Source organism: Polycladomyces zharkentensis, from assembly GCF_016938855.1.
Classification (GTDB): Bacteria; Bacillota; Bacilli; order Thermoactinomycetales; family JIR-001; genus Polycladomyces; species Polycladomyces zharkentensis.
Genome location: NZ_JAFHAP010000006.1, coordinates 1 through 57,671 on the forward strand (window position 1 = coordinate 1; position 57,671 = coordinate 57,671).

Annotated in this window: 54 protein-coding genes and 3 pseudogenes (1 of these 57 running past the window's edge); 42 read left to right on the forward strand and 15 right to left on the reverse strand. The window is 53.2% G+C overall.

What is annotated here, in order from left to right; genetic code table 11:
• Positions 1-1,600, reverse strand: a pseudogene (locus JQC72_RS05450) (hypothetical protein); the annotation flags it as partial.
• 278 nt (positions 1,601-1,878) lie between these two features.
• On the opposite strand from JQC72_RS05450, the gene JQC72_RS05455 reads away from it, so the two are divergent.
• Positions 1,879-2,556 carry a C40 family peptidase gene (locus tag JQC72_RS05455; RefSeq protein WP_302104539.1) on the forward strand — a complete coding sequence of 226 codons (678 nt, stop codon included), beginning with the start codon at positions 1,879-1,881 and terminating at the stop codon, positions 2,554-2,556.
• Positions 2,557-2,628: 72 nt separating this feature from the next.
• Here the strand turns inward: JQC72_RS05455 and JQC72_RS05460 are convergent, their stop codons facing one another.
• Genes JQC72_RS05460 through JQC72_RS05480 form a run of 5 tightly spaced genes read right to left on the reverse strand, consistent with a single transcriptional unit; the run spans position 2,629 to position 8,358 of the window.
• The gene (locus JQC72_RS05460; RefSeq protein WP_205493578.1) at positions 2,629-3,087 is read right to left on the reverse strand and encodes a GNAT family N-acetyltransferase; all 459 of its coding nucleotides are present in this window, start codon (positions 3,085-3,087) and stop codon (positions 2,629-2,631) included.
• A gap of 5 nt (positions 3,088-3,092) precedes the next feature.
• Positions 3,093-4,409 carry a YheC/YheD family endospore coat-associated protein gene (locus JQC72_RS05465; RefSeq protein WP_205493581.1) on the reverse strand — a complete coding sequence of 439 codons (1,317 nt, stop codon included), beginning with the start codon at positions 4,407-4,409 and terminating at the stop codon, positions 3,093-3,095.
• A gap of 15 nt (positions 4,410-4,424) precedes the next feature.
• Positions 4,425-5,804 carry a YheC/YheD family endospore coat-associated protein gene (locus tag JQC72_RS05470; protein ID WP_205493582.1) on the reverse strand — a complete coding sequence of 460 codons (1,380 nt, stop codon included), beginning with the start codon at positions 5,802-5,804 and terminating at the stop codon, positions 4,425-4,427.
• Complete coding sequence (locus JQC72_RS05475) at positions 5,801-6,925, reverse strand: YheC/YheD family endospore coat-associated protein (RefSeq protein ID WP_205493583.1); 1,125 nt, start codon at positions 6,923-6,925, stop codon at positions 5,801-5,803. Before JQC72_RS05475 ends, JQC72_RS05470 begins: the two co-directional genes overlap by 4 nt.
• Positions 6,922-8,358: a YheC/YheD family endospore coat-associated protein gene (locus tag JQC72_RS05480; protein WP_205493585.1), complete on the reverse strand. Its 1,437-nt coding sequence runs from the start codon at positions 8,356-8,358 to the stop codon at positions 6,922-6,924. Before JQC72_RS05480 ends, JQC72_RS05475 begins: the two co-directional genes overlap by 4 nt.
• A gap of 305 nt (positions 8,359-8,663) precedes the next feature.
• Here JQC72_RS05480 and JQC72_RS05485 point away from each other — a divergent pair, with 305 nt between their 5' ends.
• The 5 genes from JQC72_RS05485 to JQC72_RS05505 all read left to right on the forward strand — a co-directional run bounded on the left by JQC72_RS05485 (position 8,664) and on the right by JQC72_RS05505 (position 12,632).
• Positions 8,664-9,359 carry a metal-dependent hydrolase gene (locus tag JQC72_RS05485; RefSeq protein ID WP_205493586.1) on the forward strand — a complete coding sequence of 232 codons (696 nt, stop codon included), beginning with the start codon at positions 8,664-8,666 and terminating at the stop codon, positions 9,357-9,359.
• Between the two features lie 166 nt (positions 9,360-9,525).
• Positions 9,526-9,810 carry a hypothetical protein gene (locus tag JQC72_RS05490; RefSeq protein WP_205493587.1) on the forward strand — a complete coding sequence of 95 codons (285 nt, stop codon included), beginning with the start codon at positions 9,526-9,528 and terminating at the stop codon, positions 9,808-9,810.
• 223 nt (positions 9,811-10,033) lie between these two features.
• Positions 10,034-11,347: a DRTGG domain-containing protein gene (locus JQC72_RS05495; RefSeq protein ID WP_205493591.1), complete on the forward strand. Its 1,314-nt coding sequence runs from the start codon at positions 10,034-10,036 to the stop codon at positions 11,345-11,347.
• Positions 11,337-11,648, forward strand: coding sequence for a hypothetical protein (locus JQC72_RS05500; RefSeq protein WP_205493593.1), 312 nt, complete (start codon positions 11,337-11,339; stop codon positions 11,646-11,648). Before JQC72_RS05495 ends, JQC72_RS05500 begins: the two co-directional genes overlap by 11 nt.
• Positions 11,649-11,936: 288 nt before the next feature.
• The gene (locus JQC72_RS05505) at positions 11,937-12,632 is read left to right on the forward strand and encodes a class I SAM-dependent methyltransferase (RefSeq protein ID WP_335342404.1); all 696 of its coding nucleotides are present in this window, start codon (positions 11,937-11,939) and stop codon (positions 12,630-12,632) included.
• A 138-nt stretch (positions 12,633-12,770) separates the two neighbouring features.
• Here the strand turns inward: JQC72_RS05505 and JQC72_RS05510 are convergent, their stop codons facing one another.
• From JQC72_RS05510 to JQC72_RS05525, 4 genes are all read right to left on the reverse strand, one after another.
• Entirely contained in the window at positions 12,771-12,938 is a 168-nt protein-coding gene (locus JQC72_RS05510) for a hypothetical protein (protein ID WP_205493595.1), read from the reverse strand.
• A gap of 153 nt (positions 12,939-13,091) precedes the next feature.
• Entirely contained in the window at positions 13,092-13,463 is a 372-nt protein-coding gene (locus JQC72_RS05515) for a YtpI family protein (protein WP_205493597.1), read from the reverse strand.
• A gap of 85 nt (positions 13,464-13,548) precedes the next feature.
• Positions 13,549-13,737, reverse strand: coding sequence for a YtzJ family protein (locus tag JQC72_RS05520; protein WP_205493599.1), 189 nt, complete (start codon positions 13,735-13,737; stop codon positions 13,549-13,551).
• A 314-nt stretch (positions 13,738-14,051) separates the two neighbouring features.
• On the reverse strand, positions 14,052-14,858 hold the full coding sequence (locus JQC72_RS05525; protein ID WP_302104541.1) for a class I SAM-dependent methyltransferase: 807 nt from the start codon (positions 14,856-14,858) through the stop codon (positions 14,052-14,054).
• Positions 14,859-15,146: 288 nt separating this feature from the next.
• Here JQC72_RS05525 and JQC72_RS05530 point away from each other — a divergent pair, with 288 nt between their 5' ends.
• A complete protein-coding gene (locus tag JQC72_RS05530; RefSeq protein ID WP_205493601.1) occupies positions 15,147-15,401 on the forward strand; it encodes a hypothetical protein in 255 nt (84 codons plus the stop codon).
• 250 nt (positions 15,402-15,651) lie between these two features.
• Here the strand turns inward: JQC72_RS05530 and JQC72_RS05535 are convergent, their stop codons facing one another.
• Together JQC72_RS05535 and JQC72_RS05540 are read right to left on the reverse strand one after the other, a co-directional pair.
• Positions 15,652-16,173, reverse strand: coding sequence for a sporulation membrane protein YtrI (locus JQC72_RS05535; protein WP_205493603.1), 522 nt, complete (start codon positions 16,171-16,173; stop codon positions 15,652-15,654).
• Positions 16,173-16,499: a YtrH family sporulation protein gene (locus tag JQC72_RS05540; protein WP_205493605.1), complete on the reverse strand. Its 327-nt coding sequence runs from the start codon at positions 16,497-16,499 to the stop codon at positions 16,173-16,175. Before JQC72_RS05540 ends, JQC72_RS05535 begins: the two co-directional genes overlap by 1 nt.
• Before the next feature lie 472 nt (positions 16,500-16,971).
• Between JQC72_RS05540 and JQC72_RS05545 the strand changes: the two genes are divergently transcribed.
• From JQC72_RS05545 to JQC72_RS05605, 13 genes and pseudogenes are all read left to right on the forward strand, one after another.
• Entirely contained in the window at positions 16,972-20,436 is a 3,465-nt protein-coding gene (locus JQC72_RS05545) for a DNA polymerase III subunit alpha (RefSeq protein WP_205493606.1), read from the forward strand.
• A gap of 37 nt (positions 20,437-20,473) precedes the next feature.
• Positions 20,474-20,995, forward strand: coding sequence for a phosphatidylglycerophosphatase A family protein (locus JQC72_RS05550; protein WP_205493608.1), 522 nt, complete (start codon positions 20,474-20,476; stop codon positions 20,993-20,995).
• Positions 20,996-21,263: 268 nt separating this feature from the next.
• A complete protein-coding gene (locus JQC72_RS05555) occupies positions 21,264-21,479 on the forward strand; it encodes a hypothetical protein (protein ID WP_205493610.1) in 216 nt (71 codons plus the stop codon).
• Between the two features lie 734 nt (positions 21,480-22,213).
• Positions 22,214-22,411, forward strand: a pseudogene (locus tag JQC72_RS16815) (DUF4260 family protein); the annotation flags it as partial.
• A gap of 170 nt (positions 22,412-22,581) precedes the next feature.
• Positions 22,582-23,835 (forward strand): NADP-dependent malic enzyme, encoded by a 1,254-nt coding sequence (gene ystJ, locus JQC72_RS05565; RefSeq protein WP_205493612.1) that lies wholly within the window; start codon positions 22,582-22,584, stop codon positions 23,833-23,835.
• A 16-nt stretch (positions 23,836-23,851) separates the two neighbouring features.
• Positions 23,852-24,535, forward strand: a complete 684-nt coding sequence (locus tag JQC72_RS05570; protein WP_205493614.1) for a FadR/GntR family transcriptional regulator — start codon at positions 23,852-23,854, stop codon at positions 24,533-24,535.
• A gap of 262 nt (positions 24,536-24,797) precedes the next feature.
• Positions 24,798-24,977, forward strand: coding sequence for a hypothetical protein (locus tag JQC72_RS05575; protein WP_205493616.1), 180 nt, complete (start codon positions 24,798-24,800; stop codon positions 24,975-24,977).
• Between the two features lie 37 nt (positions 24,978-25,014).
• Positions 25,015-25,881 carry an acetyl-CoA carboxylase, carboxyltransferase subunit beta gene (gene accD / locus JQC72_RS05580; RefSeq protein WP_205493618.1) on the forward strand — a complete coding sequence of 289 codons (867 nt, stop codon included), beginning with the start codon at positions 25,015-25,017 and terminating at the stop codon, positions 25,879-25,881.
• The gene (locus JQC72_RS05585; protein WP_205493619.1) at positions 25,878-26,840 is read left to right on the forward strand and encodes an acetyl-CoA carboxylase carboxyltransferase subunit alpha; all 963 of its coding nucleotides are present in this window, start codon (positions 25,878-25,880) and stop codon (positions 26,838-26,840) included. Before accD ends, JQC72_RS05585 begins: the two co-directional genes overlap by 4 nt.
• Before the next feature lie 364 nt (positions 26,841-27,204).
• Positions 27,205-28,164: a 6-phosphofructokinase gene (gene pfkA / locus JQC72_RS05590; RefSeq protein WP_205493622.1), complete on the forward strand. Its 960-nt coding sequence runs from the start codon at positions 27,205-27,207 to the stop codon at positions 28,162-28,164.
• A 19-nt stretch (positions 28,165-28,183) separates the two neighbouring features.
• Positions 28,184-29,935, forward strand: a complete 1,752-nt coding sequence (gene pyk / locus JQC72_RS05595; RefSeq protein WP_205493624.1) for a pyruvate kinase — start codon at positions 28,184-28,186, stop codon at positions 29,933-29,935.
• Positions 29,936-30,363: 428 nt separating this feature from the next.
• Positions 30,364-30,831, forward strand: coding sequence for an acyl-CoA thioesterase (locus JQC72_RS05600; RefSeq protein WP_205493625.1), 468 nt, complete (start codon positions 30,364-30,366; stop codon positions 30,829-30,831).
• Positions 30,804-31,196 (forward strand): FxsA family protein, encoded by a 393-nt coding sequence (locus JQC72_RS05605; protein WP_205493626.1) that lies wholly within the window; start codon positions 30,804-30,806, stop codon positions 31,194-31,196. The genes JQC72_RS05600 and JQC72_RS05605 overlap by 28 nt, the downstream gene beginning before the upstream one ends.
• Positions 31,197-31,270: 74 nt before the next feature.
• On the opposite strand, the gene ytvI is transcribed toward JQC72_RS05605, so the two are convergent.
• Entirely contained in the window at positions 31,271-32,401 is a 1,131-nt protein-coding gene (ytvI, locus tag JQC72_RS05610; RefSeq protein WP_205493627.1) for a sporulation integral membrane protein YtvI, read from the reverse strand.
• A gap of 420 nt (positions 32,402-32,821) precedes the next feature.
• On the opposite strand from ytvI, the gene citZ reads away from it, so the two are divergent.
• From citZ to JQC72_RS05715, 22 genes and pseudogenes are all read left to right on the forward strand, one after another.
• Positions 32,822-33,937 carry a citrate synthase gene (gene citZ, locus JQC72_RS05615; RefSeq protein ID WP_205493628.1) on the forward strand — a complete coding sequence of 372 codons (1,116 nt, stop codon included), beginning with the start codon at positions 32,822-32,824 and terminating at the stop codon, positions 33,935-33,937.
• A gap of 83 nt (positions 33,938-34,020) precedes the next feature.
• Positions 34,021-35,307, forward strand: coding sequence for an NADP-dependent isocitrate dehydrogenase (gene icd / locus JQC72_RS05620; protein WP_205493629.1), 1,287 nt, complete (start codon positions 34,021-34,023; stop codon positions 35,305-35,307).
• A 69-nt stretch (positions 35,308-35,376) separates the two neighbouring features.
• Positions 35,377-36,315 carry a malate dehydrogenase gene (gene mdh, locus JQC72_RS05625; RefSeq protein WP_205493630.1) on the forward strand — a complete coding sequence of 313 codons (939 nt, stop codon included), beginning with the start codon at positions 35,377-35,379 and terminating at the stop codon, positions 36,313-36,315.
• Between the two features lie 76 nt (positions 36,316-36,391).
• Positions 36,392-36,865: pseudogene (locus JQC72_RS16820) on the forward strand (zinc ribbon domain-containing protein); the annotation flags it as partial.
• A gap of 163 nt (positions 36,866-37,028) precedes the next feature.
• Entirely contained in the window at positions 37,029-37,799 is a 771-nt protein-coding gene (locus JQC72_RS05635; RefSeq protein ID WP_205493631.1) for a 3-hydroxybutyrate dehydrogenase, read from the forward strand.
• A 9-nt stretch (positions 37,800-37,808) separates the two neighbouring features.
• Positions 37,809-38,810 (forward strand): extracellular catalytic domain type 1 short-chain-length polyhydroxyalkanoate depolymerase, encoded by a 1,002-nt coding sequence (locus JQC72_RS05640; RefSeq protein ID WP_302104543.1) that lies wholly within the window; start codon positions 37,809-37,811, stop codon positions 38,808-38,810.
• A gap of 266 nt (positions 38,811-39,076) precedes the next feature.
• On the forward strand, positions 39,077-39,544 hold the full coding sequence (locus JQC72_RS05645) for a hotdog family protein (RefSeq protein WP_205493633.1): 468 nt from the start codon (positions 39,077-39,079) through the stop codon (positions 39,542-39,544).
• 266 nt (positions 39,545-39,810) lie between these two features.
• Entirely contained in the window at positions 39,811-40,530 is a 720-nt protein-coding gene (locus tag JQC72_RS05650; RefSeq protein ID WP_205493635.1) for a response regulator transcription factor, read from the forward strand.
• Positions 40,527-42,266, forward strand: a complete 1,740-nt coding sequence (gene pnpS / locus JQC72_RS05655; RefSeq protein WP_205493637.1) for a two-component system histidine kinase PnpS — start codon at positions 40,527-40,529, stop codon at positions 42,264-42,266. Before JQC72_RS05650 ends, pnpS begins: the two co-directional genes overlap by 4 nt.
• A gap of 303 nt (positions 42,267-42,569) precedes the next feature.
• A complete protein-coding gene (locus JQC72_RS05660) occupies positions 42,570-43,463 on the forward strand; it encodes a phosphate ABC transporter substrate-binding protein PstS family protein (protein ID WP_205493643.1) in 894 nt (297 codons plus the stop codon).
• A gap of 96 nt (positions 43,464-43,559) precedes the next feature.
• Positions 43,560-44,483 carry a phosphate ABC transporter permease subunit PstC gene (gene pstC, locus JQC72_RS05665; RefSeq protein ID WP_205493644.1) on the forward strand — a complete coding sequence of 308 codons (924 nt, stop codon included), beginning with the start codon at positions 43,560-43,562 and terminating at the stop codon, positions 44,481-44,483.
• Complete coding sequence (pstA, locus tag JQC72_RS05670) at positions 44,480-45,367, forward strand: phosphate ABC transporter permease PstA (RefSeq protein ID WP_205493645.1); 888 nt, start codon at positions 44,480-44,482, stop codon at positions 45,365-45,367. The genes pstC and pstA overlap by 4 nt, the downstream gene beginning before the upstream one ends.
• A 12-nt stretch (positions 45,368-45,379) precedes the next feature.
• On the forward strand, positions 45,380-46,216 hold the full coding sequence (pstB, locus tag JQC72_RS05675) for a phosphate ABC transporter ATP-binding protein PstB (RefSeq protein WP_419179841.1): 837 nt from the start codon (positions 45,380-45,382) through the stop codon (positions 46,214-46,216).
• A gap of 39 nt (positions 46,217-46,255) precedes the next feature.
• Positions 46,256-47,011: a phosphate ABC transporter ATP-binding protein PstB gene (pstB, locus tag JQC72_RS05680; protein ID WP_205493646.1), complete on the forward strand. Its 756-nt coding sequence runs from the start codon at positions 46,256-46,258 to the stop codon at positions 47,009-47,011.
• 31 nt (positions 47,012-47,042) lie between these two features.
• Complete coding sequence (gene phoU, locus JQC72_RS05685) at positions 47,043-47,699, forward strand: phosphate signaling complex protein PhoU (protein ID WP_205493647.1); 657 nt, start codon at positions 47,043-47,045, stop codon at positions 47,697-47,699.
• A gap of 198 nt (positions 47,700-47,897) precedes the next feature.
• The gene (locus JQC72_RS05690; RefSeq protein WP_205493648.1) at positions 47,898-48,446 is read left to right on the forward strand and encodes a GNAT family N-acetyltransferase; all 549 of its coding nucleotides are present in this window, start codon (positions 47,898-47,900) and stop codon (positions 48,444-48,446) included.
• 549 nt (positions 48,447-48,995) lie between these two features.
• Positions 48,996-50,945: a BglG family transcription antiterminator gene (locus JQC72_RS05695; protein ID WP_205493649.1), complete on the forward strand. Its 1,950-nt coding sequence runs from the start codon at positions 48,996-48,998 to the stop codon at positions 50,943-50,945.
• A gap of 15 nt (positions 50,946-50,960) precedes the next feature.
• Positions 50,961-52,373: a PTS fructose transporter subunit IIC gene (locus JQC72_RS05700; RefSeq protein WP_335342405.1), complete on the forward strand. Its 1,413-nt coding sequence runs from the start codon at positions 50,961-50,963 to the stop codon at positions 52,371-52,373.
• Positions 52,374-52,404: 31 nt separating this feature from the next.
• Complete coding sequence (locus tag JQC72_RS16725) at positions 52,405-52,848, forward strand: PTS sugar transporter subunit IIA (protein ID WP_335342406.1); 444 nt, start codon at positions 52,405-52,407, stop codon at positions 52,846-52,848.
• 416 nt (positions 52,849-53,264) lie between these two features.
• A complete protein-coding gene (manA, locus tag JQC72_RS05705; RefSeq protein WP_205493650.1) occupies positions 53,265-54,215 on the forward strand; it encodes a mannose-6-phosphate isomerase, class I in 951 nt (316 codons plus the stop codon).
• Between the two features lie 83 nt (positions 54,216-54,298).
• Positions 54,299-55,858, forward strand: coding sequence for a golvesin C-terminal-like domain-containing protein (locus tag JQC72_RS05710; protein ID WP_205493656.1), 1,560 nt, complete (start codon positions 54,299-54,301; stop codon positions 55,856-55,858).
• Between the two features lie 14 nt (positions 55,859-55,872).
• On the forward strand, positions 55,873-56,043 hold the full coding sequence (locus tag JQC72_RS05715) for a hypothetical protein (RefSeq protein WP_205493658.1): 171 nt from the start codon (positions 55,873-55,875) through the stop codon (positions 56,041-56,043).
• A 125-nt stretch (positions 56,044-56,168) separates the two neighbouring features.
• Here the strand turns inward: JQC72_RS05715 and JQC72_RS05720 are convergent, their stop codons facing one another.
• Positions 56,169-56,360 carry a hypothetical protein gene (locus JQC72_RS05720; protein ID WP_205493660.1) on the reverse strand — a complete coding sequence of 64 codons (192 nt, stop codon included), beginning with the start codon at positions 56,358-56,360 and terminating at the stop codon, positions 56,169-56,171.
• 295 nt (positions 56,361-56,655) lie between these two features.
• Positions 56,656-57,671, reverse strand: the 3' portion of a protein-coding gene (locus tag JQC72_RS05725) for a UDP-N-acetylmuramoyl-tripeptide--D-alanyl-D-alanine ligase (protein WP_205493662.1). It continues 376 nt past the right edge of the window; 1,016 of the gene's 1,392 nt are visible here — the last part of the coding sequence; its start codon lies beyond the right edge, outside the window — the gene reads right to left on this strand; the stop codon is at positions 56,656-56,658.

Consider the following 57,671-nt stretch of genomic DNA (forward strand, 5'->3'; position numbering starts at 1 on the left):
AATCGGAGACGGATTCGGGTGTGAGATGTTTGGAGACAATGGTCTGCGGTGCGATTTTGGCAGTGTCGACGGATTGTTCGGCGAGGTGCTCCCGAGAGACGGCCCCGTTTTGGATATGATGTGACTGGATGGTATTGGGAGCGAGATGGCGCGTATGGACAGCTTGATCCTGGATGTGGGAATCGGAGACGGATTCGGGTGTGAGATGTTCGGAAACGATGGCCTTCGATGCGATTTTGCCAGAAATAACTGCACCGTCAGCCAATTTGTTGCTGTTGACGGCATAATCGATCAGTTTGTCAGTGGAGATGGATTCCGGGGACAACTTGGATGTAGTGATTGAATGATCCGCAATTTTTCCTCCGGTGACGGCATTTTCGGCAAGATGTTGTTCCTGCACGATCCCTTCCTGAAGATGGTCGGACTCAATCGATCGACGGTGAAGGTGTTTCGAATGAATGCTTTCTTTTTGAATGTGGTGACTTTGTATGGTTTGATCGTCCACCATATCGGACTGAATCGAACGAGGTGCGATTTTGGATTGGGTTACAGCGTTGTCGGCCAAATGATAATCGTGAATGGCACCTGGCTGCACATGTTCGTTGGAGACGGTTTTCCGTTGCAGGTGCTCTGTGGCAATCGAACCAGGAGCGATTTTAGATTGGGTGACGGCATGCTCCGACAGGTGGAACTCGGTAATGACGTTTTCGGCCAGATGTTTACTGATGATTGCTTGTTCAATAATCGCTTCACTGTGAACAGCTTCAGGTGCGATTTTGGAAGCTGTCACGGAACCATTGGCCAGTTTGGAGGTTGTAACGGATTGATCCGCCAGTTTGGCGTTGGTGATGGATTCGTTGGCCAGCTGTCGAGACTCGATGGAGCCGCTTTTGATTTTGTTTCCGGTAATGGCCTCATCCGCAAGATGGTCGGCTTCCACATGGCCCTTGACCAAGTGCTTGGAAGTGATCGATTTTTCTTTCAGTTTTCTGCCATCAATACTGCGATCAACCAACTTATCTCCCGAGACGCTGTTTTCCTTCAAGTGATCGGATTGAATCGCTTCCCTTCGTATTTTGTCGCTGGTAATGGTATCCGCCGCAATGTGGAACCCCCGAATTGCACCGGGTGCAATTTTCGGACCGGTAACAGCACCGTTGGCGATCTTGGCCGTGTTGACCGCACCGTCCGCTAAATGATCTTCGTTGACGGACTGATTTTGCAGTTTGGATTCGTCAATCGCGCGCCGGGCAATTTTTTCCGCGGTGACCGCACCGTCGGTAATGTCATCCGTGTAGATAAAGGCTTTGGACGATTGGGAATGGACGCGTTGTTTTTTTAGTTGTTGGGCGGTTTGTTTTGCTGCGGGTCCGCCGCTTTTGGGAGCGGGGGGGTCATCGTCGAAAAACGGTGACTCTATCGGCTTTTTGACCATTTCCTTTGCTCTCAGTATTTCTTCCTGTTCTTTTTTTATGATCTCCTCCAACACCTGTTCGTCAGCCAGTTCACTAAAGTCGCTCGATGGAAAAATCGGTTCCCTTTCCAACAAACGAGGCTGGATTTTTTTGTTGGAGAGGCTATTGGATTTCTTTTTCCTCATTCGTCTCTCCATCCTTTCGCATATTGAGTCAGTCATCTATAGGTATATTCATCAGGTACAAATGTGGAAACCATTGAACCTAAAAATGGGTGGTAACAAATGGTTTGGATTGAAGATATAGGATTAAAATTGAATGATTATACAAATATTTTCTTTCATTAGGTATGAATGGAGTATATTACATAAACCTGGTGTAGCGATTTATGTTACCATAGACAAGGATTTTAGGGATATCCTGAAATCTGTAAAAAATGGGAGACGGAGAAAAGGGGGATGTCATGCGTTTTCAACAAGTGTTGAAAAAGTCGTTGCTGTTGATGACTGTATCGTTGATGACGGTAATGGCACTGCCCGCAGGGATTGGTCATGCCACACCGCAACAAACTGCGGTGACGCCGTCCAACGCCAATGCATACAGCATGGTTCAAAAAATATTCCGCCAATATGGAATCAACCGAACATACGCAGAAAATCGCCAGCAACAGACGGTTGCCGATCGCCAAACCAATCAGCAAACGCAAACCGTTCCACAAAACAACAACTCAGCTCAAGCGAATCAAACCGAGTCAAGTGCTTCCCTGGCTGACCGGATTATCCAAACCGGGGAAAAATACCTGGGGACTCCCTACAAATATGGAGCGCCGTCCGGTCAAAAGCGATACTTTGACTGCTCGTTGTTCGTACAAACGGTTTTCAAAGAGAATGGCATCAATCTCCCCCGTTCTTCCCGTGAGCAAGCGCGGGTAGGTACGTTTGTGCCTCGGGGACAACTGCAAAAAGGAGATCTGGTATTCTTTAAGGCCGGGCGTTCGGACGGACAGATCGGTCACGTGGGAATCTACGCCGGCAACAACAAAATACTGCATACGTACGGACCGGGCGGGGTGCGTTACGACAGTATGAGCACCCCTTGGTTGGACAAGACGTATGTCACGGCCCGCCGCGTGATCCGATAAGACACGGACAAGCCCTTTGTTCCTGATGAACAAAGGGCTTTTGCTTTGGACCGCGTTTCGCCGAAATGGGATTCAGTCTGTTACTTCCGAAGGGTCCCAATTGCCGCCTGCCAGCCACAAGGTTGGTTTGCCCGTGGGGCCGCGGAACAGACGAAACGCCACCAACCCGGAGGAGAAGCACAATTTGAGGCTGGGGGTGTTATCGCAGGCAACGCGGGTATATACTTTTCCCAGTTCGTCCAATGCATGCCCGAGCAGGGTTTCCCCGATCCCCTTTTTTCGAAAGGCGGGATGTACGGCGATAATCGATTCGTCCAGCCCGTAGCGCCCAAAGACGATGATGCCGACAATCCGTTTTTTTTCAAAGGCGATGGAGGCCAGTGTGCCTTCCGGATATTGTTCGTCAGATAGTTGTTGAAGCCAGCGAAGTGCTTTGTGCGTGATTCGGTTTTCGCCATATTTCCGAAAAAAAGAGAGGATTTTGAGGCGGTATTGAGATAATTGCCGGGGAGTAAGCATTTGTACATGCACGGTGGTCATGCCTCCTTGCTTTGCTTGAATCCGCTGAGATAAAGACAGTAATGGATCAACCGGGCCAACGACAGGTGCCGAATGTCCGGTTCGTCGAATTTCATCGGCTTGGCATTGGCTTCAAAAAACCATAACCGCCCGTTTTGTTCGATGCCCAGATCCATCGACATTTCTCCCAGGTTGTATCGTCTTTCCGCCTCGATGTGGCGTGCGATCTTGAGTGCTGTCTGCTCGATCGTCTCCCGGATCTCAGTTTGGTGATCCCGAAACACTTCCTGCAATACTTCGGAAGCGGGTGCGATGGACCCGCCCATGGGAACATGTGTGGAAATGGCGTCCCGGCCGGCAACGCGAATGCCCAGGCCGGTGAATTGCCAACATCCCGTTCCGTCTTTTTGCAACAACAGTCGCAGATCAAAGGGTCGGTTGCGGTAAGTGGCCAGGGGGATGCCCTGTTGCAGGATGTATTTTCGTTGATTCGTCAGGGTTTTCAGCAATCGCCACAACGAGTTGAAATCAGTCCTGTGGTATCGTTTCTTGCCGTTTTGCGATTGATGGATCACTTCATACCTGTTTGGCTCGCGAATGATGCGGATCATATCCAACCCCGCCTTGCCGTCGACAGGTTTTAAAAACAGAATGGGATGGCGCTGGAATAATTGGCGGCATTCGTTTTCTTTGTCCCATTGGACCGTTTCGGGCAGATAGGGTTGAGTCTCTTTGGAGTTCACCAGATATTCGTACAGCATCCATTTATCGAAGAAACCGGGGTTAAACAGCCGAATCCCTGGCGTCTCCTGGAAGAATCGGATCGCGACCTGCTCTTCATGTCGTTGTTCCAAAATGCGGTTGGGGATGCGGTTATATACAATGTTGGGCATGGGCATGGTAGCTGGAATCCATTGAATTTTCTCCTCATGATCGTCCAACAGGTAACCCTGTACGGTGGGTTCGTGGGGATGGATGCCGCTGGGGGTAACGACGAAAACGGTCACCCCGATTTTGCGACCCATCCGGATAATGTCGATAAAATTACGTTTGTTTCCCCGGAAGTCGCGATTCCCGTCGGAGGTGAGGATGGCGACGAACGGTCCGACTCTGTATTCGTCATCGCTGGTGGGCAACACCCTGGCGGGAGTGTATAGAGTGTTGCCAACGTTGGTTCTTCTCTGTGCGACGGGAATTCTGGCTTTCCAGCCCGTTCCCAAAACAACCGACAATTGTTTGGGCAACGGTTTCGGCGAGTAGCGCGGATGTGGGATAAACGCGACGGGAGTGGTCGCATTTTGCCATGCCAACCAACCAGCATTCGCTAACGCCACCGATCAACATCCTCTCTACACAAAATTGGCGAGTCTCAAGCTGTATTCCGTGATATACCGGGCCGATTTGCGGCCGGCATCACGCAGGTCGGGGTGGAGAAAAATGTGGCGTCCCGGCTTGGCGTTGACTTCAAACAGCCATACTTGATGATTTCGATCGACGCCGATGTCCAGTCCCAACTCGCCGAGGGGACCGTCAATCTGCTCCTCCAGCACTTGCGCGATGCGGATGGAGGCTTCGTGGATTGCTTCTTTGACATACTGCTCCTCATCGCCGAATATCTTTTGCATCAGCGTGGATGTCGAAAGCAACTGACCACCGGTACGTACATGGGTGGTCACACTGCCGAAACCGGCCACTTTGGTGCCGATGCCAACCACCTGCCATTGACCGGATTTATCTTTGTGCATATGCACACGAAAGTCGACCGGACGGCCTTCATACTTGATCAACCGAATGCCTTGTTGCACCAGATAACGTTCAAAACGGTGCAATTGCTTGCCGAAATAATATTGGATCAGCTTATCCAGCGAATGGAAACGATGCAGGATATTTTTGTCCCCTTCGCGGAATCGGCAGTAATAGCCGCTTGTCGGATGCCGGGTGATGCGAAAGATGCCGAGGCCCAAGCTGCCTCCACTGGGCTTGAGATAGACCATTTGGTGCCGGTTCAGCATCTCCTGAATTTGATTGATGGAAGGGCAGAGGGCGGATTCGGGGATGAATGGAGCCGTTAGCGGGTGATTGTGGAGCAATTCATGGATGGACCATTTGTTGAAAAATCCTTGGTTGAAAACCCGGCAATCGGTCAACGATTTCAACCGGTTCAGGCATTGTTGGACGTGAGGCAGCGATTCGGATTTGCGATTGGGTACACGTTCGTAAATCACGTCGGGGAAAGGAGACGTCAGGCGTTCCCAGTGGTAGTGTCCCGACTTGTCTTTTCGAAGGAACCAACCATTGATAACGCCGCGCTGCCAATCGATCATTTCGGGAGTGAAAACATAAAAGTACGGTTTTTCATCCTGTCCGGCGACGAGGAAGTTGCGAAACAACTGTGTTCGGCTGCCGAATGGTGAAGTGATGGAGCCGGTAAAACCGGTTGTCAGGATGGCGAGGACCGGTCCCAATTTGATGCATCGGTTTTGGAAAGTGACCCGTACCTCGCCAAAGTAAGGTATACTGAGCTGTCGGGCGGTCGCAACCGGAAGATAAATGATCGGTGCACGCCGCCTGATGCTGATCACCCGCGTGATCAGCATTTTGTTTCCCAAGGAGATTTTGACGGATTGCCCGTTGTTGCATCCCCATTTTTCCATCAGCGGTTGTGTGAGGATGACGGCTTCGGTTGGGGCATTGGATAAAGGAAGTATGCGGCAGATAATGGAACTCATAGTGACCCTCCTACTTGCCCGTCCAACAGAGCCCGGGCATATCGCATCGGTAACTCAATGGAACGGCGTCGGATTTCTTTCTCACCGGTCAGCAGGAAAACGCTGCGCCCCGGTTTGGAATTGACCTCCAACAGCCAGACACGGCCCTGGGGATCGACACCGACGTCCAAGCCCACTTCCACCATGCGACCGTGTCGCGACTCGATCCGTATCGGCACTTGCGTAGACAACCATTGCAATTTCTCGAGGATATGTGTACGAAGTTCCGGGGCATAGTGGCGGGAAAAAAACGCTTCGGCCTTAACGGCTTTTCCACCCCCGTGAAGATTGGACGTCAGTGTTTGTGGTTTGCCCACGCGGACAGCCATGCCGGTTTGGACCCAATCTCCTCTTTCTCCTTTTTGCATCAGGATCCGGACGTCGAACGGTCGGCCATCTTTGGTACATAACGGCAGATACGGTTGAACAACATAGCGGGAGCCGTGAGTGAATCGTGATATCCACTGCTCCATTTGAGAGCGATTGGCCAAACGGTGATCAAACGTCTGATTGCTGCGTGTACGACCGCGCACGCGAATCCCGTCTTTTCCGGGGAGGATGGCCGCCACTCCTTGACCGTGACTGCCGCCGTTGGGTTTGATCACCGCGGAACGGTAGCGCCCCAGGATCGTGTATAAATCTTGCATGGTCGTAAGACATCGGGTTTCCGGAAGATGAGGTCGAAGATCGGGATCTTCGGCCAGAAACGTATAGGTTTGCCATTTTCCGCCCAGCGGCCGTCCCAAAAGGCGGATCTGGGGATCGGTGGCAAGTTTGTTGACGTAGGGTTTGTACTCCAGATAGTGACGAGTGTTGGAATAGTAACACCGATCGTAAATCAACATGGGAAGTGGATAACACGCAGCGATCCATTGCCCGCGTCGGACGGAATACCGCCAGGCTGAAACCGAACGCCGCGCCCAGTCGACGTCTTTGGGGCAAAAGACGATTACCCGTATTCCGAGCTTTTGACCTTCCCGCGTCAATTGTTTGAAATAGGCCGTTTCATGAAAAGGCGGGGTTCCGCGCGTCTTACAAACGGTGATCCCCAGTGTGGGCGTTTTGACCTGATCACCGTTCATCGGGATTTCCTCCTGACAGGTTTGGTTTGCGGTGTGCGCTTGATCTTGCGTCGCCCCTCGGCGGCAGAAACCAAACCGCAGAGGTGGCAGGTGTAATCAATCAGCCGCGAGACGGACGGCCGGGTGGTCAAAGTGGGATTCGTCACCGTATCGTCAGTCTTGGACGGTTTGGAATTGATCTCCAGTAACCACAGTTTTCCCTGAATGTCCAACGCCAGGTCGATTCCCAGTTCTGCGTAATGACCGTCGGCCAACCGTTCAAATGTCTGGGCGATCTGTATGGCTTTGGCGCGAAGCTGAGCAAGCGTCGGCTTGTGGGGAACGTGCAGGTTCAGCAACACTTCGCCTGCTTTGTGCAATGTGCCGCCCCGAGCGAGATTGGACACGATGTCCTGATCGTTGGCGACGCGTCCCACTGTGGACGTGACCGCCCATTCTCCGCGAATGTTCTTTTGCACCAACACGCGAAAATCGATTGGACGTCCATCTTTTCTGACCAGTGTCAATCCCTGTTGAATGATGTAGGGAGACCGTCTGATACGTTGTTGCAACCACTTCACCGCTACCGGCACGGACCGCAATGTTTGCGTCAGATTGCGCGTTGCAGACGTGTATTGGCAAGTGATGACTCCACCATGGTTGGTGACGCGAAATATGCCGTTTCCCAGGCTGCCATTGGTCGGTTTCAGGTACAGACAAGGGTATTTCATCAACATGATCCGCAGGATATTGGGAGAAAAAGGATAAGTTTCAGGTAACATGGTCCGAATTTTCGGATCCTGTTTCAATATGTCGTATACTTGTTGTTTGTCAAGAAAGCGCTCGTTGAAAATGGAGATATGATGCAGATTGCGCAGACGCTGGATTTTTTTTTGCAGTTGCGGTTTCGCTTCGATGCGGCGGGAGGTGATCCGGTTGTAAACCACATCGGGCAGTGGAAGCAACGCCTTTTGCCACTGATTTTGCTCGTATATCCATCCCCGAACCGTTTTGTCCTTCAAGAGGATCTCTTCCGGTCGGAGAACGGTCACGACAACACCGCGATTTTTGCCGGCGAGGATGCATTCCTCCAGAAAACGGGTCATGGACCCGAAAGGTTGGTCCATTTCGGTTGCCTGAACATCTTGGTTGATCAGGATGCCGAGGATGGGTCCGAACCGCAACACGCGTCCCTTCGGATCATATCGCGCGTTGGTGGACAATGACTGTGTCAGGTGGAGGTGGTGCGCCAGCGAAGCGCTGATGCGAATCAGAGGGCTTTGGGTTTGGGTCAATGCGACGAGACCTGTTCCGGCGGCCGAACCGAAGGCGGTCCAGATGGTGTAATGCTCCAGATGGAGCTTTTGGGCCAGATGACGGCTGATGACCATGTTCATCTGCGGGGGAAAGTATCGGTTCGGCACGATTTGAATTTGTACGCGATGTTGCCCCATGACGATCCCCTTCCGCTGTATTTGGCTAATGTATCGTATGTAGGCATGTATATGCGGGTGAAAAAAAGGGGCTTGCCTATCAGACAACCTGCACGTGCGGAGAGGGGCTTTGTCTCGTCCGGCAAACACGTTACAATGATAGAGAAGTGACCAGGGTGTGTCCGGTCAATCATCCATAAGGCGCCAACACGTTCGAACCCAGTCGGTTTCCTTTCAGGGCGCAGGTTTGTAAAGCCGGGACAGGTGATGGACCATATTCATCGGACACGCTCAAAACCAGGAAAAGATCGGGAGGGAACATCACAGTGAAAATCCTGTTTCACGGGCACAGCTGTTTTGAGTTGGAACACGGCGACAAACGCGTGATCATCGATCCGTTCTTGACGGGCAATCCCAAAGCGACTGCCAAACCGGAAGACATCCGCGTGGATGCCATTCTGCTGACCCACGGACACGGGGATCATGTCGGCGACGCCCTTCAAATCGCCAAGGAAAACGACGCCACGATCATTGCGCCGTTCGAGTTGGCCACATGGTTGGGATGGCAAGGAGCCAAAGTGCATCCCTTGCACATCGGCGGAGGGAACACGTTTGATTTCGGTCGCGTGAAATTGACGCCGGCATTCCACGGCTCCGGCTTCACCCGTGAAGATACGCAGGAAATCATCTATCTCGGCATGCCAGCCGGACTGATCGTCACCATGGGGGACTTCACCATTTACCATGCGGGAGATACCGGTTTGTTCTCCGACATGAAACTGATCGGTATGCAACATGAAGTGGACGTGGCCATGCTGCCGATCGGCGACAATTTTACGATGGGACCGGAAGATGCATTGTTGGCGGCCGAATGGGTGGGTGCCAAACGCGTGATTCCCATGCATTACAACACCTTCCCGTTGATTGAGCAGGATGCCGACGCTTTCGTGAAACGGTTGGAGACGAAAGGCATCCGGGGCGTCATCCTGCAAAGCGGGGAATCGATCGAACTCACCCGATAAAAAAATGTAAATGCGATGTAACGTGACTGTAATCTACTTCTATTACGATTAAAAACAGGATGAAAACCCCCTTCATTGAGACGGAGCCACACCGTCTCTTTTTTTTTTTGCATGCCTGCCGAGGTTGTACGTACAATGTAACAACGGCGTGCGGGAGGGATGTTTCATGTTGCGGAACAAGCACGGCTTATCGCTGGTGTTGACGTTGGCGATGATGTTGCTGGCGTTTCCCCGTCTGCCGTTTTCCGCCGAGTGGGGATGGGGTACATGGTTTGCTGTGTTGTGGACGTCATTGGCCGTACTCGTTGCGGCGGCAAACGGCTGGATGGCCTGGCGGACGGAGCGGGAGCGCGAGCGGCGGGAAGAATGGGAGCGGAGACAACGATGGCTGGAAGTACAGCGGGCATGGAACCATCGTTTGTCGAGCAGACAGAGGCGGCGTATGGGGTAGGACGAGTTGGTGAAACTTATGCCGGCAAACAACCGATGAATGAAGCTGGAAACCTGCGGAAAATGCCGCGGGATTCATTGTGTTTCAGTTTGAAACGAAAACTGTTACTTGGTAGAGAGTTAAAGGAGAGTCGAGACTCTCCTTATTCTTTTTTGGACTGTATTTGATTTGGTGTATAATGTTATATAACAGGATCAACAATTCGGGGAAAGAAGGGATGCGCATGCCCACCAAACATGAACAAATTTTACAATATATTGAGCAATTGGAGGTCGGCCACAAAATCTCCGTTCGTCAGATCGCCCAGACGCTGGGTGTCAGCGAGGGGACGGCGTATCGGGCAATCAAGGACGCCGAGGTTCAAGGGCTGGTCAACACGATCGAACGGGTCGGCACGGTACGGATCGAGAAAAAGCAACGTTCGGATATCGAGCGGCTCACGTTCGCGGAAGTGGTCAATATCGTCGACGGTCAAGTGTTGGGCGGTCGGGGCGGATTGCACAAAACCCTGAACCGGTTTGTGATCGGTGCGATGAAACTGGAGGCGATGATGCGGTATGTGGAACCGGGCAACCTGTTGATCGTAGGCAACCGGGACAATGTGCATCGCATTTCCCTTCAGCGCGGCGCGGCAGTACTGATCACGGGCGGGTTCGATACGACGGAGGAAGTGAAGGCGCTGGCCGACGAGCTGGAGTTGCCCGTCATCTCCTGCAGTTATGATACGTTCACCGTGGCGTCGATGATCAACCGTGCGATTGACGATCGATTGATCAAAAAGGAAATCCTTTTGGTGGAAGATATGTTGTCCCCGGAGCGCAAGCCAGTCGCTCTGCATGTGAACGATCAAGTGGCACGGTTCCATGAGAAGGTGCAGCAGACGGGACACAGCCGTTATCCTGTAGTGGACGACGGCAACAGGGTGGTCGGTATGGTGACCACCAAGGATGTGATGGGGCACAATCCGGAAGAGCGTCTGGAGAAGGTTATGACCAAACAGCCCATCACCGTGACGCCAAAAACCTCGTTGGCATCAGCCGCCCATGAGATGGTGTGGGAAGGGATCGAACTGTTGCCCGTGGTGAACGAACAGCGCAAGCTGTTGGGCGTGATCAGTCGCCAGGACGTGATCAAATCGCTGCAATACATGTCGAAACAGCCGCAGGTGGGGGAAACGATCCATGATCTGATCTTCCAGGGGTTCAGCGAAGTGCGGGACAAAAATGGCCAGGTCGCGTTTCGGGGCGTGGTGACGCCGCAGATGACAGATTCACTGGGGACGCTCAGCACCGGGGTGTTGACCGCCCTGATCACGGAGGCGGCCAATCGCGTCCTGCGTCGTCAGCGGCGCAGTGACCTGGTGTCGGAAACCCTGACGATCTATCTGTTGAAGCCGGTACAGTTGGAGAGCGAAATCGTGCTCGTCCCGCGTATAATGGAGATGGGACGCAAGTTCGCCAAAGTGGATATGGAAGTCTACCACGAGGAGCAGTTGGTTTCCAAAGCGTTGGTGTCGGCGCAGGTGTTTGAACGGTGATGAATCAATGTCATGGGAGCCGGAATCCGGACTTGTTCAGCAGTCAGGTGTATGGAAAGCGGCTCCCGTTTTCAACTTTGCCCCCAACACATTTTTGCTGTCGGATGTGAGCGAAAGAATCAAAGACACGCCGGAACAATGCCCCTCTGAAGTTGAAGCGATCTGTATTTCCGCCGAGTCCATTCCATTCTTCTCTTCTTTTTCCATGTTCTTCGCGATGGCCTCCAAATGCGTTTCGAACCTTTTACACCATCCAGACGATGAACCAGATGAGGGTGATGGGAATGCCGATGAAGAGTAGCAAACTGATCAACTGAAAAATCGAGGTGATGATCTCGAAGCCCATTGAACTTACCTGCGCCTTATGTTCATAAACCTTCTCAAGAAAATACCATTGAGCCAGCCCGTCAAACATGGGAGTTGCATCTCCTCTCTTTTCTTTTTTCTGAGGTGTCCCATCACTCCGGATAAAAAATCACCTTGACCAAGGAATAGTCTGACATTATCTGGAAAAATAATAAAAAATTTCGGTTTATCCATCATCCAAAGATATGAAAATTAATTCTTTTTCAACAGGAGTGAACAACCAGTGGACAAAGTGATTCGCTATTACCAGTCATTTGATGAGTGGGGACGTCTCGATCGGGAACCTCTTGAGTTTCACATCAATTGGCATTATATCAAACGATACCTTCCACCAGGCAGATGCATATTGGACAATGGAGCCGGCCCTGGGAAATACTCAATGGCATTGGCCCAACACGGATATCGTGTGACCTTGACGGATATCACACCTCGGCTGGTGGACATCGCCAGAAAAAAAGCGGCTGAGCTCGGGTTGATGGATCAATTCGACGGTTTTTTCGTGGCAGATGCCAGAGATCTGAAACAATGGAAAGAGGGACAATTTGACGCCGTTTTGATGATGGGGCCATTGTATCACCTGCAGGCAGAAGAGGAGCGGATCGCAGCGGTGAAGGAGTTATACCGCGTTACCAAAAAAGGTGGGATGGTATTTGTCGCATTCATGTCCAGAGTAAGGCATGTGCTCCAATCGCTGTTGGCACCGCAGCAATGGAAGCCCCACGATCAGATGGACACGATCCGTCAATTTATGAAGACAGGCATTTTTGATCACCATGACGAAGGACGATTTACAGGCGCATATTATTTTCCCATCGATGAGATCCAACCGTTTATGGAGAGCCATGGATTTGAGACCTTGCGCTTGATCGGTTCAACCAATCTTGGGGCTGTTTTTACGTCTGAGCAGTGGGAATATTAGCGGAATCGCGGGGAGAAAGAATTTGAAAAGCTGCTGGATTTACTGATTGAACTGGCAACAGACCCCTACCTACTCGGCGTATCGTCCCACTTATTATATATTGGCAGGAAATAAGCCGCTACCAGCGGCTGCATTCACTCATATCGACGTCCTTTTTGCGGCTCGAACCCGTCGAATGCCATCCAACAAGCAACTTACGCCCAATGCCAGTTTCAGCCACGGATGAGCGTCGTTGGTAACCCCCTCAATCAGAGACATGGAAAGAAAAAGCATGCCGATATAGACGAAAAATTGTCCCTGGGTCATCTGTTGTCGTCTCCTTCCGCCCGGCGGAACTTGAAATAGAGCCGGATCAGCAGGACAAAAGAGATGACAGAGACGAGGATGCCGACCAACAGGAGCAAACTGCTCAAGATCATCCCTCCAAAAAAAGAAAAAAGGCTGGTCAAAAACCGTTCGTTATTCACGGGCGGGATCAGTTTCGTTGTTAATGTCAGGGTCGCTGCCGTTTTGGGTTGCCTTTTCCGCAGTTTCGCTTTCCCGATCCAACAGCGTGCGAAAATGGCGGTAATGTTTGATCCCGTAATACAAGTTGATCAAGCCGATCAACAGGATCAATGTGTTCAACAAGGTACGCAACCATGCACCGCCCGGAGTGGCAAAGTGCATGCCGGCGATGGCGAGAAACATGACTCCCATACTGATGTTCATTTTGGCTTGGTGAAAGCCGCGGCGGTTTCCTTCAGAACGGCGGGCAGCCATGTTGTAGATGAAGACGAGAATCGCTGTCACAATGATGATGGCGACGAAGAACGACAAAAGCGTTTTCATGACATCCTCCTACAGACAACAAGGATAGGTATACAATAGAAAGCCGCCACCGTGACGGGTGGAGGCGAAACTTGTGGAAGTGCTGTCAACCTTCCTGTTTTTCAGGGATGAACCAGTACCCATGCGGTGTGCGGTCGATATGAACCGGAATGTCCAGGTTGGCCAATTCCTTTTCGATCCACTGGGCCACTTCTTCCGTTTCCGCATATGCGGAATAGCCCTTTTTGATCTTTTCCAATTTGGCTTTGGCCAAGTGTTTGCGACTGATGATCATGGTGGTTCCCCCTTTCCTTCTAGTATCATCATACCGTGAACTACATCGCCATTGAAATGGCGAGCTTCTCGCTTCATCTGGTGCAGTGCCCTGCATCCATCCACGAAGGCACGTCCAATGCCTGGTTTGGTTTCGTTTACCGAGTTTTCACTCGGATATCGTTTTCAGTGTTTCCGCACTCATCAGTATTATATTGTTGCTCCAAGCATCCCCGCAAGGGGGATACCGAGCAACGCTCGCTTTCATCTGCCCCAAGAAATGGGGAGGATTCTCACTCGCTAATCCTAAAATGAAAAGATTTGCGACACGTTTTGTCAACCGGTCACAGCATTGTCAGACCTGGGTTCCTCACTGTTTTTGGTTCCGATGACAGCGAACACGCGATGGGGGATCATAAGCGGGTCAGGGTAGGAAGCCGATAATATCCTTTGCAACTCAGCATCAAAGGAGACGACTTGCTCAGGAGGCAAACTGGCTCCGATACCGGCGCTGGCGCGAATTCTCCCTCTCCAGCTTTCATGTGTGTACGGCACGTTTACATCGAACGAGAACGATTCCATGTCTTGAAATCCGGCTTCCGACAAGTCCGTCAACCATTGAGGGTAAATACCCGTCCCGCCGCCTCCTTTCCATTCCGGATTGTATTGCAGAATCAGCTGTTCGGTGACGGACACCACACTTCCGGGAAGTGGCAGCCAGTCGAAGTGAACAATCGCGATTTTTCCGCGGGGTTGGAGTACCCGGTACACTTCCCGGGCGGCTTGATCCCTTTCAAACCAATGCCAGCATTGACCGGCTGTCACGACATGAAAGGAACGGTCCGGAAATGGAAGTTTTTCCGCCCTCCCCTGAACATAACGGATGGTGATATGCTGTTCCCGGTCCAATTGCTCAGCGGCGGTTAACATTTCGGCGGATGGATCCATGCCTGTCACTTTTGCTCCTTGTTTGGCCAGGGGCCGGGCCAGGTATCCCGTGCCTGTGCCGATATCCAGGATGGTTTGTCCAATGTGTCCGATTCCGTAGTCTTTCAGGCGGGAAAACAACGTTTCCGGATAACCTGCCCGATATTTTACGTAATCGTGAGAGGTCTTGCCGAAATCCACTTTCATGTCGGTCATCCCTTTTATCCTATGTTGTATAAACAAACTGTGGAATAGCACGATATCCCGTATTCAAGTTTATCGCTCTTGCGATTTAGCAATATTTTCGGAAGCTTCCGTTTGCGATTTCACGCCTCGACGATGATTCCGCTTGTATGTTGATTTTGATCATACAAAATCACATGTTTTTCCATATTTCAGTATACCGCTTCCAGGGAAGACGGGCAAGTTATCCGATATTTGAAAAGGAACGAATGGGGGGAGATGCCGAAACTGTGATAGAAGAAATTGCAGGGAGGCAAGAGGATGAAAAAGTTTGCCTGCAGAATATCGGGTGCGTTACTGATGGTTCTTGGTGTGCTTTGCTTATGGAAGTTTGTTGAGTTGATCAACACACCTGTTCATGTCGGGGTGGAATTGCATTTTTACGGGTTTGAGATCGATAAAACGGTTCCTGAAGGAGATATCCCCATGTATGCAACCAGCTTTTTGGCAATGGGAGCGCTTTTTTCGACTGTCGGCGGGTTGCTGTTGAAAAAGGAACCCGATCCTGATCCGTGAGTGAGGAAGAACGGGTCAGAACTTCTCAGCTTATTGGATGCACGGAAAAAATCTGTTGTGTTGAAGAGGGCTGCTCATGCAGAAACAGGTTGATCACTTGGATAAATGAACAAGGATACCACACCGACAGGATCATGGTTTTGGACTCGCTTGAGGCCATTTTGTCCCATGTCGAAGCTGGGATCGGGAGAAAAAAATAACGTCCACAGGATGTGGACAAAACGGTCAGATGTACTCTCCCTATGACACATTATTCATCCGGGGGAACATCCTGCGCATCAATCCAGACTTTGAGATCGGAATCCACCAGGGTCACATATTTGACGCGAAGTTGCACCGCACTCGCTTTGGGATCGGGCAAACGGATCGTTCTGCCCTGCAGGACGGAGTCCAGCAAATCCGGGTTGCGTCCCAACCACTCGATCGATTTGCCCACGAACGGTTGCAATAATTTCTCCACTTCGGCTTTGATCGTTTCCTGCCCGAAACGTTGCGGGGTCAACACTTCCACCTGAATTTTGCGAATCTTGCCGGCGGCTTCCCTGCGCTTGGATTCTTCGTGCGTGAGCCGGTCCAGTTCCGTTTTGAGACGCAAGATTTCCTTCTGCTTTTGGTTGTTGGCATAGTACATGGCATCCCGTTCCAGATAAAAACTGTCCAATTTTTCTCCCAGATAGACCAGCATACCGGCGGCACCGATCAGGATACCGAGGATGAACACGACCCAGATGCGGGGATGGGGGCGGAATCGACCGTACATGTGGCGTCTCATCATCCGTTCCCCTGGATGAGCCAGCGGATCAGGACCGTGCCGACATGGGCGCCGAAAAACGCACTGAAAATGAACACCATCTGTTGAATCACCTGGTTCAATTTTCCTTCGAGAATGTGGACCTCAAATGTGCGGATGGCATCAAACGTGCCTCCGATCGCGGCCACCATCGCCCAGATTTTGAGTTGCTCCGCCAAGTTGATCATCGTGTCCATCGGCGGCTTTCCGCCGATGACGGCGCCGATACCTCCCAGCAGTACCCCGCCCAGAACGACACCCAAGGCGATGAAAAAATCCAGCACGGTCGTGGATGCGAAATGGCTCATGTCGATCCCGTCCTTTGGTACATGATTTCCCCGTTCCTTTGTCACCACTTATATGAACCAATTCCGGAAAATATGTGGACAAGACCAAACGGACCAACAGGGAGCGAGCAGGAATCGAACCATGATGAAGCGGTCCGACAAGCGCGTGGCCGCTGCCTTTTCCGGCCCGCTTCACCCGCACCCTCCCAAGGAAGCGGGTTATGTCCGTTCCGACCCGGCGCGCAGGATCCGGGTAACGTACGAGTACGCTTCGCTCAGAGGAAATTGCCCGCGCGTTCATCCCCGTGCTTTCCGGGTTTCGCCGGGCCGGGCTTTGACAAGTCACTCGCCCGGGAAAGCATTTGCTCCCTTCACGGATTTACCGGACACGCCCTGGGCTACATGTTCTCCCGCCGTTTGGCGGCACGTTTCGTCCCTGTGCGGGGATTCGTTATAATGAGGGGGAAAAGTCGGAAACCGGCGGGTGGTTCAAATGAATACCTCGTTCGTGCATCTGCACGTACATACCGAATACAGTTTGTTGGACGGTGCCGCCAGGATCGATGCACTGGTTGAGGAAGCCCGGCGGCTCGGTATGCCGGCGTTGGCCATCACGGACCATGGTGCCATGTACGGGGTGGTGCCGTTTTACGAAGCATGCCGGTCTGCGGGAATCAAGCCGATCATCGGGTGCGAATGTTATCTGACGGACGGCGATTTGCATGAACGTCCGTCCCCGCGGGATCACCGGATGTATCACTTGTTGCTGATCGCCAAAAACAACGAAGGCTACCGCAACTTAATGAAACTCTCCACGATCGCCCATCTGGAGGGGTTTCACTACAAACCCCGGATCGACAAACGCGTGCTGCGGGAACTCTCAGGCGGCTTGATCGCCACCAGCTCCTGCCTGGCCGGGGAGATTCCGCAGGCGATTCTTCAGGATCGGTACTCGGATGCGCGACGGTTGGCAAGGGAATATCTGGAGATCTTCGGAGAAGGCCACTTTTTTCTCGAGCTGCAGGATCATCGCATGCCGGAACAGCAAAAGGTGAACCGGTTTTTGATCGAGCTGAGCCGGGAAACGGGTATTCCGCTGATTGCCACCAACGATGTGCACTACCTCAGACAAGAGGACCATGGTGTGCACGACTGTCTGCTCTGCATCGGTACTGGGCGGCGTTTGGCAGATGAGGACCGGATGCGGTTTCCGTCGGATCAGTTTTACCTGAAATCGGCGGAAGAAATGGGCCGTCTGTTTGCCCATGTGCCGGAAGCACTGGCCAACACCGTAAGGATCGCGGAGAAGTGCCATGTGGAGATTCCGCTGGGACAACGGTTATTGCCGCGATTTCCCGTACCGGACGGGGAGACGGCCGCTTCGTATTTGCGGAAGTTGTGCGAACGCGGCTTGCGGGAGAGATACGGAACCCCCACCGCGGAAGCGAAGCGGCGGCTGGACTATGAGTTGTCCGTGATCGAGCGGATGGGGTTCAGCGACTATTTTTTGATCGTATGGGACTTCGTTCGGTTTGCCCGTGAGCAGGGGATCATGACCGGACCCGGGCGCGGATCGGCGGCGGGCAGCCTCGTCTCATACGTGCTGCGGATTACGAATATAGATCCGATTCGGTACGGTCTGTTGTTTGAACGCTTTTTGAACCCCGAGCGGGTTTCGATGCCCGACATTGACATCGACTTCGATTACGAGCGGCGGGATGAAGTGATTGCGTATGTGACGCGCAAATACGGCGCTGATCGTGTCGCCCAGATTATCACCTTTGGTACGATGGCTCCCCGTGCGGCGGTACGGGACGTGGGCCGGGTGATGGGGTTACCGTACGCCGATGTGGATCGGGCGGCGAAACTCATTCCGTCGGCACCGGGCATGACGCTGGAAAAAGCGTTTGCCGCGGAACCGCGGTTGCAACAGCTGTGCGACGACCATCCCCGGATTGCGGAGTTGATGAAGGTTGCGCGGCAGGTGGAAGGGCTTCCCCGTCACGCTTCCACGCACGCCGCCGGAGTGGTGATTGCCGATCAGCCGTTGACGGCACACACACCGTTGCAGGAAGGGCATGATGGAGGCAGGCTGACCCAGTATCCGATGGAAGTACTGGAGAGGATCGGGTTGCTCAAGGCCGATTTTCTGGGATTGCGCAACTTGACGGTGATCGGGCGGGCGATCGAGTTGATCCGGGAGCATCACGGCAAATCAATCGATTTCAGCCGCATGTCGTACGATGATCCCCAAACGTACGCGCTCCTTTCCCGTGGTGAAACGATTGGCGTATTCCAATTGGAGTCGGCGGGGATGCGAAAGGTGCTCCGGGAACTGAAACCTTCTCACTTTGAAGATCTGATCGCCGTATTGGCCTTGTACCGTCCGGGTCCGATGGATCAGATTCCCCGGTTTATCCGTGCCAAGCACGGGTTGGAAAAAGTAAAGTATCCGCACCCCGATCTGGAGCCGATCTTGCGCGATACCTACGGGATTATCGTCTATCAGGAACAGATCATGCAAATCGCCGCCAGGATGGCCGGATTCACTTTGGGGCAGGCCGATCTGCTCCGGCGGGCCGTCTCCAAGAAAAACCGGGCGTTGTTGGACGAACAGCGCACCGCATTTGTAAAGGGATGTGTCGCCAACGGATATGACGAGGAGACAGGCGAAAAAGTGTATGACCTGATCGTCCGATTCGCCGACTACGGATTCAACCGCAGTCACTCCGCCGCTTATGCCGTGCTGGCCTACCAGACGGCGTATCTGAAGGCGCATTATCCGTTGGCGTATATGGCTGCTTTGCTTACAACGGTGATGGGCAGTCACGGGAAGATGGCCGAATACATCGAGGAATGCCGCCGTATGGGCATTGACGTCCGGTTGCCGGATGTAAACCGAAGCGCTGCTGCGTTCTCGGTGGAAGACGGTGCGATCCGCTTCGGACTGGCCGCAGTCAAACACGTGGGCAAGGGTGCGATCCGCGCGTTGATTCGGGAGCGGGAAAAGCGTCCGTTTCGCGACTTGTTTGATTTGTGCGCGCGGGTGGATTTGCGTGTCTGCAATCGCAGGGTACTGGAAGCGCTCATCCAATGCGGAGCGATGGACGCGTTTCCCGGTCACCGCGCTCAATGGCTGGCCATGTTGGATGAAGCGATGGAGTACGGCACTTCCGTGCAGAAAAACCGGTCCGACGATCAGCTGGGATTGTTCGGGGATGACGAACCCGTGAAACCGCGTACCCGTTTTTCCTACGAGAATGTCACCCCGTTTTCGGAAAAAGAGAAGTTGGAGCTGGAGCGGGAATTGCTGGGATTGTACGTATCCGGCCATCCCCTGCAACCTTACCGCCGCGTGATCGAGGCGTATGCCACCCATACCGCTGCGCAACTGGATGAATGCCGCGAATCGGAAACGGTGACCGTGGCGGGCGTCATCACCGAAGTGAAGCCGATCACCACAAAGCGCGGCGAGGCGATGGCGTTCGCAGAGATTGAGGATGGCGGGGTGCAGGTGGAAGTGATCCTGTTCCCCCGCGTGTTGGAGCGGTATCGTGCAACGGTGCGACTGGACCGGCCCGTGCTGGTGACGGGAAGAGTAAACCATCATGAAAACGGCGTCAAGATTTTGGCCGACAAGGTGGAAAATTTGGAGGCATTGGCCCAACGCCCTGATGTCGCCCGACAAACGGACGACCGGCGTGCGTATGTCCGCATCCCGGCGGATCGCGAGGAGAAAAACCGCTTGGAAGCGTTGAAACGCGTTCTGCTCGCCCACCGCGGAGAGGTGCCTGTTTATCTGTATTATGAGCGTACGCGAAAGCTGCTGGCGCTGCCCACCGAGAAATTCGGCATCGAACCCACAGACGAATGCCAAGCGCAAATCGAGGCCATCCTAGGAAAACACGCGGTTCAAATCGTGAGACGAAGTGGTACCACGTCTCCCTCCGGCGCATAGGATAGGGAACGATTCGTTTTTGGAAGAGGTGGGTGGCGTGTTTTATCGCCATGTGGTCAAACTGTTGGAGCAGCGGGGAGTGTCGCTGGAAGCGATCGGGAAGATCGTCTACGAGCTCCAGCGGCCCTACAACGATACATTATCCTTGGATGAATGCGTGGAAAGCGTAGCTCACGTCCTGAAAAAAAGAGAAGTCCAGAATGCGCTCCTCACGGGAATTGCCCTCGATGAACTGGCGGAAGCAAAGAAATTGCCGCAACCCTTGCAAACGATGATGGAGATCGATGAGCCGCTTTACGGTGTGGATGAAATCCTGGCGCTCTCCATCATCAACGTGTACGGGACGATCGGACTGACCAGCTTCGGCTATTTGGACAAAATCAAAGTGGGCATCTTGAAACGGTTGAATCACCGAAGCGACCGCATCCATGTATTTTTGGATGATCTGGTGGCCGGAGTGGCGGCGGCCGCTTCCGCCCGGATCGCGCACCGTCACCCCGACATGGAGCGATATGAGGCGGATAGGGATGAATCCACCGGACTGGATAAGGATCAATAAAGGAGAATCCGTACAACAACACCGGCTTCCGGTCGCGCGGAAAGCCGGTGTGGTGTTTTTTGTTGATAGATCTTTTCCAGATGATGAATTTTTCTCTTTTCATCTTTTTTCAAAATCCCTTTCCTATTACAATCGAATTAATATTGTGTATTTTCGGTTATGATGTTGTTAGGTTCGATGGCCAAAGGGGAGGGACAAACGCGGTGCTGTTATCCAAGATGGAAAGGGCGTTGAACGAGCTGTTTCGAGAGAAGGTGCCCAAGCATACGTGACCGGTGAGATTCATTGCCGGGTGGACAATGACTACGGCAGAAGGCGCTTTCGTGAGATGATGGACTACGTCCCTGCAATTCTGATGTCCTTGATCGGTGTCTCCCATGCAGCATCGAAGTTTTTGGTGATGAAGACGCAGATGCGACAATGGTTTGAACGGGAATGCGGGGTGGCGACAACCTTGCTTGAGCAAAATCAGTGGTGGCGATAATGGATGACGACAAACCAAAGCAGATGCTTGGAAGGAATCGGAACTGGTGATGAAACCAAACAGGGATGAAACGTGATGTCCGTACAAATGGTTATGGTGCGGGAACAAATGGATGTTGAGTCTGCCGGGTATCGGAGACAAAACGATCCGTGAAATAGTGGAATTGACGATAGACCCATTTTTATTTGGCCGGGCAAAAGTATCAAACACAGATCGGAGAGGTATTCAAAAAATGTTGGACTGGATTTGACACTCCACACGGCTAAAGTACCACAGGCACTCCCTATGGTCGCCGTGGGATTCTTGAGTGGTTAGCGCCCTCAGTCCATTTCTGTTTCGGGCAACCCTCAAGCTAGGGGGTGTGTCATCACCCCGTCCCATATGGTTCTGCGCCACCGGGCACATGTACCCACATGGGCGGCGTACCTGCGACCAACGGAAGTGCCCGTGGTATTACCAGTACGCTAGTTCTTTTTGCTCACTCTCATGGTTTCATCCAGTGGGAGAGATTTGTTCGCCACTGGAACCTCATACCATGACGTACACAGGAACAAGCCCACTACCAGTGGATGAGCACCGCTCATACGTTCGATTATACAACAAATTGGTTGCTCTTACCATCCCCAAAAGGGGATACCGAGCAACGCCGCCTTTTCATCCCACGATTCAAATACCCCTAGGGTACTTCCTATGGTCGCCGTGGGCTTTCAGACGGCTTTTTCTGTAAACGCACGGGAAGTTGGATCTACAACGCGGGGCATACGTACCTGTTACCATTGGCGATTTTCGCATTGGGTCACATCAGTGCATTTCCTTCTTGGATCATCCCGGTTTCATTGATTTGGATTGCCCACATCGGTATGGATCGCTTCTTCGGCTTCGGACTAAAATATCCGGAGAAGTTTTCCAATACCCATCTGCACCGGGCGTGACAGAAAGCTGTGACCCACCTGGAAAATGAATTCCCCTCGGTTGTCAAAAAACCGATCAACCGTTGACAAATCTGGGATCATCGTTTTATTCCCACTATCTCTTTTGGTATAATAATTATACTTTGAAGTGGTCAGACCACCGGGGGGTACATAAAAGGAGAGGATGGATATTGTCATCACTGCGTGAAGAATCTTTGCGGCTGCATCTGGAGCACCAGGGAAAACTGCGCGTGGAATCCAAGGTTCCCGTCCATGATGCCCGCGATCTCAGTCTGGCGTATTCTCCGGGCGTGGCCGAGCCTTGTAAAGAGATTCACAGCGATGTGGACAAGGTGTACGATTACACGATGAAAGGAAATCTGGTGGCCGTCGTATCGGATGGGACGGCCGTATTGGGATTGGGTAACATCGGTCCGCATGCAGCCATGCCAGTGATGGAAGGAAAAGCCGTGCTGTTCAAATCGTTCGCCGGTGTGGATGCGTTTCCACTGGTCATCGATTCCACGGAAATCGATAAGATCGTCGAAACGGTCAAGTTGCTCGCTCCCACTTTCGGCGGCGTCAACTTGGAGGACATCGCGGCACCGAAGTGTTTCATCATTGAGGAACGGTTGAAAGATGAGATTGATATCCCGGTGTTTCATGACGACCAACATGGTACGGCGATCGTGACGCTGGCGGGGTTGTTCAACGCCCTCAAAGTGGTCGGCAAAAAGATGGAAGAGATTCGCGTTGTGGCCAACGGGGCCGGAGCGGCCGGGATCGCCATCGTCAAATTGCTGTTGCGCATGGGTGTACGGGACGTGATTATGTGCGACAGCAAGGGGGCCATTTATGAGGGTCGACCGTACGGGATGAACCCGATGAAGGAATCCTTGGCCCAAATGACCAACCGGGACAAGGTCCGGGGCACATTGGCCGATGCGTTGAAAGGGGCGGACGTGTTTGTCGGGGTGTCTGTCGAAGGAGCCGTTACCAAGGAGATGGTTGCTTCGATGAACCGGGACCCGATCATCTTTGCGATGGCCAATCCGGTACCCGAAATCATGCCGGAAGATGCTTATGCGGCCGGAGCGAAAGTGGTGGGGACGGGACGCTCCGATTTTCCCAACCAAGTGAACAACGTGCTCGCTTTTCCGGGCATTTTCCGTGGTGCTCTGGACGTGCGGGCCCGGGCGATCAATGAAGAGATGAAAATCGCGGCGGCGTATGCGATCGCCGATTTGATCAGTGAAGACGAATTGCGGCCGGATTACGTCATACCTGCACCGTTTGATCCGCGGGTGGCGCCACACGTGGCGATGGCGGTGGCCAAGGCGGCAATGGAAACGGGTGAGGCGCGCATTCATGTGGATGTACAAGAAATCTATGAGCGCACCATCCGCCTGACGCGCCCCAATCCAGAGGAAACCGCGGACGGATGAGGAAGGTGGGAAATTCATGTTGCCGGAGGTGGGGTCCAGCAAGTTTCAAACCATCTTGCACGGCATCCATCATTTGATCGAACAGGACCGGTTAAAGCCGGGGGACCGTTTGCCTTCGGAACGGGAGTTGGCCGAACGGCTGGGAGCAGGGCGTTCCTCCGTGCGGGAAGTGTTGCGTGCGTTGGAGTTGCTCGGCTTGATCACGACGCGTCGAGGCGAAGGAACGTTTTTGAACCGGCATGATGCTCATCATTGGGTTGATATTCTGGCGTTCTATATTTTGCGTGAAGAACGGTCTCAACAAGATTTGCTGGAGATGCGTCTGTTGTTGGAGATGGATGCGGCACGGCTGGCAGCCGAACGCGTCACTGCCGAAGAAATTGCACAAATGTCGGATATACTGGAAAAGATGGAGGAAACGATCAGGCGAAACCAAATCCCGGTCGCAGAAGACTTCACTTTTCACCGACAGATCGTCTCAGCCGCCAAAAATCGGCTGTTGTCGCGTGTGTGGCATCCCATCCTTCAATTTAGTCAATGCATACTCCCAACCGCTTTATCATGGCCCGGCCAGCCCCTGCAAGCGTTGGCGGAACACCGGGAGGTGCTGGCAGCGATCACATCGCATGACCCGGAGCGGGCAGCGGAAGCGATGAAGCATCACCTGATGCGGGCAGATCTCGCCACTACGAGTGCGTGACGATGATCGTGGACCCCGGAGAAGAGCGAACCATTTTGTCCGCGAGCCGCTGTTGGACAAAGCGAAACAGGGAGCAAGGAAATATTTGCATCCGATACCGCGATCGGTCGACAGCGCTTCACGGCTTTGTCAATCACTCCCTCAGGTTGTTTCTGCCCGGAGTACAAGAGGTTGGAAGTCTCGGTATTTCAAGGGCGTTGCGGGAGTTTTTCCGGCTGTGCTATGATGACTCCGATGCAGGGCGAGTTTGGAGGAAGCCTGTGTGGACGGTGATATACCTCGTTCCCGCTCGGTCAACGGCGGAAAGGACCCGGGAGAAGATGGGATCGGAAGGGTTTTGGAACGGATTCGTCCGTCACATCATGGAGCCGGCCAATATGAAGTGCCGGTTCCCGGCGGTGAGCTGGACGAAGCACAAGAGGTACTGTGTTCCATCTTGTAAAATGAAAGCTGAGTTTATGTGCGGATGAGGTGTTAACGTGTTAAAGGATCTGTTCAAGAAGCAACGAAAATATGCGACCATCACCATTCCTTCGGAACAGGCCAAACGGGAAATTCCCGAGGGCATCATGCAAAAGTGCCCGAAGTGTGGCACGATCATGTATAACAAAGAGCTGGAGAAAAACCTGAAGGTCTGCAAAACGTGCGGCTATCATTTTTCGATGTCTGCACCGGAGCGCATTCGTGCCACCGTGGATGAAGGACGATTTTTCGAGTACGACGTGGACATGCTCTCCGAAGATCCACTGGGTTTTCCCGATTACCGCAAAAAGCTGAAGTCGGATATGGAGAAAACCAATTTGAATGAGGCCGTGGTTACGGGGGAAGGCACAATCGGTGGCTATCCGGCGGTGATCGGTGTGATGGACTCCCGTTTCCGGATGGGGAGCATGGGTTCCGTCGTTGGTGAGAAAATCGCTCGCGCAGCGGAAAAAGCGGCAACGAAACGGTATCCGTTCATCCTGTTTTCCGCCTCAGGCGGCGCACGGATGCAGGAAGGGGTTCTCTCCCTGATGCAGATGGCCAAAACCAGTGCGGCCCTGGAGCGGATGCACAGGGAGAAAGTGTTGTTCATTTCCGTGCTGACCAACCCGACCACCGGTGGTGTGTCCGCCAGTTTCGCCTCGCTCGGTGACATCAACATCGCAGAACCTGGTGCATTGATCGGTTTTGCCGGTCGACGGGTGATTGAGCAGACGGTGCGGCAAAAACTGCCGGAAGACTTTCAGACGGCCGAGTTTTTGCTGAAACACGGCCAATTGGACATGGTCGTACCTCGCACGGAAATGCGTGAGATGCTGATTCGTCTGCTGGATTTGCACGCGTACGGGAGGGAACACGGATGAGCAACGGATATTTGCCCTTTGAAAAACCGATCGCCGAACTGCGGGAAAAGATTGCCGAGCTCAAAAAATTTACCCAACAATCCTCTCTGGACCTGTCCGAAGAGATCCGGACGTTGGAGGCACGGGCGGAGCGGTTGGAGCAGGAGATTTACGGCAATCTGACACCGTGGCAAAAAGTGCAGATTGCCCGACATCCCTCCCGTCCGACGACATTGGATTATATTCGTCGCATTTTCACCGATTTCGTCGAGTTGCACGGAGATCGTCTGTATGGGGATGACCCTGCCATCGTCGGCGGCATCGCCAAACTGAACGGACGACCGGTGACAGTGATCGGGCATGAGCGGGGGAAAGATACCAAGGACAAAATCGCCCGCAACTTTGGTCTGCCGCATCCCGAAGGATACCGCAAAGCGCTTCGTCTGATGCAACAGGCGGATAAATTCGGGCGGCCGATCATCACATTTGTGGATACGCAGGGGGCACATCCGGGCGTCGAAGCGGAGGAGCGGGGGCAAAGTGAAGCGATTGCCCGCAATCTGCGCGAGATGGCCGGATTTACCGTGCCCATCATCTGCGTGGTTACGGGGGAAGGCGGAAGCGGCGGCGCATTGGCGATCAGTGTCGGAAACCGCTTGCTGATGCTGGAGCATGCGTATTATTCCGTCATATCGCCGGAAGGTGCGGCTGCCATTTTGTGGAGGGATGCGGCGCATGCCCAACAAGCGGCTGAGGCGCTCAAAATCACGGCTCAGGATCTGAAAGAGCTGGGGATTATCGACCGGATCATTCCTGAGCCCAAGGGAGGCGCTCACAAAGACCCGGACGCACAGGCCGCGGAGATCAAAAAAGCGATTGAGGAAGAATTAACGGATTTGTTGCAGATGGATGGTGAAGAATTGCGGGAAGAGCGGTACAATAAATATGCGAGGATCGGAGTTTACACCAGCGTGGTGTGAGAACTGCCCGTTCTCTTTTCCCTGTTCGGTGCAAGATGCACCTGTGATTTGGTTCTCTCAGAAGCGGGTGTTCTTTTTCCGCAGAGCCACTTTTGAGCTTGAGCGTTTTTTGGAGCTTGAGCAGTTCAGGAGCGTACGGGGAACAGGTACCTCGGAATCTCACGGATGATGACCGGAGCCGTATTGCCCGAGTTCTTTTGGCAGAAACGGTTTCCGGTCCGCCATCATGTTGTTTTTGACGATCCGGCGGTCGGGTCTTTTCTCTTTTTGGTTATGTGGGACACAAAATGTCCCTTAGGGCAAAAAACGTGGATGCTTCATCATCCCGATTAATAACACAACATGATACGAGAGGTGGAACAGGATGAAACGCATTGCTGTACTGACCAGTGGCGGGGACGCACCCGGTATGAATGCCGCCATTCGCGCCGTCGTGAGAAAGGGCGTTCATCATGGATTGGAAGTATTGGGGGTGTACCGCGGATACAGCGGACTGATTCAAGGGGACTTTGTTCCTTTCCAGTTGGGTTCCGTCGGTGATATCATTCATCGGGGAGGCACGATTTTATACAGCGCCCGTTGTGAAGCGTTCAAAACGGAGGAAGGTCAACAAAAAGCGGTGGAACAGCTGAAGAAGCACGGAGTGGACGGTTTGGTCGTCATCGGCGGGGACGGGTCGTTCCGCGGCGCACAAAAATTGACGGCGCACGGATTCCCCACTGTTGGTGTTCCTGCCACCATCGACAACGACATCCCCGGTACCGATTTCACGATCGGTTTTGACACGGCGATCAACACGGTGATCGACGCCATCGACAAAATCCGGGATACGGCCACTTCCCATGAGCGTACGTACATCATCGAAGTGATGGGACGCGACGCCGGAGACATCGCGTTGTGGGCCGGATTGGCGGATGGTGCCGAGTCCATCATCATTCCGGAAGCACCGTTTGACTGGGATGAAATCGTGGAACGGTTGAATCGCAGTAATCGTCGGGGCAAAAAGCACAGCTTCATCATCGTGGCCGAAGGTGTGTCCGACGGTGCAACAGTGGCTGAGGAAATCAAACGGCGGACGGGATTGGAAACCCGCGTCACCGTGTTGGGGCACATTCAGCGCGGCGGATCGCCGACCGCCATGGATCGGGTGTTGGCGAGCCGGATGGGTGCCAAAGCGGTCGAATTGTTGTTGGAAGGGAAAAAGGATCAGATGGTGGCCATCCAGAAAGGAGACATCGTCGGCATACCGTTTGACGAAGCGTTCCGTATGAAACATCAACCTGACTTGTCGCTGTATGATCTTGCGGGCATTTTGGCCATTTGACGAAAAGAGGGGGAGAAGGATGCGAAAGACGAAAATCGTGTGTACGATCGGACCGGCCAGTGAAGATCCGGAGACACTGAAACGGTTGATTTTGTCCGGGATGAACGTGGCACGGCTCAACTTTTCCCACGGCTCGCACGAAGAGCACGGCCGGCGCATCGATGCGGTCCGACAGGCGGCAGCAGAATTGGGAAAAACGGTTGCCATCCTGTTGGACACCAAAGGGCCGGAGATTCGCACAGGTGAGCTGCAAGGCGGAGAAGCGGAGCTGAAAACGGGAGACCGGTTGACCCTGACGACGGAACCCATCCTGGGGAATGCCCAACGTGTATCGGTTTCTTATGAGGGACTGCCGGCCGATGTGCAACCGGGTTCCACCATTTTGATCGATGACGGCTTGATTCGGTTGGACGTGGAAGCGGTGGAAGGAACCGAGATCCATTGTCGCGTGGCCAACGGCGGTTTGCTGAAGAATCGCAAGGGGGTCAATCTTCCCGGTCTGAAGGTGAATCTTCCGGGTATTACGTCCAAGGATGCCGAGGATATCGTGTTTGGTATCCAAAAAGGGGTCGATTTCATTGCCGCCTCGTTCGTGCGGAAACCGGAGGATGTCCTGGAAATCCGCAAAATTTTGGAAGAGCACCATGCCGATATTCAGATCATCGCCAAAATCGAAAACAGCGAAGGCCTGGAGCATTTGGATGAGATTTTGGAAGTGGCCGACGGCTTGATGGTTGCTCGCGGCGATCTGGGTGTGGAGATTCCTGCCGAAGAAGTGCCGTTGGTGCAAAAAGAGATGATCCGCAAATGCAACAATCTCGGCAAACCGGTGATTACCGCCACGCAGATGTTGGATTCGATGCAGCGTAACCCGCGTCCGACGCGGGCGGAGGCGAGCGACGTCGCCAACGCCATTTTGGACGGAACGGATGCGGTGATGTTGTCGGGAGAAACGGCCGCAGGAAAATATCCGGTGGAAGCGGTGGAAACGATGGCCCGAATCGCCCTGCGGACGGAAAGAGCGCTCCGGTATCGAGATCTGTTTCGTCAGCGCCGTTTGGAGCAGGAAATCAGCATCACCGATTCCATCAGTCAGGCGGTGGTTCACGCCGCGGAAAGCCTGCAGTCGTCGGCGATCATTACGTCTACCGAAAGCGGATTTACTGCCCGCATGGTTTCCAAATACCGTCCGCGAACGCCGATCATCGCCGTGACGCCCAATGATCGGGTGATGGCCAAGCTGTCGCTGGTTTGGGGCGTGTATCCTGTCAAAGGGACCAAGGTAACCAATACGGATGAAATGTTGCAGGTGGCGATTCGTTCGGCATTGGCTTCCAAATACGTCCGCCACGGTGATCTGGTTGTGATCACGGCAGGTGTTCCCAGCGGTCAGTCCGGTAGTACCAACCTGATGAAGGTTCATGTAATCGGCGATGTGCTGGCGAGCGGACAAGGGGTCGGCAAGCAAGTGGTTACGGGAACCGTAGTCGTGGGACGGTCAGCGGAAGAGCTGCGTGAAAAAATGGTGGATGGTGCGATTCTCGTCACGCCGGCGACCGATCGGGATATGATGGATGCCTTTGAACGGGCGTCCGCGGTGATCACGGAAGAAGGCGGTCTGACTTCTCATGCGGCGGTGGTGGGATTGAGCCTTGGCATCCCTGTCATCGTCGGTGTGGAAAACGCCACGGAAATCCTGAAAGACGGTATGGAGATCACAGTCGATTCCGACCGGGGACAAATCTACTCCGGACGGGCCAAAGTGCTTTAACAGTTCAAAAAGGGACCGTTCCGCTGAACGTGCACAGCGAATCGGTCCCTCGTTTTTGAAAATCAGGGTGTCCCGGCAGACGGAACGATTTTTTTTGATAATGGCAGTAAGCCCGATCAAATGACGCGCAAACGAGGATAGATCCAAAGGCGCAACCGTTTGCGCCGCTTTCTTCTGCGAGCCAATTTCATCGGCCTCACTCCTTTCCCCTTCACCAAGTTATCCGTTCATTTGGTTTGTACTTTTATTGTATCCGGAACCTTCACTTTTGGCTATTCACATTATGTGTTTCTTTGCATCAAAATATGTAAATATCGAAGAAGATCCCAGATCATGACGGGATTGCTCACCATTTTTGTTATAATAGCCTTACATACTGTCCGGCTTGCTCATACCACACCAATAGAGTCGTTGTGGAGGAATCGTACATGGAAAATCGGCGTGTGTTTGAAACCACCATTCGCGTTCGTTATCAAGAAACGGATCAAATGGGCGTGGTGTATCACACCAACTATATCGTTTGGTTTGAAGTGGCAAGGTCCGAAATGATTCGCGAGTTGGGCACTTCTTACCGGGAATTGGAGGAAAAAGGGTTGTTATTGCCGGTAGTGGACGTGCATTGCCGGTATTTGTCTCCAGCCCATTATGATGAAGAAGTGATCGTGCGCACCGTTGTGAAGGAGTTGACCGGAAGCAAAATCCGGTTTGGATATGAAGTGGTTCGACGTGATGACAACCGGCTGTTGACAGTCGGCTCCACCACGCACATCTGGGTAAACCGTGAGATGAAGCGGGTCAACATCCAACGTGATGATCCGGAACTGTACCGGCTGTTGGTGGAGCAAACGCTTGAAGGGGAGAGTATTTCATGTTACGATGGGTCCTCTTGGCGCTGATCGTCGTTCCTGTTCTGGAGATAGCCGGATTGGTCGCCATCGGCAACTGGATCGGACCGATGCCGACCATAGTGCTCGTACTGGGCACCGGTCTGCTCGGGGCATATCTGGCACGACAACAGGGATGGCAAACATGGCGCTTGTTGCAAATCCAATTGCGAAACGGTGAAATGCCCGGAGAAACGCTGTTGGATGGCCTGTGTATCTTGATGGGCGGCGTTTGTCTTGTGATTCCCGGTTTTTTCAGCGATGTGATCGGGATATTCCTGCTGATTCCATATACCCGCGGCATTGCCCGGTTGTGGCTCAAGCGTTGGCTGTTGAAAAAATTCAGTGGCCGCCTTCATTGGTCATACCGGCGATGATAAGGCTGTTAAGCCGAAAAAAACCGTTTCCCATCGGCAATCCAACATTCCCGGTGGGAAACGGTTTATCTTTTTCACGTCTCGACTTTGAAACCCTGTACGATGAATCGCCAGATGTCTCTCATCACTCCCGCACGGTACAAAGCCATCAGGATGACCACCGTAACCGGGCCGATGATGACACCGATGAATCCCAACAATTTGAGTCCTACGAACAGGGCGATCAAGGTGGGCAGCGGGTCCAGACCGACATTGGAAGCGACCAGTTTGGGTTCCAACAGCTGCCGGACAACCACGATGACACCGTACAATATGGCAATCCCGATTCCCAGATGGTAGTCGCCGATCAGCAAGAGGTATATCGACCAGGGAACCAGAATCGAGCCGACCCCGATATACGGCAACAGGTCGAGCAGGAGTGCGATCAGCGCAATCGTCAACGCATAATTGACTCCAAGGATCAATAAACCGATCAGGATGATGGTAGCTGTGATCGTGATCAATGTAAACTGGGCGCGAACAAATCCAAACAACGCATGGCGCAGGTCTCGCATAATGATGCCGCCCGTTTTGCGCGCACGATTGGGGATGATGCCCAGCATGCGCTTGCGCAGTTGAGGCCAGTCGATCCCGATAAAAAATGCGGCCAACACGATGAATACAATCACGGTGGCAATATAAGGCAAGTCACCGAGGAACGATCCGACACCCGAGATGAAATCGGTGATCATCTCCGTTCCTTTGTTGGCCAACACGTCCAGGTTTCTTTGAATACTGCTGATGATTTGAGCTTTGTGTTCCGGATTGCGCTGGAGATAGTTTTGGACGGTGTCGATAATGCGGGACAACTGGGTATCCTTGGTGAGTATATCCACTAAGTATTGATTGAAAAATTGCAGATAAACCGGCAGACGCTGGGCCAAATGCGTCAGTTCCAGTACCATTTGGGCGATGAGAATCAATAATCCCGTGATGATCGAGCCGACAAAAAGAAACAGGATCAGGAATACGCCCAACCATCGGGGAAGGCGAAGTCGCCGTTCCAAAAATTGGACGGGAGGTTGGATCAGCAGGGCGATCACCCAGCCGATCAAGAACGGATATACCAATGGGATCAAAAAGCTCAGTATATAATAGGCCGTGATGATCGCGAGCAAAACGACGGCGGCACGGATCGCGATACCCACCCCGGGATGCTGTGCCATGGCGCTCCCCCTTGCTTGCAGTTGATATGAATGATTATACCATTTTCTTCTCCGCATCCAAGCATTCAAAACGTTACAACCATCACAATCTGGTTTCGACAAGGTTTGCGATGATGGATGCCAACAGTGTTATTTTTGTGTTACACTAAAGAAGGCGGGGTTCAGGGAAATACGGAGATAAAACAATATCAGACTGCGGGGGATTGCCCCGGTGCGGATCGTGAAGAGATGTTCGGTCGGTTGTTACACGAATCAATGGGAAGATTGTGAATGTTGTGCAATCCCGAACAAAGGCTGTCAACCGACGGGCGATTTCGTATAATCGAATTGTAATAAAAATAAATATATGATCCGTTCTATTTCGGGGCGATGCGACGATGGTCCCCTGACAGTGTATACCAGAAGCAAAGGAGCGATCATATGACGGTTGCGAAGGGATTGGAGGGCGTAGTAGCGGTAACTTCCGAGATCAGCTCGATTATTGACGGCGTCTTGACCTATCGCGGTATCGACATCGACGAGCTGGCCGAAAAGGCGAGTTTTGAAGAAGTCGTGTACCTGCTGTGGAAAGGCCATCTGCCGACGCGTGCGCAGCTGGACGAACTGAAACGGCAGTTGGATCAATCTGCTGCACTGCCGACGGAATTATTGGAACAGTTGAAAGTGTATTCGAATACAGGCGCACATCCGATGGCCGTATTGCGCACTGCCGTTTCGGCATTGGCATTGTACGACAAGGAAGCAGACGACAACAGTGCGGAAGCAAATGAGAAAAAAGCGATCAAGCTGACGGCGCAGATTCCGACGATTATCACTGCGTTTTTCCGGATGCGCAAGGGGCTGGAACCCGTCGCTCCGAAGCAAGGTCTCGGATTTGCGGCCAATTTCCTCTACATGTTGACTGGTGAGGAACCGGATCGCGTGGCGGTGGAAGCGTTTGACAAAGCGCTGATTCTTCATGCCGATCATGAATTGAATGCTTCCACGTTTGCTTCCCGCGTCACCACTGCGACGTTGTCGGACATGTATTCGGCGATCACCACTGCGATCGGCACCTTGAAGGGTCCCCTGCACGGGGGCGCCAACGAACGCGTGATGGCGATGCTGGAGGAGATCGGATCGCTGGATCGTGTGGAATCCTATATCAGGACGAAATTGGACAACAAGGAAAAAATCATGGGTTTCGGCCATCGCGTGTACAAAAACGGTGATCCGCGAGCCAAACACCTCCGCGAGATGTCCCGGCAATTGGCCGAGTTGACCGGTGAAAAGAAATGGTATGAGATGTCCACGCACATTGAACGCTTGGTGGACCGGGAAAAAGGCCTCAAGCCAAACGTGGACTTCTACTCCGCTTCCGTCTACACCTACCTGGGCATCCCGCGCGATCTGTTTACCCCGATCTTCGCGATGAGCCGCGTATCGGGCTGGACCGCGCATGTAATGGAACAATACGCCAACAACCGTCTGATCCGTCCTCGTGCAGAATACACGGGACCGTCCAATCGTTCGTATATTCCGATCGATCAACGGTAAGCGATTGCAAACAGGAGATCGTCAGGGGCGGGTTGATCCTGTCCCCTGTTTTTTGAGATACAGCAACAGAAAGAGGGGTTGACATGGCACTCTGGGAGAAACCGACCACCGGTGAAAAAATCGTTGTCGACAACGGAAAATTGCATGTTCCGGATCATCCGATCATCCCGTTTATCGAGGGTGACGGGACAGGCCCGGACATTTGGGCGGCTGCCCGTCGCGTCTTGGATGCCGCCGTGGAAAAAGCTTACGGAGGCACCAAAAAGATCGCATGGTACGAAGTGTATGCCGGGGAGAAAGCATACAACCGTTTCGGCCAATGGTTGCCGGAAGAGACACTTCAAGCGGTACGCGAATACTACGTTGCGATCAAGGGGCCGCTTACCACACCGGTCGGTGGTGGGATTCGCTCGTTGAACGTGGCGCTCAGACAGGAATTGGATCTTTACGTGTGCTTGCGCCCGGTGCGTTACTTTGATGGCGTGCCGTCACCGGTCAAGCATCCCGAGCTGGTGGATATGGTCATTTTCCGGGAGAACTCGGAAGACATCTATGCCGGGATCGAGTGGCCGGCCGGGTCTGAAGAAGTGAAAAAAGTGATCCGTTTCCTGCAAGAGGAGATGGGTGTGAAAAAAATCCGTTTCCCGGAAACGGCCGGAATCGGTGTCAAACCGGTGTCACGGGAGGGAACGGAACGATTGGTGCGGGCGGCCATCAACTATGCGCTCAAGCACGGACGCAAAAGCGTCACCCTGGTACACAAGGGGAACATCATGAAATTTACGGAAGGTGCCTTTAAAAACTGGGGATACGAGTTGGCGGAACGTGAATTTGCCGATCAAACCTTTACTTGGGCGCAATATGACCGCATCAAGGCGGAAAAAGGCGTGGAAGCGGCCAACCAAGCGCAAAAAGAGGCCGAGGAAGCGGGCAAAGTGATCGTGAAGGACTCGATCGCGGACGCCTTCCTGCAACAAATCCTGACGCGTCCGGCAGAGTACGATGTGATCGCCACACTGAACCTCAACGGAGATTATATTTCCGACGCCTTGGCGGCGCAGGTGGGCGGCATCGGGATCGCGCCGGGAGCCAATATCAACTACGACACGGGGCATGCGATTTTTGAAGCCACGCACGGAACCGCGCCGAAATACGCGGGTCTGGACAAAGTCAACCCGGGATCGGTCATTCTCTCCGGCGTGCTGATGTTGGAGCATCTCGGTTGGCAGGAAGCGGCAGATCGGATTTACGCCGCGATGAGCAAAACGATCAGCCAAAAAACGGTGACCTATGACTTTGCACGCCTGATGGAAGGCGCCACCGAAGTGAAATGCTCCGAATTTGCCGATCGTCTGATCGACAATCTGTGATTTCACGAAACAAACAAGCGGATTCGGAATGTGTCCGGGTAACAAACTCTGACAGGAGGGGAAAGGCAGATGGCCATCCGGAGAAGAAAAATTTCCGTCATCGGTGCGGGATTCACAGGTGCCACCACCGCACTCATGCTGGCGCAAAAAGAATTGGGCGATATCGTGTTGGTGGATATCCCCGAAGCGGAAGGACCGACCAAAGGAAAAGCGCTGGACATGTTGGAAGCCGGTCCGGTGCAGGGCTTTGACGCCAATATTGTCGGAACGAGCGATTACGCCGAAACGGCTGACTCCGACTTGGTGATCATCACCGCCGGTGTGGCGCGCAAACCGGGCATGAGCCGGGATGATCTCGTCAACATCAACGCAAAAGTGATGCGCTCCGTCACCGAGCAGGTGGTCAAATACTCGCCCGACAGCATTTTGCTGGTATTGACCAACCCGGTGGACGCCATGACCTACGAGGTGTACCGGACGTCCGGATTCCCGAAGCACCGCGTCATCGGGCAATCCGGCGTATTGGACACTGCGCGCTTCCGCACTTTCGTTGCACAAGAGCTGGGCGTCTCCGTTGAAGATGTGAGCGGATTTGTGTTGGGCGGTCACGGTGACGACATGGTACCGCTGGTCCGCTACTCCTATGCAGGCGGCATTCCGCTGGAAAAACTCCTGCCGAAAGAGCGTCTGGATGCCATCGTCGAGCGCACCCGCAAAGGCGGCGGTGAAATTGTCAACCTGCTGGGTACAGGCAGTGCCTACTATGCCCCCGCCGCATCGCTGGTGCAAATGGCTGAAGCGATTTTGAAAGACAAAAAGCGCATCCTGCCGGCCATCGCCTATCTGGAAGGCGAATACGGATACCATGACATGTACCTCGGCGTACCGACGATCATCGGTGGCAACGGACTGGAAAAAGTGATCGAACTGGATTTGACCGAGGAAGAGAAACAAGCGTTGGACAAATCGGCGGAATCGGTTCGCAAAGTGATGAAAGTATTGGGATGATGAACATTGGCCCGGGGTATTCCCGGGCTTTTCTGTATAGCATGCATGTAAACGCTGTCACCCACACAGGCACCAACCTGCGGGCATTCGGGTAGAGATCGTCGACCCCGAATACACCAGCCAAACCTGTAAGTGCGGTCATCGAGAAAAAGCGAACCGATGCGGCATCCGCTTCCAGTGCAAACCGTGCGGATACACCATCCACGATGATTTGACTGGAGCGATCAACATCGCCCAAGCCATTTCAGGTTAGTAGTTCGGCACACTGATAATACCACGGGCACTTCCGTTGGTCACAGGTGTGCCGCCCATCCGGGTACGTGCGAACCGGGTGGGACGGGCTGATGACACAGCCCTTGGCTTGAGGGTTGCCCGAAACAGAAATGGACTGAGGGCGTTCACCACTCAAGAATCCCACGGCGACCATAGGCAGTGCCTGTGGTACTTTAGCCGTGTGAAGTGTCAACCTGACTTCTCTGCGGTGACAGTCATCAAAACGCTTGCCGTACCAGTCATGATCGGCATGGCCTTGTTGACCGGTTGGGTGTGAGATGGCGAAACGGGATCACACTTTCGCGGAAAATGAAGCGGATGATGACAATATGGATCAGTAATGACCAAAAGCAACAACCGTCCCAAAAGTGACCTTCCGTTTGCGTAACAGAGTGAAGGAAAAGGCATCCCAAAACGTAAGGAAAAAGGGGGAGGACATTGTGAACCAACGACGTGTCGTGGTGGTGACGGGTGCGGCCAGAGGCATTGGCTACAGTATCGCGGAGGCGTTTGCAAACAATGGTGATCATGTGGTGATTGGTGATTTAAACGGGGAAGCCGCCTCGGACGCGGCTCGGCGCATCGCGGATCAAACAAGTGGGTCGGCGGAGGGACATATGCTGGATGTAACCCGGGAGACATCGGTTCGCTCACTGGTGGAACAAATCGTGGAGACGCACGGAAGGATCGACGTCGTCATCAACAATGCCGGCTTGCAACATATCGACCGTGTGGAAGATTTTCCGTTGGAAAAATGGAAACAACTGATCGATGTCATGTTGACCGGGCCTTTTTTGCTGACCAAATATACGGTGCCTGTGATGAAACGGCAACGGTTCGGCCGCATCATCAACATTTCCTCTGTTCACGGACGTACCGCTTCCCCGTTTAAATCCGCTTATGTGTCCGCCAAACACGGTGTAGTGGGATTGACGCGGACCGTTGCGCTGGAAGTGGCCGAATTCGGGATTACCGTCAATGCCGTCATGCCGGGTGCGGTGGATACGCCGTTGGTGCAAAACCAACTGCAACATCTGGCGGAAACGGAACAGATCAGCCGGGAGGAAGCCCTGCACAAGCATTTGTTGCACAAACAGGCGATCAAACGGTTCGTCAAGCCGGAAGAGGTGGCCGCTTGCGCCTTGTATCTGGCCTCGGATGCGGCCGCTGTCGTTACGGGAGAATGCTTGGGCGTCTCCGGCGGATGGTGAAGAGAGCGCATGAGGAAGAAAATCACCCGGTGGTGGTGCATCGCCGTTGTCACATTGTCGGTATGGGTACTGGGAACGATGATGATGGCTCCGTCCACACATGCGGCAGGTCAATTTCTCCGATACACGGCGGATGATGGGCGTATATACAAACTGTATGTACCATCCGGTTATACGGGAAGTGCACCATTTCCCCTCGTCGTGATGCTCCATGGGTGTACACAGGACCCGGACGGTTTCGCAGCGGGGACAGAAATGAACAGTTATGCCGAACAGTATCATTTCTTAGTTGCTTATCCGGAACAACCCGCTTCGGCCAATTCCAACAAATGCTGGAATTGGTTTGATTCGCGTCACCAGTTCAGGGGAACGGGAGAACCGGCTTCGATTGCCGGCATCGTCAACAAAGTGAAACGGGATTACGCTGTGGATGACCGCCGCATCTATGTGGCCGGTTTGTCGGCTGGAGCGGCGATGAGCGTCATTCTGGGAGCCGCTTATCCCGATGTATTTGCCGCCATCGGGGTCCATTCCGGTTTGGAATACCAGGCGGCCACCGACACAAACGCAGCTTGGATGGCTATGTTATACGGCGGCCCTGATCCCGTACAGCAGGGAACCAAGGCATATCAGGCGATGGGCGGACTTGCCAGAGTGGTTCCGACGATCGTGGTTCACGGAACGGCCGATTATACCGTATATTCAATCAATGGCCACCAAGTTCTTTCCCAATGGGCGCAAACCAATGATTGGGCAATGGATGGGTTGGATAACAACGATGTGGATGATCAAGCCGAATTGATTGAGTACAAATCAGTGCCGGGTGGTAAAGCCTACACGGAGTACTCGTACCGGTACCGGACCGGGAATGTGGTGATGAAAAAGGTGATGGTCAACGGGATGGGGCATGCGTGGTCGGGCGGAAGTTACGCAGGTACCTATACAGATCCACAGGGGCCGGAAGCAAGTTTGATGATATGGCAGTTTTTCGCTAGTCATCCCAAACCCTGACAGCCGGAAGACTTAAAGCGGGAGAAGTGAATCAGCCTCATCTTTTGGTTGTGCGGGCGCGTGTTCCCAAGTGGCGGATATGGTTCATGGTGGTGGCAGTGAGGGTTCTGTACCCGTTATCCTCCTTAAAAATGCATAAAACGCTTTTTCTGGGAAAGTGTATGAATGAGGATTCCAATATTTGTGCTTTCTGTTCGAATTGACTGAAATTGAATTTTGTGACATGATAGCATTGAAAGCGCATACATGAAGTGGAGGCGTCGAAAATGATTCTCGGGAACAAGCGAACCGCTGGGAAGAAATGGGACGATCTCGGTGTCGGAGATCGTTTGGAAGTCACCCGGACCGTTGCCGATCGTGACATCCTTCTGCATTTAGGCGTGATGGACGATGCCAATCCGATGTATTTGCATTCCCATGATGCGGAGTTTGGACGATTGGCCGTTCCGCCGGGTCTGTTGGCCGGATGGATGACATCATTGGTTTCCACTCGATTACCGGGACCCGGCAGTGTCATTCGGGAACAGCGGTTGCGTTTTCCCCGATTGTTGCCACACGGCGCTGCTGTCACCCTGTCCCTGGAACTGACGGAAAAGCATGCGGAGAAAAAAATGGTAACCATAAAGGCGATGGTGCGGGATGAAGACGGTCGCCCCGTCGTGGAAGGTGAGTTTCTCGTTTCCCCGCCCCGGCCCGCCCCGTCGTTGTTGCATCACGCGTTGGATAATTTTTGATCTGTCAATCAACGACCGTCGGCCTTGCAGCCGGCGGTTTCAGTTTTTTATGAGAAACTTTTATGTATGCCATTCATAAGAGAGGGAACAGGGTGCGTTCGATCCCGTTCGAGTGCGGACCATTGTTTTCTGAAAACGTTTTCTTTTTCTCAGCATAATCTTAACGTTTTCCGGGTTGAAAATTGACTTATGCTAAGATGAGAAGGGATTCCCTGACTGCTCATCCCGGATCAGGGAATCGAAAGCCGCAACCGGAGGGGAATGGTATGGATCGCCAAAAGAGAGTGTTGGTTGTGGACGACGAACCGTCCATCGTGAAATTGGTGCAATTCAACCTGGAAAAAGAAGGATTTTCTGTGGACAGTGCCTATGACGGCACAACCGCGTTGCAAAAGATTGAACAGGATCCTCCGGATCTGGTGGTATTGGATTGGATGTTGCCCAAAATGGATGGTTTGGATGTATGCAGAAAACTGCGGCAACAACTGAAACGGCATCTCCCGATTTTGATGCTGACAGCCAAATCGGATGAGTTCGATAAAGTGCTCGGTCTGGAACTGGGTGCCGATGATTACATGACCAAGCCTTTCAGTCCCCGGGAGTTGGTGGCCCGCGTCAAGGCGATTTTACGACGGATGGAAGCGGTGGAGCAGCAGGGTGAAACCGTGGAACAGCAACCGATCAAGGTGGGAAACCTTCACATCGACCCGGTGGGATACGAAGTGCGCAAAGGCGAGCAGGAAGTGGATCTGACGCCGAAGGAGTTTGAACTGCTGGTTTATATGGCCAAAAATCGCGGACGTGTACTGTCACGCGAACAGCTGTTGAATGCTGTCTGGAATTACGACTTTGTGGGCGACTCCCGGATCGTGGACGTACATGTCAGCCATTTGCGCGACAAAATTGAGGAAGATTCGCGTAATCCGGTGTTTATCAAGACGGTACGGGGGATCGGGTACAAGTTTGAGGGTCCGAAGGAAAAATGAGAACACTGCGCAGTCGTTTGACCTGGATGTTTTTGACTTTGATCGGTTTGTCCATGCTGGGAACGGGATTGTTTGTCGGGCTGCTGTTACAGGCCACCTATCTGGACTCGCTGACGGGACGCCTCAACAAAGAGGGGACCTTGTTGGCGCAGACGCTGGACTGGGGAAAACAGGATTCGTTTGATGTCCAGGCGGAAGCATTTGGTCGGACATTGTCGGCACGGGTGATCATTCTGGATCGCGACGGTACGGTATTGGGGGATTCCGTCAGGGACAAGGCGGGTACACGCAATCTCCGTCACCTGCCGGAGGTTCGACAGGCACTGAAGGGGACAACCCCTTCCAATCAATTCGCGCAAAAACGGGACAACCGGTTGAATACGGCCATCCCGGTGATTCGGGACGGTCAAATCTTGGGTGCGGTATGGATTCAATTGGATGTGACTGATGTCAATCGTTCCATCCGGCAAATATGGATTTCGATGGCGGGCGGATTGGCCGTCGCATACCTGTTGGCGGCTCTGGCCAGCTCGCGCTTCGCACGGGATGTGACCCGGCCGATCGAGGAGATTACCCGGGTGGCGGAGGATATTGCGCACAACAAGCTGTATCGCAGCGTGGCCGTTTACGGTGAGGATGAAATCGGTCGTCTGGGAGAATCGATCAATCGGATGGCGCGCAGCCTCCGCAGTCAGATGAGTGCGATCCGGAAGAGCGAACGTCGGTTAACCAGCGTCATCGAGACGATGGAAAGTGTGCTGTTTCTGGTCGATCCCAGTGGAAGCGTCAGTTTGGCCAATCCGGCATTTGAGCGGCTGTTCGGTGTTCCCGTTTCCGACATCCAGGGAAAATCGATTCAGCATCTGCCCGGCCCTTACGAGCTGATCCAACTGATCACCCGTTGCCAGGAAACGGGGGAACGCCAGCGAAAAGAGCTCCACTTTTTCTATCCTGAGGAACGGATTGTGGAAGCCAGTCTGTCGCCGATGGGTGTGGAAAAAGACGGCAGGGGTGTGGTGGCGGTGCTGCATGACATCACCGCCATTCGCAGGTTGGAAAAGATGCGGTCGGAGTTTGTGGCCAATGTTTCTCATGAACTGAAGACGCCCATCACTTCAATCGTTGGGTTTACGGAAACATTGCTGGACGGAGCGATGCAGGACCCCAACACCTGCCGCGAATTTTTGGAAATCATCCTGGAAGAGGGCAATCGTCTGCAGCGACTGGTGGGAGACATTCTGGATCTGTCGAAAATCGAGTCCAAGCAAATCCATCTGGAACTGGAAACCGTCCCGATCGGTGAGCTGATCCAATCCGCGACAAAAACGATGGAGGACCAATTCCGTGCCAAACAGTTGACATTGGAGGTGCAATTGCCGGACCCGCTGTTTACCGTGACCGTGGATCGGGACCGTTTCCGGCAAATACTGCTCAATTTGCTTTCCAACGCGATGGCGTATACGCCTTCCGGTGGAAAAGTGACCGTTCGAGCGGAACGGGAAACGGAGTCTTGGCGGTTGCAGGTGGCGGATACGGGAATCGGGATTCCCAAAGAGGATCTGCCGCGGATCTTTGAGCGTTTTTACCGTGTGGATAAAGCCCGGTCGAGAGCATCGGGCGGTACCGGGTTGGGGCTGGCCATCGTCAAACATCTGGTTGAGGTGCACAAAGGCACGATTCATGTGGAAAGCCAAGTGGGAGAGGGAACGACGTTTACGTTGACGTTTCCGTTGTAGTAGTTTCAGCTTTGCGTGCTCCGGTTTCCCACGCTGATCACCGCTTATGATCGAGTTGCCCGGCTGTAAATTCGGACACGCTCCTGACAAAGCAGGTGTGATTATCCATTCAGCCGATCTTTGCCCCTGATGCATGGAAGAAACGAAAGGAAAAATGGTTTTCTGCCTTGGATGAAGGACCGGTGCCCATTTTCTTAACACAAGCTTAACATTGGATTTAATAGCTGACAAAAGAGGCACGCTAATGTATGTAATGGATGGATCAGAAAACCAACGTGAACAATTCCAAGGGGGAACTCATCCATGTGGAAGAAGACATTGGCCACCATCGGTTCGATGGTGTTGGTATTAAGCCTCGCCGTCGGCTGTGCCAAAGGAAATCAGCAAGGAGGCGGAGCGGCCGGCGGACAACTGACTGCCGTGGGTTCCACTGCGATGCAGCCGTTGGTGGAGGAAGCGGCGAACCAATTTATGTCGGAAAATCCGGGAACCCAAATCACGGTTCAGGGCGGCGGTAGCGGTGCCGGCTTGAGTGCTGCGCTCAACGGTTCCGCCGACATCGGCAACTCCGATCTGTTTGCCGAAGAAAAGCAAAAAGATCCGACCAAACTGGTGGATCATAAAGTGTTTGTCGTCGGAATGGCGCCGGTTGTCAACCCGAAAGTGGGAATCGACAATCTGACTCAACAACAGTTGATCGACATCTTCACCGGCAAAATCAAAAACTGGAAAGAAGTGGGTGGTGTTGATCAAAAAATTGTGTTGGTCAACCGTCCGGAAAACTCCGGCACCCGCTCGACGTTTGTCAAATATGCCCTGAATGGCGCAAATGAATACCGGGGCAAAGACAGCATCGTGCAAGACTCCTCGGGAACCGTGCGCAAGATCGTTGCGGAAACGCCGGGAGCGATCGGTTATCTCGCCTTCTCCTACTTCGACAAATCGATCAAGCCGGTCAAGTTGGATGGCGTGGAACCGACCAATGAAAACGTATATACCAATAAATGGAAAGTTTGGGCGTACCAGCATATGTACACCAACAAAGATGGCAAAAACAAAGAGCTTGAAGAAAAATTCATCAATTTCATTCTCACTCCGGCAGTGCAACAAAATTTGGTTGAAAAAATGGGTTACATCCCGGTGACCAAGATGAAAGTGGAACGGGATGCCCAAGGCAATGTCAAAGAAAAAAAATAACATACAAGACAACAGACACACTCCGGAAAAGCGAGGGGAGGCCGCGTAATGGCCATCCCCTGCTTTTCCGTGTAGAAGGGGTTGAATTTCGACAGGATGGAGAACCGAGCGACGAGTCAATGGGCGACTGAATTGCTTCGACCCGACAAAAAACAGCGTCGATTGGAACTTAAGGGGCGCTTGATGACGTTGGTCAGTGCTTGGGTCATTATTCTCACGTTGTTCTCGCTGTTGTATTTCATTGCTTCCAAAGGGGTTTCTACATTCCTTTTTGACGGTGTCCCGCTGTCCCAGTTTTTCTCAAGCGAATGGGCGCCGACGGGGACCCCGCCCTCCTTCGGTACGCTGCCGTTTATCATGGGGTCGTTTATGGTGACGGTGTTGGCGGCGGTGATCAGTGCACCGCTGGGTGTCGGTGCGGCGATCTACATGACGGAAATCGCTCCCTCGTGGGGGAAAAAGGTGTTGCAACCGGTCATTGAGCTGTTGGTCGGCATCCCTTCGGTTGTTTACGGATTTGTCGGCTTGACGGTCATTGTGCCGTTTTTGCGGGATGTGACAGGAGGACCCGGATTCAGTCTTCTGGCCGGAGTGCTGGTGCTGTCGGTGATGATCCTGCCCACCATCACCAGCATAGCGGTGGACACCCTGCAATCGATTCCCCGTTCGATGCGGGAAGCCTCCTATGCGTTGGGGGCCACCCGTTGGCAAACCATCTCCCGTGTTTTGGTGCGGACGTCGTTGCCCGGCCTGATGACGGGGGTGGTGCTGGGAATGGCACGTGCGTTCGGGGAGGCATTGGCCGTTCAGATGGTGATCGGGAACGCCGATAATATGCCGACAAGCCTGATCCAACCGATCAACACCCTGACCAGCGTAATTACGTTGCATATGGGGAACACCGTTCCCGGAACGGTATACAACGACGCATTGTGGTCGATGGCCCTGATTCTGCTGTTGATGACGCTGGTCTTTATCGTGTTGATCCGTTGGATGACGAGAAGGGGAGAAGCGAGATGAATGCGAAACTGGCTGACCGGATTGCAACAGTGGTCTTTTATGTGATTGCCCTGTTGATTATCGGCATATTGGCAGGACTGATCGGTTTTATTTTGGTACGGGGCCTCGGCGTGATCGATTGGCACTTTCTGACTTCCCCGCCGTCAACGATTACTGCGGGCGGAGGAGTGGCGCCGCAGTTGTTTAACTCCTTGTATCTGTTGGTGTTGACGATGTTGATCACCATCCCGCTCGGCTTGGGAGGCGGCATTTATCTGGCGGAATACGCCAAACCCGGCAAATGGACGGACATCCTCCGGCTCAGCATCGAAGTGCTGTCCTCTCTGCCGTCGATCGTGGTGGGATTGTTCGGTTTTCTGGTGTTCGTGCAATATACCGGATGGGGTTTTTCGCTTGCGGCGGGTGCTTTGGCTTTGACGGTATTCAACCTGCCGCTGATGGTGCGGGTGGTGGAGCAAGCCATCCGTTCGGTTCCGCGTGAGCAACGGGAAGCGTCGTATGCGTTGGGCGTTTCCAAGTGGCAGACGATTACCCGAGTGGTGTTGCCCGCGGCGTTGCCCGGAATCTTGACCGGTACGATCTTGTCGGCGGGGCGTGTGTTCGGGGAAGCGGCAGCGCTGATGTTCACGGCCGGGATGAGTTCGCCGATGATGGACTTTACCGACTGGGACCCGACTTCCCTTTCCTCGCCGCTCAATCCGTTCCGTCCGGCATCAACGTTGGCGGTGCATATCTGGAAGATCAATTCGGAAGCCATTATCCCTGATGCCAAGGAAGTGGCCGCAGGTGCGTCAGCCGTGCTGGTATTGGCCGTGTTGTTTTTCAACCTGACGGCCCGTGCATTGGGACGTTGGATTCACAAACGGATGACATCCGGTTCTTGATGGGAGGAATCAATGATGGTGATGACAGCGGAACGGGTGCAGACCATGGTGCGGACGGTTCAGCCGAAATCGAAAGAGCCGGCTGCGACCGAGATGCACAGGGTATTGTTGGAAACGCGGGATCTCAACGTCTATTACGGGGAAAACCACGCCGTCAAAAACATCAACCTCAAATTGTACGAAAAAGCGGTGACGGCGTTCATCGGTCCGTCCGGTTGCGGGAAGTCGACATTTCTGCGCTGTTTGAACAGAATGAACGACACCATTCCGCATGCCCGTGTCACCGGAGAAATCTTGATTGAGGGGATCAACGTGAACGATCCCGCGATCGATGCGGTCAATCTGCGGCGTCAGGTGGGCATGGTGTTCCAAAAACCCAACCCTTTCCAAAAGTCGATTTTCGAAAATGTCGCTTACGGCCCGCGCATCCATGGCGCCAAGAAAAAAGAATTGCCGGAAATCGTGGAGCAAAGCCTCCGTCAGGTCGGTTTGTGGGATGAAGTGAAAGACCGCCTGCACACTTCTGCTCTGCAATTGTCGGGTGGTCAGCAACAGCGCCTGTGCATCGCACGGACGATCGCGATGCGCCCCCGGATCATCCTGCTGGATGAGCCCACATCCGCGTTGGACCCGATCTCTACGGCACGGATTGAAGAGTTGATCCAGGAGCTGAAAAAGGAATACACGATCGCCATTGTGACACACAACATGCAACAAGCGGCGCGCATCTCCGATTACACGGCGTTTTTCCTGATGGGAGAACTGATCGAGCACGATGAGACGCACCGATTGTTTACCAATCCCAAACGGCGGGAGACAGAGAATTATCTGACCGGACGCTTCGGCTGATGCGTCAGGAGGAGGAACCAGGGAGAAGGAGTCGTTGTCATGAGCGGAAAAATCGAAGTGCGGGATTTCAACTTATATTACGGCGAACACCAGGCGCTCAAACAGATCCGCTTGTCGATTCCGGAACGGGACGTCACCGCATTGATCGGTCCGTCCGGTTGCGGGAAGTCCACATTCCTGCGCAGTATCAACCGGATGAACGATTTGATCCCCAATGTCCGGGTAGAAGGGGCGTTGGAGATCGACGGAGCGGATGTGTACGCGCCTGACCGGGATGTGGTTGAGTTGCGCAAGCGGGTGGGCATGGTGTTTCAGCAGCCCAATCCGTTTCCGATGTCGATCTATGACAACATCGTCTACGGTCCCAAAATTCACGGTATCAAAGACAAGAAAAAACTGGACGAGATCGTGGAGCGCACGCTGCGGCAGGCCAACCTGTGGGACGAAGTGAAAGACCGTCTGCACGCGTCGGCGATGGGACTTTCGGGAGGACAACAGCAACGGCTGGTGTTGGCGCGCGTGTTGGCCGTGGAGCCTGAGATCATCCTGATGGACGAGCCTGCTTCCGCACTCGATCCCATCTCGACCGAACGTTTGGAAGAATTGATTCAACAGTTAAAACGGGAATACACGATCGTCATCGTCACCCACAACATGCAACAAGCCGCGCGGGTGTCAACTTATACGGCGTTCTTTTTGAACGGCGAAGTCGTGGAAACCGGATTGACGGAAAACATCTTCACCAACCCGCAGGACAAGCGGACCGAGGATTACATCACCGGTCGGTTTGGCTGACCGGTATGGCATGGATAAGGAGTGGATCGAGATGATTCGCCAATTTGACCAGTCGTTGCAGGACGTGAAAAACCTGTTGCTGCAAATGGGGGAGCACCTGGAAATCGCGATTGACAAGGCCGTGAAATCGCTGTCCAGGTTGGATGCCCGTATGGCGCGGGAAGTGTTGGAACACGATCCGGTCATCGATGAAATGGAAGGAAAAATTGACGATGCCGTCGCCAAACTGATCGCCACGCAACAACCGGTGGCCACCGATTTGCGGCGGTTGATCGCGGCGATGAAAATCGCGTCGGACATGGAGCGGATGGCCGATTTGGCCGCCAATATCGCCCAGGTGACGGTGCAATTGGTCGAGCAAAAACTGTCGTTGTTCAAAGAATTGGAGGATATCCCGAAAATGGCCGCCATCACCCAGCAGATGGTGCATGACGGGATCAACAGCTACATCGACGGAAACGTGGCGCTCGCTCGCAAACTGGCCGACACCGACGACGAAGTGGATCGGATGTATCATGACATCGTCAACGAGTTGCTCGATCTGATCAAGCAAAACCAAGCGGACACCGAAGTGGCGCTGCGGTTGTCCTTTGTCGCGCGCTACCTCGAACGGATCGCCGATCATGCGACCAATATCGCGGAAAACATCGTATATATCCAAACCGGTAAACGGGCCGATTTGAACTGACAAAGCCCGTCGAAGGGGACCGCAAAGGTCCTCTTTTTGTTGGCAGGATAAAGTTTGAACTGTCTCGAAAATAAAAGGATTGTGCACTTCAAATAAATCCCGGAACACATGGGGAACCGGGCTGCGAGACACAGGGATGGGTACTGCTAAAGACGAGATACTCCATCCACCGCTGTTTGATATAAAGGGTGAGCAAAGATGAAATTGGTGGGACACAAAATCTATTTGCGATTTTTGGAGGATTCAGATGCGGGTCCGTTGACAGAGATGCACCGTAGAAACCGAGATTTTTGGCAACGGTATACACCAGAAAGGACCGAGGAGTTCTATACGGAGGAATATCAGTTAAATCGAATCAGAACCAGCTTGGCGAAGAGGGAAAGAGACGAGCAATACACGTTCGGCATTTTCCTCATCGGTACTGATGAACTGATTGGCATCATTGAGTTGACTGAAGTGGTCCGTGGTCCTTTACAGACTTGTTGGCTGGGCTATTATTTGGATCACTCGAACAACGGACGTGGCTATACGACTGAAGCTGTGCGCCTGGTTGTTGACTATGCCTTTGAGGTTCTCCGGTTGCACAGAATTGAAGCGGGAGTCATGCCACACAACATCGGGTCGATTCGAGTTTTGGAAAAAGCGGGATTTCATAAGGAGGGGCTTTCCAAGAAGAACGTGAAGATTAACGGGAAATGGGAAGATCATCTACACTTCGCCATCGTAAATCCAAATGATTCAGAATGACCATAATACCCCAGTTTCCCAATTCTTTGTTACGCCATTTGATTGGAAACCGGACTTGACTTGATTCATGTCAGTTGACATCCCCAAAGCCCTTATCATTGAGCATGTCCAATGACACATTCGTACCAAACAAAACAGAAATAAGCCTTCATGGATAGATTGGGTTGCACGCCAAATGAAGCGAGAAGTCCGCGGCGATCAAAAGGAGTCCTTGGTGCCAAAGCCGTGAGGGAACAAGTTACGGGTGATACATCTGTCAAGAGAAGGGTGACCATTTTCCCGCGTATCGGGAGGGAAGATGGGTCACCCTTCTAAAGCGGTACGGATTTCTCGTCTCATTTCCGGCGGGAGCGATCCGGGAAAGTGAAGCGACATCAGGCAAGATCCCGACCACTGTGTCCACAATCCGTACCTGTTTTCAGTGGAAATATGCACGATGTTCAATGGTTTCCGCAGGGTTCCGGTAACATTTATTTATTTTGAGAGAGAAATATCTCTGTATAATAGTCGACGAAGGGCTGGTTCAGAAGTGTTTGGGTGGTGATAGGGTTGGAAGAGCGAAAAAAGCAATTGTTGCGGTATTTGGTTCATACCAATGGTTATGTCACCACTGAAAAATTGGCCAAAGAGCTGAACGTGTCCGAAAAAACGATTCGCAACGATTTGAAACGACTGGATGTTTGGTTGCAATCTTTTTTGGGTGCGGGGATCATCAGACAACCCGGGATGGGCGTTGAACTCCGGGTGTCGGACGAGGAACGGGAGGCCATATTGCACCATCTGGACCATGCACATGAGACTGGCCCTGACACCACATTGATGGACCCTTTTCATCGCAAAATCATTCTTTTGCGGATTCTGCTAGAGGAAGAGCGCGTGTTCACTTTGCAACAATTGTCCGATCGATTGTACGTGAGCAAAGCCACGGTTAGCCAGGACTTGACCTTGGTTGAACAATGGCTGGATCGATACGGGCTTCGCTTGATCCGCAAACCCAATATGGGTTTACGGGTGGAGGGGGATGAACGATCCAGAAGATTGGCGATGGCCAAATTTTCGCAAATGCCATCCAAAGGCAGTTTGGGGAATAACCGCTTGGAGCCTTCACACCAAGATGCGTTGATCAAACAAACCATCCGGAAAATCGAACGGAAATCGGACCTTCGTTTTACTGACGAGGCGGTGGAACGGTTGACGGTGCATGTGGCGATCGCTCTCAAAAGAGTGAAAATGGGGTGCCGAATCTGTTTGTCATCCGGGGAAATGGCCAGGCTTCAGGTGAAGCGGGAGTATCGGTTGGCCGAGGAATTGGCAAAGGATCTGGAAAAAACGTTCGCCGTCACTTTGCCCAAAGATGAAATCGCTTACATGGCAATGCATCTGTTGGGAGCAAAATGGCACTATGTTCCCGTCCATGTTGATCAGTTGACCCATTCTCTCGACAGAGTCGATGAGGAATCGATCCAGCTGTCACAAAAATTGATTGCCAAAATGGAAGAGTTGACGGGATTGCCGCTCACCCGAGACAGGGAGTTGCTGGTCGGCCTGTCGATTCACATGCAGACGGCGGTTCATCGGATCAGACATCGCCTTTATGTAACCAATCCGATCCTTCATGATATCAAGCGATCATACCGCTATATGTTTGAAACCGTACTGTTGGCAGTTTCCATGATGGAATTTGATATGGAAGGCAAGGTTTCGGAAGACGAAGCGGGCTATCTGACCATGCATTTTCAAGCGGCTTGGGAGCGGTTGAAAAAACATCATGTACACCCCAAAAAAGTACTGTTGGTCTGCACGACGGGGGTTGGCACTTCCCAGTTGATGGCAGCCAGAATCAGCCGCTGGTTCCCGTCATTGACCATCCTCGGCACAACCCCGGTTTCCCGTCTGAAGCAGTCACTCGAATTGGTGCGGCCCGATCTTTTGATCAGCACGGTTCCATTGACAGAGTCGAGCATTCCCATGGTTCATGTGTCCCCTTTGCTCAGCGAACGGGATCGGAAGAATATCCAACGCGCGGTGATGGAAGAAGTGTCGTCAACCGGTTCGAACCGCTCCGGTGCCACAGTCACATTGAAAACCTTCATTGATCCACGGATGGTTTGGCTGGACGTGGACGGGGAGGATCGTGACCAAGTCATTCGATTGATGGCCGAACGGTTGATCGAAGCCGGTTTCGCCAAGGAGGGATTTGCCGAAAGCGCGTGGGACCGGGAGCAAATATCGAGCACCTATATCGGGGGAGGTGTAGCCACTCCGCACGGTGCAGTCGATCTCGTGATTCAATCCACCGTGGCGGTGGCACGGCTGAACAAACCGATGGATTGGCAAGGCAATCCGGTATTTCTCGTCATCATGCCGTGTGTGAATTGGCAAGACAAAGAAACAGCAGAGCGCGTCTTTGCGGATTTGGTGGAACTGTCGGAGAATCCGGTTCGCCTCCATGCACTCCGGAAGGCGGACTGCGTTGAACAATTTCTGAATGAACTCTGAAACGGAGGGAGCAGGATGAAACTGTTGGCAGTAACCGCTTGTCCAGTGGGGATCGCTCACACGTACATCGCTGCCGAAAAGTTGAAAAAAGCGGCGGAAGAGTCCGGTTATACGATCAAGGTGGAAACCTGGGGTTCCATCGGTGTGGAAAACGCATTCACACAGGAGGAGATTCTGGAAGCGGACGGGATTATTCTCGCCGCGGACAAGGAGGTGGACAAACATCGTTTTCATGGCAAACGGGTGTTGGAGTGTTCCGTACAGGATGCGATCCATCGACCGGAAGAGTTGTTGAAACGTTTCGCCGAGGGGGATGTTCCCGTGTACCGGGACCCGGAAAAAGTGGAACGAAAACGGGAGGAAACACAAGCGCAAAAGGCGGAAACACAGCGATCCTTTTACCGCAACCTGATGAGTGGCGTTTCCTACATGATCCCGTTTGTGGTGGTCGGCGGACTGTTGATCGCATTGTCGCTCGGTTTCGGAGGAAAACCCACCTCGCAGGGGTTTGTGGTGCCTGATCATTCATTCTGGAAGCCGATGTTGGAAGTGGGTAAGGCCGGTTTTCTGTTCATGGTGCCCATCCTGGCCGGATTCATCGCTTACAGCATCGCGGATCGCCCCGGTCTGGCTCCCGGCATGATCGGCGGCTATATCGCGGCCAATGGGAGCTTTTACGGAAGCGAAGCGGGCGCCGGATTCATCGGTGGGATCATTGCCGGATTTTTGGCGGGCTACCTGGCCAAAGGCATCAAATCTTTGCGCGTACCGAAGATGATTCAGCCCATTATGCCCATTTTGGTGATTCCCTTGCTCACGTCCATATTGATCGCCGTTCTCTTTATCTATGTGATCGGGGCACCCATATCCGCGATCATGACGGGGTTGACCCATTGGCTCAACGGTATGCAAGATGCCAGCAAAGTGGTGTTGGCCTTGATTTTGGGAGCGATGATCGCATTTGATATGGGCGGTCCGATCAACAAGGTGGCATTTTTGTTCGGAGCGGCGATGATCGGTCAGGGACAGCCCTTTATCATGGGAGCGATTGCCGCCGCGATTTGCACGCCGCCGCTCGGCATGGGTCTGGCCACGTTGCTGGCCAAGCATAAATATTACCCCGAAGAATGGGAGGCAGGGAAGGCGGCTTTGGCCATGGGATTGGTCGGAATCACGGAAGGGGCGATTCCGTTTGCATCCCGGGACCCTTTCCGCGTCATTCCGAGCATCATGATTGGTTCCATGGTGGCGGCAGTGATCGCCATGCTGGGGGGCGTTACGGATCATGTGCCGCATGGGGGGCCGATCGTGGCGGTGTTCCAAGCCGTTGACCATGTTCCGATGTTTGCCTTTGCCATCGTGGTGGGGACGGTTGTAACGGCATTGTTGGTCAATGCACTGAAAAAAACAGTCTCCGACGGCGAGTGAGAATACAGGAAAAGGAGTGGAGAAAATGAACATGGCACAGTTGATTACGGATGATTTGATTGATTTGGAATTATCCGGCCGCGTTAAAGAAGAGATTTTGGATGAAATGATTCACATGTTGGATCGTTCGGGTGTGCTCATCGATGCCTCGCGGTTCAGGAACGCTGTCATGGAACGCGAAACGCAAGGCCATACGGGAATCGGCTTCGGAATCGCCATTCCCCACGGCAAATCAGATGCCGTGAAAACGCCGCGGGTCGCATTTGGAGTGAAAAAGGAAGGGGTGATATGGGACCCGTCAGGCGAAAGGGTTCAGTTGGTCTTTCTGATCGCCGTACCTGAGAAGCAAGCCGGAAATGAGCATTTGCAAATACTCCGGTTATTGGCCCAAAAACTGATCGATGAGCAGTTTCGAAACGCCTTGCTGAAGGTGGCGACCAAAGAGGAAGCACGCCAATTGTTGGCTGCGGTCTAGAGAGTGTCTGGACCATGTCGCGTGCATCATTTTCCCGGATCGCTGGCACCTGCGCATGAAAGGAAGCAGATCAAGGGCGTTGTCAACCGGAAACGAGCACGCGGACAAAGACGCTTCGCTTTAGGGGAAATTGCCCGCAAAATGAATTCGGGTTATTGACAAAGTCCGCGGACCCCGATTCCCGTCTGAAGCTCCTTACTCGACGGGAATCGGTCCCGCCCCTCAACTGTGCGTCTGTTGACCGCATTGTCACGGTTCCCTCTCCATTTCGGTTCACCGTTTGGTCGGGCTTGGGTCTTCCCTCGAAAAAACGGGAAAGAGGGACTTTGGTGGAATGAACCGGACACGTTCTCGTGTGTGGTGGATGAATGCCAAACGAAGTCGCTGACATTCTCTGTATCGGAGGTGGTTGTTTGTTGCGACCGGCGCCTATCTTTCTCAAACCGGTTTTCAAGGAGCGGATTTGGGGCGGACATACGCTGAGAGAGCGGTTTCATTACGACATTCCGTCCGAAAAAACCGGCGAATGTTGGGCCATCTCCGCACATCCGAACGGCCAAAGCACCGTAGCGGATGGTCCCTATGCGGGGTGGAAATTGGGGGAGTTGTGGCATCATCATCGGGAGCTGTTCGGTCACCATCCGTCCCGATCGTTTCCCCTTTTGGTCAAAATATTGGATACGAACGATGATCTCTCCGTTCAGGTGCACCCTGACGACCCGTACGCCAACCGATGGGAGCGGGGAGAAAACGGCAAGACGGAATGTTGGTACGTCATCGATTGCACCGATGGCGCAGAGATGGTCTATGGTCATACGGCACAAACACGGGAAGAATTTGAGGAACGGTTGCAAAAGGGGGAATGGGATCGGTTACTGCGTCGGGTCAAAGTCAAACCGGGAGATTTTTTCTACGTACCCAGCGGCACCGTTCATGCACTCGGTCCGGGAATGTTGGTGTTGGAAACGCAGCAAAATTCCGACACAACATACCGACTGTACGATTACAACCGGGTTGACACAGCGGGAAACAAAAGGGAATTGCACATCGAACGGGCGCTGGATGTGATCCGGTACCCTCACCGGGAGGCGGTTTTCCGCCCACAAGTGTGCAGGGTGCCAGGGGGGTGTGTCACCACCTTGATCACATGTGACTATTTCACCGTTCAAAAATGGGATGTCCACGGGGACATGGATTTGTGGCAATCCCACGCTTTCATCAATATCAGCGTCATCGACGGAATCGGGGCGTTGGTCAGTGATTCGGGTTGCCGTTCCATCAAAAAAGGCGATCATTTCATCTTGCCGTACGGCATGGGGCAAGTACGGTTGACGGGAGAGTTGACGCTGATCGTTTCCTTTCCGTGAATGGGCGCCGTATGTCAAGAACCACCCAAGCGGGTCGGGAATATCCTGTCTCTGGCATATCACCATGAGCAGGAGGAATTGTGATGCGCTTGAGTCGTTGGATATCGGGGTGGTTGGTGTTGGTGTGGGGGATGTGTTTGACGTTATCCCAATCATGGGCCGCCTCCCCGCCGACAAATCAGTTGGTGAAGTCGACGGTGTCGACGAAGGTACCGTCGGAAAAAACGTTGCGGGTCGGTCGGTTGACCGGTTATTTTCAGCAAGCGGCCAAAGAGTTCGGAGTGCCCGTGCAGGTGTTGAAGGCTGTAGGCTATGCCGAAACCCGGTGGATGGATCACGGGAGGAAACCGAGTCAATTGAACGGATACGGGATCATGCACTTGGCGGACAATCCCGCCAACCACACGTTGAAAGAAGCGGCTCGCTTGTTGGGCGTGCCGGTGCATACATTGAAAACCGATGTTCAGCAGAACATCAGGGGAGCGGCTGCGGTCATGGCGCAGGAAGCACGCCGGCAATATGCGGGTCGCCTCCCGTCCAACCTGGGTGATTGGTATACGGTGGTAGCGGCCTACGGCGGTACCGGTTCCAAATTGACAACCAAATGGTACGCGGATGAAGTGTTTCGGATCATCCAGCGCGGCGCGTACCGGACCGTCGGGGGAGAAGATGTGTGGCTGTCACCCGCGCGAGTGACACCGAACCGCGGCCCTTATGCGGAAGTGAAAGAGGTATTGCCCTTTGCTGCACCGGATTATCCGGGGGCTTCATGGGTTCCGGCCAACAGCGGCAATTACACGGCAGCCAATCGGGAAGCGGATGGAAATGCGATCAATTATGTGATTATTCATACGACGGAAGGGAGTTATGCGGGGACGATCAGTTGGTTCCAAAATCCGTCGGCCAAAGTGAGCGCTCATTACGTCATCCGTTCCAGCGACGGGGCGATCACGCAGATGGTGCAAAACAAGGATATTGCCTGGCACGCGGGAAACTGGGATTACAATGTCCACAGTATCGGGATCGAACATGAGGGATACGTGAACGATCCCAGTTGGTACACGGATACGATGTATCGGGCTTCGGCCAACCTGACGCGTTGGATTTGCGACAGATACGGCATTCCGAAAGACCGGGCGCACATCATCGGGCATCATGAAGTGCCGGGAGCGACGCATACCGATCCGGGACCGGGATGGGACTGGAACTATTATATGTCCCTGGTGACCCAGGCACCCTCGATCATCGTCGACAACGCCACGTCAGGGCGGTTCTCGTCCGGTGCCAATTGGCAGATCAGCTCTTGGAACACGCAAAAATACGGTTCCGATTACCGATTTGCCACCCCGCAGTCGATCAGCGATGCGGCTTGGTATAAAGTGAACATCGCCACGGCCGGCAATTATGATGTATATGCCTGGTGGCCGGCCAACAGCGGATACAACAGCGCGACGCCTTTCGTGATCAAAACGGCCACCGGCAACAAGACAGTGTATAAAGATCAGCGCGTCAACGGCGGCAAATGGGTGTTGCTCGGCACGTTTTCATTGGGTGCGGGTGACGATTGGATCATCGGCGTCTCCCGTTGGACTACCGGCAGTGGATATGTGATCGCCGATGCGGTCAAAGTGGTGAAACGTTGAGTGCAGGATCATCTGTGAATAAAAAACGGATCGTTTCCCCGTTTTGTTTGGGTGAAGCGATCGGCAGTGTCATATGCAAGGAAATGATGGATTACGATATGTTCCCCAAAGCGGAATCAACATTTTTCTTCGGGTTGGCCCAATCAGCGTTTTCTATCAATCTCAACAACGGCGAAAACAGATGAAATCCCATCAAATTGCAAAAACCTAAAAGCATGTCATAACAGACGGGAGCCAAAACCCGCTGTGTCCCGGATGATGGGGCCGGGAAGCGGTCGGCTCCCTTTTTGTTCAATAGGGCGATGGATGTTTATCGCGTCCGTTTGCGGACGGAACCGTTTTTTCCGATGATATGGGCGGTCCGGTCACCGAAGGCGCGGTGCTTTTGCGATTTGCCTTGTTGCACCACTGCGACGGAACGTTTGCCGCGGGGTTTGTTGGCCAGTTCTTCGTGTACGGGAATCTGCTGGAAAATCCGGTGCATGATCGAGGACAGCTTCACGGATAACCCTCCTCTCAAACCATAAGGTTACTATATGGTATATGCAAGTCTGGCAAGAGTGTTCGAGAAATGGGTTTTACAGTCAGAGAGCTTGTCTTTTTGTTCTCAATAAAGAAGTCCTCGTGTGAGGACTGGAGACGACTGACAAGTGTTGAACCACTCTCGCGGGTGAGCCGTTTTATCGTTTGATTTTGCAAGTTCGCAGATTCCCGCAGGTATTTTCCACTCTTTTGAGAGGAGTAAGATTCATTTCCTGGTGGTGTGGAGATTCAAAACGGGAAATCGGAGTCCGTGGTCATCGCAAACGCAACGGTTTGATGCACTGTTCCAGTTTCATCGACCGGGACGCTTTAAAATAGAGAACTGATCCGGCAGGCAGATTGTGACGCAAGTGGTTGACCAGTGACATCCCGGAGGAAAAGGAGCGGATGCGGGATCCCGGCATTCCTGCCTCTTTGGCGGCAGCGGCGATGGACCTGGCGCGCGGGCCGATCGTGAACAGATAACTGATCTGCAAGCGGGCCACTTCCCGCCCGACCTCCCGGTGCCCGCTCTCGGTGAGCCTGCCCAGTTCTGACATGTCCCCCAGTACGGCGACTGTGGTCCGCCCTGCCCCGATCTTCTTCAACACTTTCAATCCGGCGATCATTGAGTCGGGATTGGCATTGTACGCGTCATTGATCAGTGTGTGACCGTTGATGCCGCGCAGGGGTTGCAGGCGCATCGGCGGCGGCGTAAACGAGCGCAATCCGCGCCGAATCGATTCCGTCGGCACTTTCATCAATCGGCCGACAGCGATGGCGGCCAGCGCATTGTAGACGTTGTGCGTCCCCCAAACCGGGATAAAATACGGCGTGCTGTTGACCTCAAACGAGATGCCTTTTCTGGTAAATCGAATGTTTTGCGCTCTCACATTGGCAGGCCGGTAGATGCCGAACGTGACGACTTTCCCTTGAAAACGGCGCAGAGACAATTTGCGTGTACCGGGGTCATCGGCGTTGAGCACGATGATGCCACCGGGTCTGAGGCCGTCGATCATTTCCTGTTTGGCACGTGCCACATTCTCCACCGAGCTGCCCAGTTTCCCCGCATGAGCTCTTCCCACGTTGGTGATGATCCCGATAGACGGCTTGGAAAACAAGCACTGACTGCGGATGTTACCGAAGTTGGCCATCCCCATTTCCAGCACGACGACCTGATGACTGGGGCGCAAACGGAAAAAATGGCTGGGAATGCAGGAGAAAACATTGTTGTTGGCCCAAGACTTCAGCGTGCGGTATTTTTGCATGAGAATGGAGGCGATCATTTCCT

What these genes read in the sequence shown, in the direction of transcription:
- JQC72_RS05455 (WP_302104539.1), top strand. Translation starts at nt 1,879, where the DNA reads ATGCGTTTTCAACAAGTGTTGAAAAAGTCGTTGCTGTTGATGACTGTA.
- JQC72_RS05470 (WP_205493582.1), bottom strand. Translation starts at nt 5,804, where the DNA reads ATGAGTTCCATTATCTGCCGCATACTTCCTTTATCCAATGCCCCAACC.
- JQC72_RS05475 (WP_205493583.1), bottom strand. Translation starts at nt 6,925, where the DNA reads ATGAACGGTGATCAGGTCAAAACGCCCACACTGGGGATCACCGTTTGT.
- JQC72_RS05480 (WP_205493585.1), bottom strand. Translation starts at nt 8,358, where the DNA reads ATGGGGCAACATCGCGTACAAATTCAAATCGTGCCGAACCGATACTTT.
- JQC72_RS05490 (WP_205493587.1), top strand. Translation starts at nt 9,526, where the DNA reads ATGTTGCGGAACAAGCACGGCTTATCGCTGGTGTTGACGTTGGCGATG.
- JQC72_RS05495 (WP_205493591.1), top strand. Translation starts at nt 10,034, where the DNA reads ATGCCCACCAAACATGAACAAATTTTACAATATATTGAGCAATTGGAG.
- JQC72_RS05510 (WP_205493595.1), bottom strand. Translation starts at nt 12,938, where the DNA reads ATGACCCAGGGACAATTTTTCGTCTATATCGGCATGCTTTTTCTTTCC.
- JQC72_RS05515 (WP_205493597.1), bottom strand. Translation starts at nt 13,463, where the DNA reads ATGAAAACGCTTTTGTCGTTCTTCGTCGCCATCATCATTGTGACAGCG.
- JQC72_RS05520 (WP_205493599.1), bottom strand. Translation starts at nt 13,737, where the DNA reads ATGATCATCAGTCGCAAACACTTGGCCAAAGCCAAATTGGAAAAGATC.
- JQC72_RS05525 (WP_302104541.1), bottom strand. Translation starts at nt 14,858, where the DNA reads ATGACCGACATGAAAGTGGATTTCGGCAAGACCTCTCACGATTACGTA.
- JQC72_RS05530 (WP_205493601.1), top strand. Translation starts at nt 15,147, where the DNA reads ATGAAAAAGTTTGCCTGCAGAATATCGGGTGCGTTACTGATGGTTCTT.
- JQC72_RS05535 (WP_205493603.1), bottom strand. Translation starts at nt 16,173, where the DNA reads ATGAGACGCCACATGTACGGTCGATTCCGCCCCCATCCCCGCATCTGG.
- JQC72_RS05540 (WP_205493605.1), bottom strand. Translation starts at nt 16,499, where the DNA reads ATGAGCCATTTCGCATCCACGACCGTGCTGGATTTTTTCATCGCCTTG.
- JQC72_RS05545 (WP_205493606.1), top strand. Translation starts at nt 16,972, where the DNA reads ATGAATACCTCGTTCGTGCATCTGCACGTACATACCGAATACAGTTTG.
- JQC72_RS05570 (WP_205493614.1), top strand. Translation starts at nt 23,852, where the DNA reads ATGTTGCCGGAGGTGGGGTCCAGCAAGTTTCAAACCATCTTGCACGGC.
- JQC72_RS05585 (WP_205493619.1), top strand. Translation starts at nt 25,878, where the DNA reads ATGAGCAACGGATATTTGCCCTTTGAAAAACCGATCGCCGAACTGCGG.
- pfkA (WP_205493622.1), top strand. Translation starts at nt 27,205, where the DNA reads ATGAAACGCATTGCTGTACTGACCAGTGGCGGGGACGCACCCGGTATG.
- pyk (WP_205493624.1), top strand. Translation starts at nt 28,184, where the DNA reads ATGCGAAAGACGAAAATCGTGTGTACGATCGGACCGGCCAGTGAAGAT.
- JQC72_RS05600 (WP_205493625.1), top strand. Translation starts at nt 30,364, where the DNA reads ATGGAAAATCGGCGTGTGTTTGAAACCACCATTCGCGTTCGTTATCAA.
- JQC72_RS05605 (WP_205493626.1), top strand. Translation starts at nt 30,804, where the DNA reads ATGTTACGATGGGTCCTCTTGGCGCTGATCGTCGTTCCTGTTCTGGAG.
- ytvI (WP_205493627.1), bottom strand. Translation starts at nt 32,401, where the DNA reads ATGGCACAGCATCCCGGGGTGGGTATCGCGATCCGTGCCGCCGTCGTT.
- citZ (WP_205493628.1), top strand. Translation starts at nt 32,822, where the DNA reads ATGACGGTTGCGAAGGGATTGGAGGGCGTAGTAGCGGTAACTTCCGAG.
- icd (WP_205493629.1), top strand. Translation starts at nt 34,021, where the DNA reads ATGGCACTCTGGGAGAAACCGACCACCGGTGAAAAAATCGTTGTCGAC.
- mdh (WP_205493630.1), top strand. Translation starts at nt 35,377, where the DNA reads ATGGCCATCCGGAGAAGAAAAATTTCCGTCATCGGTGCGGGATTCACA.
- JQC72_RS05640 (WP_302104543.1), top strand. Translation starts at nt 37,809, where the DNA reads ATGAGGAAGAAAATCACCCGGTGGTGGTGCATCGCCGTTGTCACATTG.
- JQC72_RS05645 (WP_205493633.1), top strand. Translation starts at nt 39,077, where the DNA reads ATGATTCTCGGGAACAAGCGAACCGCTGGGAAGAAATGGGACGATCTC.
- JQC72_RS05650 (WP_205493635.1), top strand. Translation starts at nt 39,811, where the DNA reads ATGGATCGCCAAAAGAGAGTGTTGGTTGTGGACGACGAACCGTCCATC.
- pnpS (WP_205493637.1), top strand. Translation starts at nt 40,527, where the DNA reads ATGAGAACACTGCGCAGTCGTTTGACCTGGATGTTTTTGACTTTGATC.
- JQC72_RS05660 (WP_205493643.1), top strand. Translation starts at nt 42,570, where the DNA reads ATGTGGAAGAAGACATTGGCCACCATCGGTTCGATGGTGTTGGTATTA.
- pstC (WP_205493644.1), top strand. Translation starts at nt 43,560, where the DNA reads ATGGAGAACCGAGCGACGAGTCAATGGGCGACTGAATTGCTTCGACCC.
- pstA (WP_205493645.1), top strand. Translation starts at nt 44,480, where the DNA reads ATGAATGCGAAACTGGCTGACCGGATTGCAACAGTGGTCTTTTATGTG.
- pstB (WP_419179841.1), top strand. Translation starts at nt 45,380, where the DNA reads ATGATGGTGATGACAGCGGAACGGGTGCAGACCATGGTGCGGACGGTT.
- pstB (WP_205493646.1), top strand. Translation starts at nt 46,256, where the DNA reads ATGAGCGGAAAAATCGAAGTGCGGGATTTCAACTTATATTACGGCGAA.
- phoU (WP_205493647.1), top strand. Translation starts at nt 47,043, where the DNA reads ATGATTCGCCAATTTGACCAGTCGTTGCAGGACGTGAAAAACCTGTTG.
- JQC72_RS05690 (WP_205493648.1), top strand. Translation starts at nt 47,898, where the DNA reads ATGAAATTGGTGGGACACAAAATCTATTTGCGATTTTTGGAGGATTCA.
- JQC72_RS05700 (WP_335342405.1), top strand. Translation starts at nt 50,961, where the DNA reads ATGAAACTGTTGGCAGTAACCGCTTGTCCAGTGGGGATCGCTCACACG.
- JQC72_RS16725 (WP_335342406.1), top strand. Translation starts at nt 52,405, where the DNA reads ATGGCACAGTTGATTACGGATGATTTGATTGATTTGGAATTATCCGGC.
- JQC72_RS05710 (WP_205493656.1), top strand. Translation starts at nt 54,299, where the DNA reads ATGCGCTTGAGTCGTTGGATATCGGGGTGGTTGGTGTTGGTGTGGGGG.